The sequence below is a fragment of the Aureivirga sp. CE67 genome (assembly GCF_015767245.1).
In the GTDB taxonomy this organism is placed as follows: domain Bacteria; phylum Bacteroidota; class Bacteroidia; order Flavobacteriales; family Flavobacteriaceae; genus Aureivirga.
Window position 1 is genome coordinate 1 of sequence record NZ_JADOTV010000024.1, and the last position, 57,671, is coordinate 57,671.

The following is a 57,671-nucleotide window of genomic DNA, read 5'->3' on the forward strand; positions in this document are numbered from 1 at the left end:
AGTCGTGATATCAAAACAGTGTGTCACATTATTTTCTAAACGTACCCAAACTGTGAAATTATCTGGTGTTGCATTGTTAATATAAGGGGATGCGATTGCATTCAATCCATCAAATGCGTCTGCCTCTGTATGGTGATAAGTCACAATAAATCCTGGTGTAGATGCATTATAATAAGCATCTGCATCTGTTAAATAAACGGTCGTGATTCCGTCGTTGATATCATCCTCACAAACCTCTAAAGTCTGTAGTTCGTCTGGGAATTCTGGCTGTGGTAAGACTTCAATATTAAAAGGTGTTACCGTTCCACATCCTGTAACATCATTTTTCAGTACTGCATAAATTGTCTGAACTGGTGTTACTGTATTTTCAAAATTATCTGGTGTAGCGATATAAGCAAATGATCCTACGTTTCCATTTGCTTCATCGATTACTGCTTGGTTTGCTTCGTTTAAATCTGTGAAGTAAGTGATGCTAATTCCATTTTGACCATTTAAAATCTCCTCTGTTGTCTGCGTATTTGTTAAGTCAAAAGCAACAGAACCATCTCCATCATCACACATTTCAATATTATTCACCTCATTGATTAATGGTTTTGGATGCACAATTACATAAAAACTTGTATATGCTGCACATTCACTAACATCATAAGACACTTTCACCCATACTTGGTGAACATTTTGTGTCGCATTTTGATAGTTCACAATATTTGGTGCTACAATTTGATTTACACCTGCTAAAGCATCGTCTTGTGTATTATAATACTCTACAATTGCTGTTGCTGGATTTGCTGCTGGAGCTAAAATCTCTGCCTCTTTTGTAGATAAGTTAAATAAAGTGTACCCATCATAATCATCATCACATAATTCATAATGTGTGATATCTAAATTCACAACTGGAATTTCTCCAACGACTAAATTAATTTCTGTTGTTGTCCAACATCCACTTGAAACATCGTAAACATATCCGAAAATTGTATTCGTTCCCGAAACATAATCTGAAGGATTTGTAATAGCAGGACTTGTTGGTAAATCTGCTCCTGGGGCAAAATCTAATACTTCATAATAAGAAACTGCTGTATTAAAATTCGAACCGATAATTTGTGCATCTAAAGATGTTAAATCAAATGAACGAATTCCATCTGCAACCAAATCATCACAAAGCTCATATTGATATGAAGGCTCAACTACAGGTTGTGCTCCTAATTCTAAATTAAATAATCCAGAATTCTGACATCCTGTTACATTATCTTCTAATTGATAAAAAACTGATGCATCTCCTGAAACATATGTATTTAAATTTGTAATTTCTGTTGTCAATGCAGCATCAGAATAATAAGTAACTGTGTAAGCTCCTGCATTATCTAAAATTGTTGTTTGTAAAGAAATATCCCAAGTGATTAACCCATCTTGATCTAAATCACAATCAGATATTGAATAAGTAGGTGTTACAACTGGAAGTGGGTTTAAAATTAACTCGAAAGTTACAGAATCTTCACAAGTTGTAGTATCATTTGTAACAGTTGCTGTAATTACTTCATTATTGGCTCCTGTATAAGCATCTGCAGTAGTAATTTCATCTCCTGCTGCATTATAGTATGTAATAGTAACTCCTGTTTCTGTTGTTACTAATCCATCTTGCGATGTTAAATCAAAAGTTGTATTATCTGCACACTGAACCATATTAGCTGGTACAGTAACTACAGGTAAATCATTAATCCAAATTTGGAAAGTAGTTTCAGCTTCACAGTTAGTCGTATTATCTACAACTTTAGCGGTAATTGTATCTCCATTTGCTCCAATATAACTAGCTGGTGAAACAATTTCTACTCCTGCATTATCAAAATAAGTAATTGTTACATTTCCTGAGTTATTGATTACATCATTTTGTACTGTTAAATCATGTACTAAAATATTTTCACATACAAATAAATCATTTGGGGTATTTACTGTAACTTCAGGATGTTCGTTTAATTCAAAACTTGTTGTTGAAAAACAATCTGTAGAATTTACATTTTCAACACGAACCCAAATTGTTCCTGTTGTAGTTGTTGTATAGTTTCCTGTAATTGGATTTTCATTATTGTTTGCATCATCTTCAGTTGTATGATATGAAACTGAAAATAATGTTGCATCTAAACCAGTTAAAACTTCTGCATCCAACATTGTTGGAAAATCAAAAGTTTCATCTCCTAATTCACATGCTAAAATATCATCTATATCAGCTGTTATTTCAGCTACCTCGTGGAAAGTAATAACTCCATCTTCAAAAATAACATCACCTAAAACAGTATCTGTTATATTAACTCCATAAGTTCCAGATGTCGTGATTGAAATAGTTGCTTCATCTTCACCTACAATATCTTCATGAAGCCCTGTAGCTTCATTTAATAAAGTCCATTGGTACGATAATTCATTACCTAGAGGGTTATTAATTGGGGTTGCGTCTAATTCTAATGTTTCTCCTTCACATAATTCATGATCTGTAATAGGAGCTAAAATTTCACAATTTGTTGATCCCCCTCCTTTAGTTTGTTCAACTGTAATATAACCTGCCGAACCATTATAATTTGTAATTGCTATTAGATAGAACTCCCCAACAATAGCATTAGGAATAACACATTCCTCTACTGGCGCAGCTGAATAACTACAATCTATTTCATTTGGAGTATTTAAATCAGCATCTGTAACACTAGCAGTATCTGTAAAAGGTCCCCAACAAATAAAATCAACATCTAGACCTGCTCCTGAACCATCTGCTTCTGTATTTTGAGAAATTGTTAATTCAATTAAACCTGATGTACTAATTTGTAAATAATACCATGCTACATTTGGCTGAGACCCTAAACAAGAGTAGTTTGGACCTGATTCCGCTGTACTTCCATCATGTACGTTTGGAAATAATAATCCTTCATCCGCACAGAATGGTTTTGCTTCATCGTACGTAGAATTATCACTTTGAGAATAATTACTATTATATATAAAAAATAGTAAAAATGTAATATAAAAAGTTAATTTGTTTATTTTCATTTTTAGTCAGAAATTTTTACAATTATCACCATAGATATATTAATAACGTAGGATAATTAAAAAAAATTATAATAATATATATAATATTAAAATTCGTTAACATTTATGAATTTCAATATTATTTGTTAAATTATTTTTTTTGTGTTTTTTTCACACTTGTTTTTCAAAATAATTAATAATTATCATATTTTTTCTGAGTAAGTGTATGAAATAAGAGTATTTATTTTCCATAAAATAATTGTTTAAACAAGATTTGGAGCGCAATATAAAAAAATATACCCTTATAAAAAATAAGAAGTAAAAAAAAAAGCCAACTCAAATTGAGTTGGCTTTGTGATAGTAGCGGGAACAGGACTCGAACCTGTGACCTTCGGGTTATGAGCCCGACGAGCTGCCTACTGCTCTATCCCGCGATATTTATGGTGCAAATATATATACTTTTTTCAAGCCTCACAAGGGCTAAAACAAAAAAAGAGGATTTTTACAAATCCTCTTTCATTTTATAATTTATTTTGAAGTTTTATAAAAATCTTCATAAAGTTGTAATAAATTTAATATCGCTGATGTTAAATCTTTTGTTTCTAACAAAATACTAAAATATAAAGTTGTGTTCTTAGGACTTGTTTCATCCGTACGAATACGATCAACCTGCTTTTGAATTAATTTAGAAACATTTTCAATTAAATCTCTCTTTTCATTTAAAACAACTGTAATATCTCCAAAAGATCTATTTTCAAAGATTTCTTTGATATCCATCAACATCTCATTTAATTCATTGTTGATATTCTTAAGATCTTTAATCTGTCCTTTCTTAAGGTCTTTATGATTATTATAAACGTGTTTGAAACTAATTCTAGAAATATAATCAATTGCTTGTGCAATATCTTGTAAGTAACCTAAAACAAGAATATAAAATCTACTTGCCTCTACTGAAGATTCATTCAGTGATTTAATAAAGTAGAATACATCTCCTTTTAATTCATCTATTTCATTATTTAGTTTTCTTACGTGTTTTTCAGTTTTCTTTAATTTATTTAAATCTTGAAGAGCTAAGTCATCTACTACATTTGTATAAAGCTTCCCAACACGTTGAACAACTTCAGCAATATGAGCAGAACTCTCATCAATTACTCCTTGAATTGAGTTAATCTCTTCTTTCTTGATCATTTTCTTCTCTTTCTCTTGTTGCTCTTTCTTCTTATGCTTAACATAATTTCTTCCTAAAAGAGTAAATACTAAAATTAAAAGAACAGAAACAGAAACAATTCCTCCTAATTGGATAAAGTATAAAACGATTGCTGCTGTAATGAATGCCATCATTGCAGTTACAAACCATCCTCCAATTACATTTAATACTCCTGCAACACGATATACAGCACTTTCTCTCCCCCAAGCTCTATCTGCTAAAGAAGTACCCATTGCTACCATAAATGTTACGTAAGTTGTAGATAATGGTAATTTTAAAGAAGTACCAATTGAAATCAAGATTGCCGCTACTACTAAGTTTACAGATGCACGAACTAAATCGAATGCTGGCATCTCATAAGTCTTATCTTTTGGCAAGTTAATTACTGGTTTTTCAAATTTTGAATCCATCCACTCTCTTGTTGGTTTAGGAAGAATGAATACAATTCCTTTATTGATATTTACAGCAGCTCTTACTAAGAAACGTGCTGGTGTATTTGGTTGGAATTTCTCATGTCCATCTCCTTGTCTAGAAAGATTAATCCCTGTCTCAATCACCGCTTTTGCTTTTTTAGAGAACCATAATGTTACTACCATCACAGTACCAGCTATAAGTAATAAAATTGTTGGAGTTTCTACTTTTCCTGCTAAGCTTCCCATTGCAAATTCTGATGCTGGTAATCCTGATTCTAACCATAAATCATAAGAACCTAATGCTGCAATCGGAACTCCAATAAAGTTTACTAAATCATTTCCTGCGAATGCCATCGCTAATGAGAATGTTCCGATTCCAATAATTACTTTTAGAATATTTACTTTAAATAAACTAATTAATAATTGAGAAATTACAGTCCATAAAATAAATCCTCCTAGAAGAATTAATAATAAATTCCCATCAATAATTCCTTTAAAATCACTGTAAAATTCAGTTCCTTTTAATCCTTTAATGATGATAAAATATGTAATTGCAGTAATTGCAATTCCTCCAAATATTGCATTTACATAATTTTTTTTCTTGTCATAATTGAAAGAATAAATCAACCTAGAAACTAACTGAACTATGGCTCCAATAGAAAATGCAACTACCACAGATAGTAAAATACCCATAATAATCTCCAAAGCTTTTCCTGAATTGATATACTTTCCTAAATGTGAAACTGTTTCTTCGTTATTTCCTAGGATTTTTATCAAAGCCATTGCTACAGAAGCTCCTAATAACTCAAATACGATAGAAACCGTGGTCGAAGTTGGCATTCCCAAGCTGTTAAACACATCGAGCAGAATAACATCGGTTATCATTACTGCCATAAAGATGAACATAATTTCATCGAAGAAAAATTCACTTGGTACAAAGATTCCTTTTCGAGCTACTTCCATAAGTCCACTCGACGTTAATGCTCCCATTGCAATACCAATACTTGCAATTATCATGATTGTTTTAATCGGGATAGCTTTAGATCCAATAGCTGAATTTAAAAAATTCACCGCATCATTACTAACACCAACTACTAAATCAACTAAAGCTAAAACTCCTAAAGCTATAAGCATTAAAATATAAATATCTCCCATTGAGCTACTAAAAATTTATATTAATTGAGGTGCAAAATTAGTAAACCGCAAAGCAATTTATGTTATTAAAATGTTACTAACACATATTTTTTTGTGGCAATTTTACACAAATTCACATTCTTATTTTTAATTAATTTGTATCTGAATCAGATTACAAATATTTTTTTGATAAAATATTACCTATTAAACACAAAAAAGATTCAAGATAAATCTTAAATCCTTAACTTATTATTAGTTGCGTTAAATTTTAAAACTTTACAATGTCTCAAAAAAAACACTCTAATTTATTGGCTTCTGAAACAAGCCCTTATCTTCTACAACATGCAGAAAATCCCGTTTTTTGGAAACCGTGGCAAGATACACATCTTCAAGCAGCTGACAAAGAAAATAAATTAATTATTATCTCTATCGGTTATGCAGCCTGTCATTGGTGTCATGTGATGGAAAAAGAATGTTTCGAAAATAAGGAAGTTGCTGAAATCATGAATAGAAATTTCATCAATATTAAAGTAGATCGTGAAGAACGTCCAGATGTAGATCAAATTTACATGCAAGCACTTCAGTTTATGACAGGAAAAGGTGGTTGGCCTCTTAATATTGTAGCACTTCCAGATGGTCGACCAATTTGGGGAGCAACTTTTGTTTCTAAAGAAAATTGGATAGAGTCTTTGCAACAATTAATTGAAGTTTATAAAAATTCTCCAGAAAGAGTTTATGAATACGCAGAACAACTTACAGAAGGGATTCAAGAAGCAAATTTAATTGACATCAAAGAATCAAGTCCTGAATTTTCTAGGAAAACACTTAAAAAAACTGTAGAAAATTGGAAAAAGCACATGGATTTTAATTTAGGAGGAAAAAAATCTGCTCCAAAATTTCCACTTCCAAATAATTATCAATTTTTAATGCGCTATGCTTTTCAGACAGAAGACAAAGAATTGATGAATTATATAGAAACTTCATTAAATCATATAGCTTTTGGTGGAATTTTCGATCAAATTGGTGGTGGATTCTCCAGATATTCTGTAGATACAAAATGGCATGTTCCTCATTTTGAAAAAATGCTTTATGATAACGGACAATTGGTAAGTTTATACAGTGAAGCCTTTTCTTTAACCAAAAACAGTTTATACAAAGAAGTTATTTATGAAACTACAAAATTCATCGAAAGAGAATTAATGAATGACGAAGGAGCATTTTATTCTTCTTTGGATGCAGATAGTTTAAATGATGAAAATATTCTGGAAGAAGGAGCTTTTTATGTTTGGAAAAAAGAGGAATTAAAAGTTCTTTTAGGGGAAGAATCTACTCTTTTTGAAGATTACTATAATGTTAATAATTATGGTTTATGGGAAAAAGAACATTTTGTTTTAATCCGAAAAGAGAGTGATGAAAGTTTTTCAAAAAAGCATTCTATTCCTATTTCTGATTTAAAAATGAAAGTACAAAATTGGAAATCTATGTTATTTCATGAGAGAGAAAAAAGAAATAAACCTAGATTAGATGATAAAACTTTGACTTCTTGGAATGCTTTAATGTTGAAAGGATATGTGGATGCTCATAAAGTTTTTCAGGATGAACATTTTCTAGAAATTGCGAAAAAGAATGCGAATTTCATTTTAAACAAACAATTGGATGAAAATGCTAAACTATTTCATAATTATAAAAATGGAAAAAGTAGCATTAACGGATATTTGGAAGATTATGCAACTGTAATTGATGCTTTTATTTCTCTTTATGAAGCTACATTTGAAGAAAAATGGCTTCTTGAAGCAAAAAAACTAACCGATTATACTTTTGATCATTTTTATAATTCAAAAAATAAAATGTTTTATTTCACTTCTGATTTAGACAAAGATTTAATCAGCAAAAAAATCGAAATTGAAGATAATGTCATTCCTTCCTCAAATTCTATGATGGCTAATAATCTCTTCAAACTTGGATTATTTTTTTCAAATGCACATTATTCAGAAGTTTCAAAGCAAATGCTGCATAATATTCAAGATCAAATAGAAACTTATGGTTCCGGTTTTTCTAACTGGTTGATTTTAATGTGTAATTTTATTGGAGAATTTTATGAAATTGCGATATCTGGAAAAGATATTACAGAAATTTCAACTAAATTCAGAAAAAAATATATTCCGAATATAATTTTAGCAGGAAATACAAAAAGTAGTGAGATTCCTCTATTAAAATCGAGAGAAAGTATTGATACTAAAGTATATATTTGCAAAAATAAGAATTGTAATCTACCCCAAACGGATTTTTTAAAAAGTATAAATGATATAAATTTTAAACTTTAATAAACAAATGGATAATTTTTTTAAAAAACTTACGGAATTTAATCAGATCATTAGGGAAGCAATCCCTAAAGTTGCTTACGCAGTAATTATTTTTATTGTCGGTATTATTTTAATTAAAATAATTCGAAATGTTTTCAAAAAAATAATGCATCGTACTAAAACTTCTGAAACGCTTCAAAAATTCTTAGGTGATCTTCTGAACTGGACTTTAAAAGCTTTATTATTCATCATGGTTGTAGAAAAACTTGGAGTTCCTACTTCATCTTTCTTAGCTATTTTAGGTACTGCTGGTCTTGCTATTGGTTTAGCTTTAAAAGGTTCGCTTTCGAACTTTGCTGGAGGTGTAATGTTGATGATTTTTAAACCATTTAAAGTTGGAGAAGTTATCGAAGCACAAGGTTATACTGGAAAAGTAAAAGAAATCGATATTTTCGTTACAAAACTTCTTACTCCAGATAACAAATTAGTAATTATTCCTAATGGAGCTTTATCTAATGGAAATATTGTGAATTATAGTGCTGAAGGAACTCGTAGAATTGATTTTACTTTCGGAATCAGCTATGATGCGGATATTAAACAAGCAAAAGACATTTTATTAAATATTGTAAATTCTAACGATAAAGTTCTAAAAGATCATGCAACAGAAGCTTTAGTTAATGAATTAGCTGATAATAGCGTTAATATTTTCGTGAGATGTTGGGTGAATGGAGCAGATTATTTCGACGTATATTTTGATACGATGGAAAAAGCAAAATATGCACTTGACAAAGCAGAAATCGGAATTCCTTATCCACAAAGAGATTTACACATATACAATCATAATGCATAAAACAAAAAAGCTGAATCTTCCCGATTCAGCTTTTCTTTTATATTTTCTTTTTTGAAGGAGTTACCACAAAATCTTTTAAATAAAAAGGTTCAAAGTAAGCCACATCTTCAAATTCTTCATTTTTAAACTTCGTTTCAGCTAGTTTCCCCATTTCTTTTGCTGATGGGAATTTACTTTCATAGAAAATAGCATTTTCATGCTTGATCACTTCCTCACATTTTTCTACTGCATCTCCTACAAAATGAACTTTTTCTTTTTCTAAAACTTCTGAAAAAGAATTTTCGTCAATTATTTCAGCTTTAATAGCTCTTGTTTGTTCTTTTTTAGAATTGAAAATCGCTGAATAAACTTCCATTCTTCGAGCATCTAACATTGGAACGATAGAACCTTCATCTATAGAAATACTATTTGCTAAAACTTCTAAAGTAGGAACTGAAATAAGAGGAATATCAAGAGAATATGCAAATCCTTTTGCTGCCGAAACTCCAATTCTTAAACCAGTATAAGAACCTGGACCTTTACTTACAGCAACTGCATCTAAATCTGAAAAAGTTAAATCAGCTTCTGAAATAATTTCTTTGATAAATGGATGCAACATCTCCGCATGCGAATAGTTTCCATTGTTCAATTCTTTCATCACCAATATTTCTCCATCTTTAGAAATACTAACAGAACAGTTTTTAGTTGCTGTTTCAATATTTAAAATTAATCCCAAAATTTATTCTTTTGTTGTTATTAATTAAAAGCAAAGATACTTCATTTCAAAAAAAAAAGCATTCTAACTTTCGAGAAAGTTAAAATGCTTTTCAGAGAAATAAAACCGTAAACTATTTACTCTGCTGTCACATTCATTCCTTTATAGAATTCTAATACTTTTACTTTGAATACAAAATCATATTTACTTCTTACCAAAGTTGATTGTGCTTCAATTAATTCTTGCTTCACTTTATCAAAATCAAATGAGGTCATGCTTCCTAAATTGTATTTTATTTGTGCATTTTCAAAAGATTTTTGTTGTGCTACCAATGATAATTGTGAAACTTCATATGTTTTTAAAGCTGCTCTAGCATCTAAAAATGCAGATTGAATTGTTTGTTCTAAAGCCAATTTTTGACTTGATAACTCCAACTCTGCTAATTCTGAATTTAATTTTGCTTTGGCAACATTTGTTTTTACCATTAACTTGTTAAAAATAGGAATCGTAAGTGAAAACTGAAAAGATTTATTCAAGTTATTACTTACTTGTTCCTTAAATCTATTATCGATGTATGTTCTACTCATCGGATTGAAGATAATTTCATTTGCACCTTGTTGGTGTATATAAAATGAAGTCAATCCTGCTGAAAAAGATAAACTCGGATAATAATCTGCTTTTGCAATTTGTGTACCTAACTTTGCATTATCAAGACCAATTTCTGCTTTTTTAATTTCTGGTCTAAAAGATAAAGCTGTTTTATAGATATCATCTGCGGATTCTAGTAAAACTTCACTTGTAGGAATTCCTACTTCTACTTCCTGAATCTCAAAATTGTGATAATCTATTTGAAGTAATTGTGCTAAACTTAATTTTGATAATTGAAGTTTATTTTCTTGTTCTACTACTTTTTGTTGGTCTTTTGCCAAAGAAGCTTGTACATCATAAAGATCCACTCTTGGTTTACTTCCTGCATCTACCAATTCTTTTGTTCTGCGTAATTGTTCTTCCGTAATTTCTAATTTTGCAACTGCGATATTTAAATTTTCTTTATCAAAAAGAATTGTCAAATATCCATTTACAATATTTAAGGTAATATCATTTTCTGAAGAAGCCACATCGAAAAGTGTAGACTCATACGAGATTTTAGATTGCTTATATGAGTTTCTTAACTTGAAACCATTGAAAAGCGTCACGGAAGTATTTAATCCAAAACTTGATTGTAAAACATCACTAGAAACCCTCTCATTTAACTGGTTAATACTCGAACCAAAAGAGAAAGATTGTGATGCAGAAGCTCCCAAGCTTGGTAACATCTGACCTGCTGCAGCTATTCTATCTTGATCAGAAGATTCTGCAGTCACTTGCATTTGTTTTATAGTAATATTATTATCGATTGCATAGTTTACGCAATCTTCTAAGCTCCATTTCTTCTCTTGAGAAAAGGAAAAAGCTGATATAAACAGTGCACTTAGAATAGCAATTTTAGCTTTCATTCGTTATTATTTTCTATTTCTAACGATTAAATATAAAATTTGTAACACAAAAATATGCAAATAATTATGTTAATTTTTTTGATTCTTTCTATATCTGTAAAAAGCATACAACAATCCTCCCACTAAAATGTATGGAAAAACCATCAACCACATAATCCCTGTATTCAAACTTTCAGCTGCTTTTTCATTCCCACTGTTTTCTACAACTGCTTTACACATGGCACATTGTCCATAAAAAGTTATAGAAAACAATGAAAATAAAATAAAACTAATCTTTTTCTTCATCTCTATTAATGAATATAATATGGTTTAATCATGATATAAACAACCACTCCTGTAACCGCAACATAAAACCACATTGGAAAAGTAATTTTTGCGATTTTTCTATGTAATTCTACATTATTTGTAATTCCTCTAACGTAAGTTATCAATACAAATGGAATGATAATAATTGATAAAAGAATATGAGATAATAAAAGAAATAAATAGAAATATTTAATAAATCCTTCGCCTCCAAATTTTGTAGACTCCGATGTCATGTGATAAGCAACATACATTCCTAAAAAGGCAACTGAACAAGCAATTGCAACTTTGATTAAGTTCTCATGAAGTTTAATTTTCCCTTTCTTTACTGCCATTACTGCAAAAACTAATAAGAAAGCTGTAATTCCATTAATAGTTGCATAAATAGGTGGTAAAAATGAAAGAGGTTTTACATTTGGTATTTTTACTCCAAATAAAATTGCTACAACAACTGGAATCACAACTGATAAAATTATAATCCATTTATTGTATTTCTTCATATCTTTTGGTTGCCTAGTTGTTGCTTCCATCTTTATTTTCTTTTAGTAGTATTTCAATATCTTCTTTTAACATCTGAATGTGTTTTTTATCCAATCCATCGTAGAATTTAATTGGATTTTCAAAACCACCTTCTTCTATTTTTCTAGAACGAATATTTCCGTTTTTATCAATTAAAGCAAATAAACCTGAATGCTCAAATCCTCCTTCAGCTTCCGGATTTTCATTTGCATATAATTTAAAACCTGTATTTGATAACTCGTAAACCTTATCTTTTGGTCCAGTTAGCAAATGCCAGTTTTTATGCTCGATTTTATGATCTTCTGCATATTTCTTTAATATTTCTGGAGTATCATGTTCTGGATTAATACTAATAGAAGCAATTCCAAAATCTTTGTTTCCATAATATTGTTCTTGTACCAACATCATGTTGTCATTCATAATCGGACAAATCGTTGGACAAGTAGTGAAGAAAAACTCTAAAACATAAACTTTTCCATCAAAATCTTTGTTTGTAATTGTTTTTCCTTCTTGATTTGTAAAAGAAAAATCTGGAACTTTTTCAAAAGTTACCAATGTTTCACTTTCTTCTTTATTTTCTGTTTTGTAAGTTTTAGAAAATTGATTCTTGAAATTAAATGCTACATAAATTCCAAAAATCAAGATGATAAATGAAATTCCTATATATGAGTTTTTTTTCATGATTTATCGTTTTCTTTCTTTTTTTTCATTGTGATTTTACTCCACTTATAAAATAAAATATTGATATCATCAATCATTTTATCTTTTAACTCTGCAACAGATGTCATATCATAACCATAAAGTCTTTGATCATAATAATCTTCATCATCTGTTCTTCCTCTAAGTTTTCCTTTTTGACCAATGATGAAAGCATATTTCGTAAAATAATTTTCATCCAAACTATAAGGACTATCTAAACTTGTGAAAAGTTCGTCAATTTCATTAGAACTTGCAGGGATAAAGTACCAACGTTCTGTATTGGAAAAAGTTCCTAATTCTTTTTTTACTTTCTCCACCACAGCTTCATTTCCTTTCGGATACACAGCAACAACCTGAAATAAGTATTTTCCTCCACTCATTTTTTGGTTATATCGCTTATAGATTGTTTGGTTTAAATTGAAAACAGAAGCCTGAATTTGAGCATAATCTGTTCCTAAAAAAGTTAAAACAGTAAATTTTCTTCGATAAGAGACACCTTCTGTGTTCCCTTTCAATTCTTCGATATTTTTTACATTTTTTGTTAAAACAGGTAAAGATGAAGATTGATAATCTCCAGTTGAAAGAAAAATGTAAAACATTAACGGAAGTACAAAAATCCCGAATAAGACTGCAAATTTTTTCATTTCCTTAGGGTTATTAGCAAAAAAAGGTGGTTTTAACAACCACCCTCTTTTTTTTTATTCAAATATTATTAGTAATCCCACTTAACTAATGGGCTTAAAACATCGTGTAAATAAGAACCTTCAATTAATAATAATGTTACTAAGTAAATTATTAAGAAAACTGTTGGCCATACAACTGCTCTTCTAAAACTAGCTTTTTCATCTGCCATGTGCATGAAGTACCATGTAATAGCGTAAGCTTTCATAAGAGTTAAGATAATGAATATCCAGTTCAAAGGACTTGTTCCTAAAATTTGTCCTAAATATAATGCATCTGGTTTTACGATTCCTAAAATTACTTCTACTGCAGTAATTAAAGATAAGATTCCGAATACTTTCCAGATAAATGCTTTATGTGATTCTGCGTGTGCCATTTTAATTTTTTATTTTTTAAATTAAACTAAATAGAAGAATGTAAATACGAATACCCATACTAAATCTACGAAGTGCCAGTATAAACCAACTTTCTCAACCATTTCGTAGTGTCCTCTTCTTTCATAAGTTCCTAAAAGAACATTGAAGAAGATGATGATATTTAATACAATACCAGAAATAACGTGGAATCCGTGGAATCCTGTAATGAAGAAGAAGAAATCTCCAAATAACGTATTTCCATACTCATTCTCTTTTAAATTAGCACCTTTTACTACTGTTTTAGCTTCATTTAAGAATCCAAAAGCTTCAGCATGAGGAACGATTTGTTTCTCTCTTGTCTCATGATTTAACTTTTCTGTAACGATGCTTAACTCTGGGTGAGCTTTGAAACCTGCAATTACTTGCTCTACAGTATATTCTTTATAATTATTATCTTCAACAAACCATAAACCTTTATCTCTCGTGTGTTCCTCTCTAACTCCATAAGGTGTTGCAGCTACAAAATCTTCTAAAGCTACTTTGTGTCCATTTGAATCAACGAATTGGATGATTTTCCCGTCGTTTAATTTTACTGCACCATAAGATCCTTTAATAAAAGTATTCCACTCCCAAGCTTGAGAACCTACGAAGATAATACCTCCTAAAATTGTTAAGAACATGTAAAAAGCAACAGTTGCTTTCTTCATTTGTTTTCCTGCATCAACAGCTAATACCATTGTTACAGAAGAGAAGATTAATACGAATGACATGAATGCCACATAGTACATTGGGTAATCTCCGTGAATAAAAGGAATGTGAGTAAATACTTCATCTGCGATTGGCCAAGTATCGATAAATTTAAATCGCATTAAGCCATAAGCAGCTAAAAAACCAGAAAATGTAAGAGCATCCGACATGATGAAGAACCACATCATCATTTTACCATAGCTTGCTCCTAAAGGCTTGGCACTTCCTCCATCCCAAGTTTTTCCTTCATTGTTTGTAGCAGCATAATTTGCTTCCATAAAAAGTATATTTATTTTTTAGTTATAGTTTATAGTTTCGCCAAAAGTACAATATTTTATTATCCTTTCAAATAGAAAAATAAAAACAGTGCAATCCATAGGATATCCAAAAAGTGCCAGAAGATACTACCAAGCTCTATTCCAAGTACTTCACTCGAGTTATATTTGAATCTAAAATGGTTAAAAATAACCACAGAAACAACGATAACACCAGCAATAATGTGTAATAAATGTGCAAAAGAAATCACATAAAATAGAGAAGATGATATTCTACTTTTCTCACCTGTTAAATATAATCCTGAATCAATTAATTGGTTATATCCAATAAACTGAAATACAACAAAAGCAATTCCCAGTGCTAAAGTTGCTAATAACATTACTGTTGTTAATTGTCTATTATCTTGTTTAATAAACTTTTTCGCCATAAAAAAGCTTGTACTACTTAACAAGATTAATGCTGTACTGATATAAAAAGCCGTTGGCATCTCGAAACTTACCCAGTCCTCGCGCGAACTACTTACAATATAAGCACTTGTTAATCCTGCAAACATCATCACCATACTTACGATAGCGATCCACAGCATTGGCTTTGCTGTTTTACGTTTGGCTTGTTTTAATTCTTTATCTAATGTAATATCCATGTTTTATAAATAATTAGTGTAGAAATTTATCTACCACAAAAATAATCTGAATCAAAGTAATGTAGATCAAGCTCGAAAACATTAATTGTCTCGCCACTTTATCTGTTTTTTCTCTATAAAGTTTTACAGCATAGAAAAGCATCATTAGTCCTAAAAGGAAAACTAAAACTCCTGAAACCGTTGAAAGATGTAATCTTCCTGTAACTCCAAAAGCAGGCATTACAGAAAAAACAATCATACAAATTGTATAAAGAATAATCTGTATCACAGCTCTTTCATCTTTTTTTCCCATAGGAAGCATGTTGTATCCTACTTTCTTGTACTCATCATGTGCTAACCAACCAATAGCCCAAAAGTGTGGAAATTGCCAAAAGAACTGAATTAAGAATAATGTTCCTGGCTCTATTGAGAATTCATTTGTTGCAGCAACCCATCCTAACATAAAAGGAATTGCTCCTGGAATTGCTCCTACCCAAACTGTTAATGGTGTAATTGCTTTCAACGGTGTATATACACTTACATATATAAAAATAGAGATTGCTCCAAAAAGTGCTGTTCTTGGATTGATAGTGTAAAGAATATAAATTCCAAGAATTGTACAGATGATTCCAATAACCAAGGCTGTATTCACAGTCATTCTTCCTGCTGGAAGTGGTCTGTTCTTCGTACGTTTCATTTGTGCATCTACATCCTTTTCTATAATCTGATTAAAAGTATTAGATGCTCCAACCGCCAAATAACCACCAATTGCTAAAAGAATCAAAACAGAAATTTGAATATTTTCTGCTCCCAATAAATATCCGATGATGGAAGAGAACACTACACTAACTGATAAGCGCATTTTTGTGATCTCCTTAAAATCATTTATAATTCTTACTAAACTCACTTTCTTTTCTATGGTACTAGATGTAGTTTGCATAAAACTCGATTAAAATCTGTGCAAAGATATTTTTTATTTATTTAATAACAACCTTTATTATAGTTCTTTTCAAACTTTTTTTTATTTTTTTTCATTTTTTTCTTGGTAGTTAAAAAAATTGTTTTACATTTGCATCCGCAATCAAGCAACAAAGTTCTTTAAAATACGGAATCACAAAAAGAGATCAAAATTTAACATTTTGAAATTCTTTTTTAGAACATAAAAATATATGCTCGGGTGGTGGAATTGGTAGACACGCTGGACTTAAAATCCAGTGACCATTAGGTCGTATGGGTTCAAGTCCCATCCCGAGTACTCATTAAAAAACTTTTTTTATTTTTTTTAAAAAAAGTTTGGCAAATAAAAAATAAGTTTTATATTTGCACCCGCATTGACAAAGCAATGCAAGTTCTAAGAAATTAAAACTCAAGAGCTAAAAAAACAAAATGCTCGGGTGGTGGAATTGGTAGACACGCTGGACTTAAAATCCAGTGGACATTAGTCCGTATGGGTTCAAGTCCCATCCCGAGTACGAAAAAATCCTGATAATCTTATCAGGATTTTTTTTTTGCAATTATTTATCTGTAATAGAAAAGTCACATAGACATTCCGTTTATGTGACTTTTTTTATTCTAAATATTGTAAATCTTAATTTTTCTAATTAGAAGGATGTGCTATTACAGGACAATTTATAATTGCATTACTAGCATTTAATCCAAAAACATATGGATTCTCTGGTCCAGCATCAGGTGTAAAACTTACTACCCAACCTGCATCTATCAATGATTTTAAATCTTCAAAACTTGTAATTCTTCTTCTTTTATTTTGATCAATTGCTTCTTGTGTCCATTTACTGATATGTGCATCCCAAAGTGGACTATAATTATTTCCATTTTCTAAATTATTATTAGGCTCAATCGGGAAAACATTAATTGGGTCTTTTGGCGCTAAAGCTCCAGAACCATTTTGATCACTCAAAATTGCAGAACTTAAACCTTGTCTTTGCGGATCATCAATTCCATCAATTCCATTTCCAACTGGTGAAAATCCTAACAAAGCAGATTCATCTCCTATACTTGAAAAACCAAACTTTGGAACATTTGCTAATCTTGGAGCATGAATTCCTAACTCAATTGTAGCAGGAACTTCATTTACAGCATCTGTTACTAAATGATAATAATAAGGTGTTCCTCCTTGAAAACCATCTAAAATTTGTAAAGTAACTTTAAATTCATCTTCATCAATAGAATTTTCTCCATCTGGAAGTCTATCATGAACTCCAGTTTCATTTTTCACAGGACTTAAGTTTAAAACTAAATTACTTGGAAGAACAACTACTGGCGAATAATCTGAATCTCCAACTGCTCCTGGTTGTGCAATCCTTGGAGGAAATGCAAAATCTCCTTCTCCTGGTTCAATATATCTTACTGGTGAAAAATCTACGTGTCCTTTAAAAACAGCTCTTCCATCAGAATCAACTGTTATTTTTTGTTCACCTCCAGAGTTTCTTGCAAATTTCAATTTTGGACTATAATTAATTCCCATTCTTCTTGCAATACTATAATCTGAAGCTTCTGTAATAATATAATAAACAGTTCCACCTAAAGGTCCAACTCCTTTAAAAATAGGTAAAGTTACAGTTGGTGCACTATGATCTAAATTTATCGAAAGTGCATTTTGCATAAATACATTTTGTGCTGGAGTAAAATTACTTGGCGCATCCGGATTGAATAAATCTCTTCCTGAATCTTGTTTGTAAGTAGCCAAAAGCGCATTGATTTCTTGATTTGCCAAAGGAACATTTAAATCTGGATCTTCAACAATTGGTTCTACAGGAGTTTGTCCACCATCATCATCATCTGAACAACTAGCTATAAGCGAAAAAATTGTAAGAAATACTACAAATAGGTATCTATTTTTCATCATTTTAAAACTTTTTAATTCGTATCCTTAAGTTACTCAATCATTTCGTTAAATAAATCTCAAAAAACATTTCAAACTATAATTTTCACATATAATTAATTCTAAATCAAATATTTAGAATCAAAACAAAAAATTTCTTAAATTTAAAAGTAAACCATTAATTTTCAGATGATTAACAAAAAGTACATTATCGCAATTGACCAAGGAACGAATAGTTCGAGAGCTGCTCTTCTTGACAAAAAAGGAAGAATTGTTTCTTTAGTTCAAAGAAAATGTACTTCTTATTACCCTAAAAAAAATTGGGTAGAGCAAAATCCATTTGAACTTCTTTCTTCTGTTTTAGAATGCATTTCGGAAATTGTAGAAAACAAAAAAGTTTTAGCAAAAGAAATTATAAGTATAGGAATTACAAATCAACGAGAAACAATTGTTGTTTGGGATAAAGAAACTGGAATTCCTGTTTACAATGCTATCGGATGGCAAGATAAAAGAGGAACTTCTATTTGTAACAAATTAAAAAGAAAAAAGCTGCAATCTTTTGTGCATGCTAAAACTGGTTTGATTATCGATCCTTATTTTTCTGCAAGTAAAATTCAGTGGATTATTGAAAATGTACCAGAAGCAAAAAAGAAAATAAAAGAAAATAAACTTTTGGCAGGAACTATTGATTCGTGGTTATTATGGAATTTGACAGAACAAAAAGTTCATGCTACTGATATTTCGAATGCTTCCAGAACAATGTTGTATTCATTTCAACATCTCGATTGGGATGATGATCTTCTGGAATTATTTCAAATTCCCAAAAATATTCTACCTAAAATAAAAGCTTCAGATGCACATTTTGGATATTTTAAAGCGAATAACATCAAAATTCCAATCAAAGGAATTTTAGGAGATCAGCAAGCTGCTTTGTTCGGACAGATGTGTTTTGAAAAAGGAAAATTAAAAAACACTTACGGAACAGGTTGCTTTCTTTTGATGAATATCGGTGAAAAGGTTACTTATTCTGAAAGTGGTTTAATTACAACTGTAGCTTGGAAAATAAAAGGAAAAACAACATATGCTTTAGAGGGAAATGTTTTCGTTGCTGGAAGTGCTATCGAGTGGTTGATTTCAAATTTACAATTAGTTCAAAATGTTTCTGAGTTGGAAAAAGAAATCACCTCTTCCAAAGAAAGTTCTGCTGTTTTTATTCCAAGTTTTTCTGGACTTGGTTCTCCTTTTTGGAATATGAAAGTAAACGGAGCGATGTTCAATCTGAATTTCAACACTACAAAAGAAGATATTATTAAAGCAACTTTAGAATCGATTGCGTATAGAACTAAAGATATAATTGAAGTAATGGAATCCGACACAAAACAAATAATTTCTGAAATCAGTGTGGATGGTGGGGTTTCTAAAAGTGATTATTTGATGCAATTTCAATCGAACATTTTAAACAAAAAAATAAAAAGAAATGCAAATACAGAGTCAACCATTATGGGAGCTGCTTATCTTTCCGGAATTGCTTCAGGTCTTTGGACTCTTGAGTCTTTGAAAAATATTAAAAACAATAAAACTATTTTTTCACCTAAAATTTCTATTCAAAAAAGAGAAAAACTTTCAGAAAAATGGACAAAAGCTGTAAATAGTTTAATTCAGTTTAAAAAATGAGAAATACTTTTTCCTTTAAAGATAGAAAAGAAATCCTTCAAAATTTAGAAAATGAAACTTACGATGTTTTAATTATTGGTGGAGGAATCACCGGAGCTGGAATTGCCTTAGATGCAGTTTCTAGAGGGATGAAAACTGCTTTGATTGAAAAAGGAGATTTTGCTTCTGGTACAAGTAGTAAATCCACAAAATTAATTCATGGTGGACTTCGATATTTAAAACATTTTGATTTCTGGTTGGTTTATGAAGTTGGATCTGAAAGAGCAATTGTTCACAAATTAGCACCTCATTTAGTAGTTCCAAAGAAAATGATTCTTCCGATAATAGAAGGAGGAACTTATGGAACTTGGCTAACTTCTGTTGGTTTAAAAATTTATGATTTATTAGCGCATGTTTCTGAAGAAGATAAAAGAAAAATGCTTACTAAAAATGAAACTTTAGAACTAGAACCACTTCTTTTAAGCGATGCATTAAAAGGTGCAGGATATTATGCCGAATATAGAACAGATGATGCTAGACTGACTTTGGAAGTCATAAAAACAGCTGCGTATTTTGGTGCTTCTATCTTAAATTATTCTGAGGTAAAAGAATTTATTTATGAAAATAATAAAGTAAATGGTGTTCGGGTTTTTGATACTATTTCTGAAAAAACAATCGAAATTAAAGCAAAATACATTGTAAATGCTGCTGGTCCTTGGGTAGATTCACTTCGAGAAAAAGATGATATTTCCACCGAAAAACAATTACAACTTACTAAAGGAATTCACATTGTTGTAGACCATGAAAAATTGCCTTTAAAAAACGCTATTTATTTTGACGCTCCAGACGGAAGAATGCTATTTGCAATCCCAAGAGAGAACAAAACTTATATCGGAACTACGGATACAAAATATGATGAATCTTTAGAAAATATCAAAGTTTCGATGCCTGATGTCTTGTATTTACTGCATTCTGCAAATCATATGTTTTATAATATTCAATTAAGCTTAAATGATATTGAAGCAACTTGGGCAGGTTTACGACCACTGATTTTACAACAAGGAAAGTCTGCTTCAGAGATTTCTAGAAAAGATGAAATTTTTGTTTCCAAATCTGGATTGATTTCTATTGCTGGAGGAAAATTAACAGGATATAGAAAAATGGCCGAAAGAGTTGTGGATTTACTCTCAGACAATTTTAGAAAACAACATCGACAAAAATTCAAATCAATTCAAACACATAAAATTCCTTTAACCAAAAATAAATTCAAGAATAATGAAGAAGTAGAAAAATACATTGATACTATTTTTTTCAAACTAAAATATTTGGAAAATGGACTTTTGGAAGCTAAAAGATTGGTACATACCTTCGGAAAACAAACAGATGAAATCTTAAAAATTGCTTGTATTAATAACGAAGAATTAACGATTGAAGAGATTTTAAAAGCAGAAATTCAATATTCGATAGAAAATGAAATGGTAATAAAACCTGAAGATTTTGTTGGAAGAAGAACTAGCTTACTTCTCTTTAATATCGAAAAACTTAAGGAACAAAAAGAGTTAATTTTAAATGAGTTTTCAAATTACTTTTCTTGGAATGAAGAACAATTTGAAGAAGAAAAAAAGAAATTAGATCAGTTAATTTACGACACTTCTAATTTTTACTAAAAACAAGTTTATCAACAAGTTATCAACAACTAACTTTTCCCACATCCACAGTCGGAAGAACAATTGGAACCTTTGTTTTTCTTCTTCGACTTTAAAATATATTTTTTAACCAAATAAAAAATAGCCAAAGCTAGAGCGATATATACAAGTATCTTTTGCATGAAACAAAATTACAAAAAAAGCAACAACCTAAACAGATTGTTGCTTTTCTATATGTGTTAAAATTAAATATTACTCGTGTAATTTTTTAATTCCCATGTTATAAAGTGTGAATGCATAAATATCTGCATACTGCTCGATCGTTTTAGAAACTGGTGTTCCAGCTCCGTGACCAGCATTTGTTTCAATACGAATTAAAACAGGGTTTGATCCAGTTTGTTTCGCTTGTAACTCCGCAGCAAATTTGAATGAATGCGCAGGTACTACTCTATCATCATGATCTCCAGTTGTAACCATTGTTGCAGGATATTCAACACCTTTCTTCACATTATGAACAGGAGAATAACCTTTTAAGTAGTTAAACATTTCTTGAGATTGCTCAGAAGTTCCGTAATCATAAGCCCATCCAGCTCCAGCTGTAAATGTGTGGTAACGTAACATATCTAAAACTCCTACAGCAGGAAGTGCTACTTTCATTAAGTCAGGACGCTGTGTCATTGTAGCTCCAACTAATAAACCTCCATTTGATCCTCCTCTGATTGCTAAATAATCTGGAGTAGCATATTGATGCTCGTTTAAGTAGTTTGCAGCAGCGATGAAATCATCAAACACATTTTGTTTTTTCATTTGTGTTCCTTCATCATGCCATTTTTTACCATATTCTCCACCACCTCTTAAGTTAGCTACAGCGTAAACACCACCGTACTCTAACCAAACAGCGTTTGCGATACTGAAAGAAGGAGTTAAACTAATGTTGAATCCTCCATATCCGTATAAGATTGTTGGATTTTTACCATCTAATTTTATTCCTTTTTTATAAGTAATAATCATAGGAACTTTTGTTCCATCTTTTGAAGTATAGAAAATTTGCTTAGACTCATAGTTATCACTATTGAAATCGATAGCAGACTTTCTGTATAACTCAGATTTTCCAGTTTTTGGATCAAATTTATAAGTTGTTCCAGGAGTTACATAATTTGTAAAAGAATAATATAATTCTTTAGCATCTTTTTTTCCTTTGAAACCACTTACAGTTCCAATTCCTGGTAATTCGATTTCACGAACTAATTTTCCGTTATAATCATATTGTTTTACTTGAGAAACAGCATGAACCATATATTCAGCGAAGAAATATCCTGCTCCTTTTGTTGGCTCTAATACATTTTCAGTTTCAGCGATAAAATCTTTCCAGTTTGCAGGTGCTGGATTTTTAGCATCTACAGTTACAATTCTCTTGTTTGGAGCATCTAAATTTGTAACGATATAAAGTTTATCTCCTTTATTGTCGATTACATAACTGTCCGAATCAAAATTTGTAACAACTGGTACAATTTTAGAATTTGGCTTCGAAATATCTTGAATATATAACTCATTTCCTGAAGTAGAAGTTGCAGCTGTGATTACTAAGAATTTATTATCTCCAGTAACCGAACCTCCAACATATCTTCTCTTTTGATCTAAACCAAAAATAACTTTATCATCACTCTGAGGTGTTCCAAGTTTGTGGTAGTATAATTTGTGCTGGTCTGTTTTTGCAGAAAGTTCACTTCCTTTTGGCTTGTCATAACTAGAATAATAGAATCCTTCATCAGCTTTCCAAGAAATTCCTGTGAATTTTACATCTACTAAAGTATCACCAATAACTTTTTTATCTTCAACATTCATGATGATGATTTTTCTCCAATCAGAACCACCTTCAGAAATTGAATATGCTACGATTTTTCCACTTTCAGAAAAAGAAACTTGTCCTAAAGAAGTTGTTCCATCAGCAGCAAATTTATTTGGATCTAAGAAAACCTCAGCTTCTCCTTCTCCTTTTTGTCTATATAAAACAGATTGGTTTTGTAAACCATTATTTTTGTAGAAATAAGAATAATCTCCTTCTACAAATGGAGCTCCAACTTTCTCGTAATTCCAGATTTTTTCTAATCTTTCTTTGATTTCATTTTTATATGGAATCTTGTTTAAATAATCGAAAGTAAGCTTGTTTTCTTCTTTTACCCAAGCTTCTGTTGCTGGAGAACGGTCATCTTCTAACCAACGATAAGGATCTTTTACTTGTGTTCCGAAATAAGTATCTACTGTATCTACTTGTTTTGTAACTGGATACTTAAGACCTTGAGCAGTGTCTTTTTTCTCCTCTTTATCTGGTGAAGAACATGATATTCCCATAGCTCCAATGATTGTTGCTATAACAATGTTTCTCATTTTGTTATTGAATTTATAATTTGATTTTTAACAAATGTAACTAAAATAAACGAATGTTATTTAGAGTAAATATTAATAATCCGAAGCCTAATTTAGTTTTATTTTTTATTTAAAATTTTAATTTTTTGGCGTAATTATTGATAAGAAATTTTCGTTTTTAATCAAAACATTTAACAAAATCATAAAAATTTAATTAATATAATTTATTTCTTGTCTTTATTATAAAATATAACTTACTTTGCATTTCAAAGTACTTTAATCATGAACACAGAAAATTACTTAAAAGACATCTCTGAAATCAAATCTATCATGAATAAATCTACTAAGTTTTTATCGCTTAGCGGATTGTCTGGTATCTTAGTAGGAATTTATGCTTTAATTGGCGCATATGTAGCTTATGAAATGATTAGTGAATATTCAGCAGAGATAGGAAAAACAAGATTTAATTATGTTTCTATTTTGAGAATTAAATTAATCCTTGTTGCTTTTTGTGTTCTGGCTGTAAGTATTGCTACAGGTTTTGTTCTGACTTATAGAAAGGCGAAAACAAATAACGAATCTATCTGGAATGGTTTGACCAGAAAACTGCTTGTTGATTTTTGTGTTCCTTTATTTACTGGTGGATTAGTTTGTTTGATTTTAATGTCTAAAGGATATTATGGAGTAATTGCTCCTGCAACCTTAATTTTTTATGGTCTTTCTCTTTATAGTGCTAGTAAATATACTGTTGGTTCTATTAAATATTTAGGTCTTGCTGAAATCATTCTTGGACTTATTTCTTTTAATTATATCGGATACGGAATCACTTTTTGGGCTATAGGATTTGGAATTTTTCATATTATTTATGGAATCATCTTTTATTATAAACACGATAGAAATTAACCAAAAATGAAACTTCACAGAGTAGCATATTTATCTGCCATTGCATCTTTTATTATCGGAACAATATTCATGGTATTATTCTTTACCACTTGTTCTATTAAAATAGCATTAGCAGCTTATTACTATACTTTAATTGCTGGAGTTGTCAATTTTGCACTATTCATTTTATTATTACTTGCATCGCTTTCCAATAATAAATTGAAGAAAAAATACTTTAAAGGTTCCATTGCTTTATTTTCAAATATCCCAGTGGTTCTTATATATATTTATTTTATAAATATTTTATCGGATACAATTCGAGTAGAATTCGTCAATGTTTCGGATCAAGTAGTGGAAAACTTAAAAATCTCTGGTTGTGAAAATATGTTGATTTCAAAAATTGATCAAAAGGAATCGGATACACGATGGATCATGGTGAAAAAAACATGTCATATCAAAATTGATTATGAATTGGACGGAATTCAATATTCTGAAAATATTTTAGAAAACGTAAGCCCAAGAATGGGACGAAAACTATCCTATGCTGTAGGTTTACCAAAAAAAGATTAATAACTTTAATTTTAAATATTTACTAAAAATCATGATAAAAAACGATACTCTTATTACATTTGCACCCTGCTAAACTAAATCTGAAATGAAAGATATTCTTTTACATATTAATAAAACATTTGATCACAGGATTCGACTGGGTATTATGAGTGCCTTAGTTGTAAACGAATCTGTAGATTTCAAATCGTTGAAAGAATTATTGGGAGTTACAGACGGAAATTTGGCAAGTCATTTAAAAGCTCTTGAAAAAGAAGCTTTTATTTTGGTTCAAAAACAATTTATTGGACGAAAACCAAACACAAAATATTCTGCAACTCTTAAAGGTAAAGACGCGTTTAAGAAACATATTGATGCTTTAGAACAAATCATCAAATCAAGTCAACTATAATTTTTTTTGTTATTTTACTTTGTATTTCAAAGTTCTTTTAAAATATTTCAAACTATGAAAAATAACCTTATTATTACCTACAATATTGTTTTAGCAATATTATTTACAATCCTTTTTTTGAATAAAAATATTGGGTTAAACCTTGCAATTTTTGGAATTGTGTTTACACCTTTTTTATTATTAAGCCATTTGAAAAACAGTCGAAATCCGAAAACTATATTCTCAGGAATCTTATTTTTAGGACTTTCTATAGTTCCGTTTTTTCATCAATCTTTTTATGTCTTTTTAGCTTATTTTATTTCACTATTTCTGTTTATAGGAACTTTAATTAATACTCAGAATAGTTTTATTACCAAAATAGCTAATGGTTTCTACAATACTATTTCACTTTTAAACCTAAAAAAGAAAAGTAAAAACCATAAAATGAATTTAGGAAAACTTGGCTTTTATTTTATTCTTGTTGGAGTTTCAGCAGTTGTAGGAATTATTTTTATTCTTCTTTATAGTAGTTCCAATGAAAAGTTCGCTTCTTTATTTGAAAACATCACAATTCGTTTTGATTGGATTCTTACAACAGCTGCTGCTTTTACAGTCATTTATAAATTATCTTTTTCGGATACATTAAAATCGATTACAATTTTGGATTTAAATTCTCCAATCCAGCTTTTGAAAATTAAAGAAAACTTAAAAGAACAAAAAAGAAAAATCTATGAAACACAAATTGGAAATAGTCTTCTTATTACTTTGAATATTATCTTGATTTTTAATTTGATTACCTTTCTTATGGAACCAATAATCATGAAAGAATCTACACTTTCGGATGCTGTACACAAAGGAGTCAATACGCTAATTATTTCCATCATTTTTGCGATAGTGATTATTCTTTATTTTTTCAGAGGAAATATCAATTTTTATGAGAAAAACAAAAGTCTAAAGATTTTAAGTTTTATCTGGATAGTTCTAAATATTTGTCTTGTTTTTACAATTATTTATAGAACTACGCAGTATATACAATATAGTGGATTTACTTATAAACGTTTCGGAGTAATTCTATTTTTAAGTGCTACATTTGTTGGTCTTTGTACCACTTTTCTAAAAATTCAGAAAAAGAAAACAATTTGGTATTTAGTAAGAACCAATTTTCAGGTAATCGGTATTTTCTTGTTATTAGTTTCATTTTTTAATTGGAATAAAATCTTTACGAAATACAATTTATAACATACAGAAGTGCAAGACATCGAATATATTTTTAGAATCCATTACGATATACAAATTTTAAAAAAATATAGCGATTCACATTCTATTCCAGAAAATATTAAATCTGTCATCGATTATGAATATGATTATCATAAGTTAAAAAATGAAAACCAATCATGGCAAGAATTTACATACAATCATTTTGCAGAAAAATAAAGGGGAGAAATTAAATTGAAAAAGAAAAACTAAAAAGGATTATGATATTTTTTATCATAATCCTTTTTAATTTGCAAGTTTTAAACCTACAATCCCAATAATAATAAGGGAAGCGGAAAGTAAGCGTAAAATATTTGAAGAATCTCCAAAAAATATAATTCCAATTATTAAAGTTCCTACAGCTCCAATTCCTGTCCAAACTGCATATGCTGTTCCTATTGGAATTTCTTTTTGAGCCATCCATAAAAAATAACCACTTAAAATCATTGCAAGTACTGAAAGTGAAATTCCGTAGATTTTAAAATTTGCTTTTGTTTGAGAAAGCTTTAATCCAAGAGGCCAACCAATCTCAAATAATCCTGCTATTATTAAATAAATCCAACTCATCATATTATCAATTTAGTATATAATAAAATAATACAATTATCTGTTATTTATAACAATATGTGTGATTTTTTTCAAACGTTTGCTTACATTTGAAAAATAACACAAAAAAAAACTTTAACATTTAAATTGTTAAAGTTTTTTATGTAATATTGCGTTAAAATTTAGTTTTGTTGCCCCATGAAATATTTTTATAGTTTTCTTTTAGTATTAATTCTACCAATCGTAGCGAGTGCACAGGTTGTACCACCACCAACACCACCAGATGATTATCCTTCACCAATTGTGAATCCTCCACACCTTCCTATTGATTCTAATATTATTATGTTAGTTATCGCTGCTGTAGGTTTAGGAGTTTATACCATTTATAAAAAGAAATTAAAGCTTCAATAAGCGAGCGACATATTTCCCAACAACATCAAATTCAAGATTAATTCTTGTACCGACTTTGAAGGTATGGAAGTTTGTATGTTCATAAGTATATGGAATAATTGCAACACTAAATTCATTATCTTTTGAATTTACGACAGTTAAACTTGTTCCATTTATGGTGATCGAACCTTTTTCTATAGTTACATTATTTTTGTTTGGATTATAAGAAAAAGTAAAAATCCAGCTTCCATCCTCTTCCTTTATATTAAGACATTCTCCTGTCTGGTCTACATGTCCTTGTACGATGTGACCATCTAAGCGATCTCCAAGTTTCATGGCTCTTTCTAAATTTACAATAGCATCAATTTCCAAATCTTCTAGATTTGTTTTTTCTAATGTTTCTTGAATTGCTGTAACTGTATATTCATTATTATTAATAGCAACTACTGTCAGACAAACCCCGTTGTGTGCAACACTTTGGTCGATTTTTAATTCTGATGTTATAGTACTTTCTATTGTATAATGAACGTTTGTTCCTTCTTTTTCTATGTTTTTAACTCTTCCTAGAGTTTCAATAATTCCCGTAAACATGATAATTAATTTTATTGTTTATTTTTGGTACTTCAAAAATAATAATAATCATTGTACTATAGGTAGGTTATTGTTGGATTATGTTTTGGTTTAAGTTTTTAATGCATTAGGGATTGCAGCGGCATCCTTTTTTTGCCTTTTTTCATACTGTTGGTTTGGCAAAAAAGATATAGCGGAAAGCCCGACCCGAGATTCCTGAGCGAAGTGTAACAAAGTCGAAGGATGAGGGGAATGTCCAAATAAAAATTTTTATCGCAAGTTTTACCAATGAAAATGAATACCTTTACTTATCTAGTATTAGTATAATAAATAATCTCGTTGATGGAGAAAGAGAAAAAAATAAAAGTTGGAATCTCTATTGGAGATTTAAATGGAATAGGCTCTGAAATTATTTTAAAAACATTTGCGGATAAGCGTATGTTAGATTTTTGCACACCTGTTTTGTTTGCTTCTTCCAAAGTTGTGTCCTTCTATAAAAAAACTTTGAAATTAAATATTCAGACGCAAGGGGTTACCGAAATGAGTAAAGTAATCGATGGAAGATTTAACGTTTGCAATATTTGGAAAGATGAAATTACTATTTCCTATGGAAAACCTTCTAAAGACGCAGGAAAATATGCATTTCTATCTTTAGAGAAAGCCACGGAAGCTTTGAAAAATAAAGAAATTGATGTGTTGGTAACGGCTCCTATTAATAAGGATAATATTCAGTCGGAAGAATTTAACTTCCCAGGACATACGGAATATTTGGAATCTAAATTGGAAGGAGAGTCTTTAATGATATTAATGACAGATGAGTTACGAGTAGGATTAATTACAGGGCATATTCCTATTTCTAAAGTGGCGGAAACGATTACGCCAGAACTTATTCAGAAGAAAGTAGATATTATGTATCAATCTTTGGTGAAAGATTTTGGAATAAATAAACCAAAGATTGCTATTTTAGGTTTAAATCCTCATTGTGGTGACCATGGTGTTATTGGAAATGAGGATGATGAAATTGTACGACCAACTATTGAAAAATATTTGGATGAAGGAAAGCAAATTTATGGACCTTATGCTGCTGATAGTTTCTTTGGTTCTGGTACTTATAAAGAGTTTGATGCTGTATTAGCAATGTATCATGATCAAGGTTTGGCTCCTTTCAAAACAATTGCTTTTGGAAATGGCGTGAATTATACTGCTGGTTTAAGTGAAATAAGAACTTCTCCAGATCATGGAACTGCTTATAATATTTCAGGAAAAGGAATGGGAGATGAAAGTTCATTTAAAGAGGCATTATTTCAAGCTTTAACGATTCATAAGAAGCGAGAAGAATATAAAGCCTTGACAAAAAATGTATTAAAAGTTAAAAAAACTTCGTAGCAACGATATTTTTTTAATTCCATACTAGGAATTAATGATAATTTTATATCTTTGCACGCTCAAATTGATGTTTAAGATGAAAGAATTGAAAACATTTAATATTCCGTTTGTCGGATTAAAAGAAACAAAACACCAATTTGAATATCAAATTGATAAGGCGTTCTTTGAGCATTTTAATTTTGATGAAGACTTTGAAAATGTGGATCTAAAAGTAGATTTAGAATTCAACAAAAAAAGCACTATGTTTGAGCTTTTATTTAAAGTTTCAGGTGTTATCAGATTAAATTGTGACTTGACAAACGAATTATTTGATTTAGAAATTACTGGGGAATTACCATTGATAGTAAAGTTCGGAGAAGAATACAATGACGAGAATGAAGAAATCTTAGTCCTTCCGAGAACAGAATTTCAATTAAATGTTTCGCAGTTTATTTATGAATTGATCGTATTATCTATTCCGCAAAAAAGGATTCATCCTGGAGTAGAAGATGGAACTTTAGAGTCGGATGCTTTAGAAAGATTAGAAGCATTTGCTCCAAAAGAAGTAGAAGAAGAATCAACAGACGAAGAAGAGTATGTTGATCCAAGATGGGAAAAATTAAGAAAGTTAAAATAATATAATTAATAAATATAGCAATGGCACATCCTAAGAGAAAAATATCAAAACAAAGAAGAAATAAGAGAAGAACTCATTATAAAGCTTCTGTTCCTCAAATCGCTGTAGATCCAACAACAGGAGAGGCTCACTTATACCACAGAGCTCACTGGCACGAAGGAAAATTATACTACAGAGGACAAGTAGTTATTGATTCAGAAGAAAGTGTTGAAGCTTAATACAACATATTAGGAAAACATTATTGGAAAAACCCTCATTATTGAGGGTTTTTCCTTTTTTTTTGCCCAAAAAGAACGAAAATTTCAATTTTAGGGCTATTTTTTGAATAAAATTTTATTACTTTGGCTTTCATTTTCAGATGAAATAAGATTGTAAATTATGAGCAAAATAACTGCAGCAATTACTGCCGTTGGAAAATATGTACCAGAATACGTGTTAACTAACAAAGAGTTAGAAACAATGGTAGATACAAACGACGAATGGATTGTTACTAGAACCGGAATAAAAGAAAGAAGAATCCTGAAGAAAGAAGGTGCAGGAACTTCATATATGGCGATAAAAGCCGCAGAACAATTAATAGAAAAGAAAAATTTAGACCCTACCGAGATAGATTTAGTAATTGTTGCTACTGCAACTCCAGATATGTTTGCAGCTTCTACAGCAGCTTACGTTGCGAGTAAAATTGGTGCAACAAATGCTTTTGCTTTTGATATCGAATCTGCATGTTCAAGTTTTTTATATGGAATGTCTTTAGTTTCAAGTTATATTGAATCTGGAAGATATAAAAAAGTATTATTAATAGGTGGAGATAAAATGTCTTCAATTATTGATTATACAGATAGAGCAACTTGTATCATCTTTGGAGATGGAGCTGGAGCTGTATTATTTGAACCAAACGAAGAAGGGTTAGGTTTGCAAGATGAATACTTACGTACGGATGGTGCTGGAAGAGAATTTTTACATGTTGAAGCTGGAGGATCTGTAATGCCTGCAACAGAAGAAACTGTAAAAAACAAAAAACATTTTGTGCATCAAGAAGGAAAAACAGTATTTAAACACGCTGTTTCAAACATGGCAGATGTAAGTGAGAAAATGTTAACTAGAAACAATCTTACAAATGATGACATCCAATGGTTAGCTCCACATCAAGCTAACATGAGAATCATCGAAGCTACTGCAAAAAGAGTAAAATTAGACATGTCTAAAGTAATGGTAAACATCCATAATTATGGAAATACTACTTCAGGTACTTTACCGTTATTAATTGCAGACTACGAAACTAAATTAAAAAAAGGAGATAATATTATATTCGCTGCATTTGGAGGTGGATTCTCTTGGGGATCTATTCTTTTAAAATGGGCTTATGATTCAGAATAATTAAATCAAAACTAAACGAATATGGATATAAAAGAAATTCAAAATCTGATTAAATTTGTAGCAAAATCAGGGGCAAGTGAAGTAAAACTTGAAATGGAAGATGTAAAACTTACGATTAAAACTGGTCCGGAAAAAACGGAAACTACAATCGTACAACAAGCTACTCCAATGGCGATGCCACAACAAATGGCAATGCCAGCTGCTGCACCTGCGGCTACTCCAGCTGCTGCTGCGCCTGTTGCTACTCCAGCTGCAGAAGAAGCTAAACCAGCAGAAGACGACTCTAAATATATAACAATTACTTCTCCAATCATTGGAACTTTCTATAGAAAACCATCTCCAGACAAGCCTGTATTTGCAGAAGTTGGTGATGAAGTAAAACCTGATTCAATTGTATGTATCATTGAAGCAATGAAATTATTCAATGAAATCGAATCAGAAGTTTCTGGAAAAATCGTAAAAGTATTAGTTGAAGACTCTTCTCCAGTAGAGTTCGGACAACCATTATTCTTAGTAGATCCATCTTAATAAACTTCAACATTTTGTTGAATTAATCTGAAGTAATTATGTTTAAAAAAATATTAATTGCCAATAGAGGTGAAATCGCTTTACGTGTAATTAGAACATGTAAAGAGATGGGAATCAAAACTGTTGCAGTATATTCTACAGCCGACGCTGAAAGTTTACATGTTAAATTTGCTGATGAAGCTGTATGTATCGGACCTGCACCAAGTAGTGAGTCTTACCTAAAAATGTCAAATATTATTGCTGCAGCAGAAATCACAAATGCTGACGCAATCCACCCAGGATACGGTTTCTTATCAGAAAACGCTAAATTTTCAAAAATCTGTGATGAGCACGATATCAAATTTATCGGTGCTGCACCAGAAATGATTGATAAAATGGGTGATAAAGCTTCTGCAAAAGCTACTATGAAAGCTGCAGGAGTACCAACAATTCCAGGATCAGAAGGTTTATTAGAAAGTTTCGAAGAAACTGAAAAATTAGCTGACGAGATGGGATATCCAGTAATGCTTAAAGCTACTGCCGGAGGTGGTGGTAAAGGAATGAGAGCTGTTTGGGAAAAAGAAAACCTAAGAGATGCTTGGGATTCTGCTCGTCAAGAAGCTGGAGCTGCATTCGGAAATGACGGAATGTACATGGAAAAATTAATCGAAGAGCCTCGTCACGTTGAAATTCAAATCGTTGGAGATTCTTACGGTAAAGCATGTCACTTATCTGAAAGAGATTGTTCTGTTCAGAGACGTCACCAAAAATTAACAGAAGAAACACCTTCTCCATTCATGACTGAAGAATTACGTCACAAAATGGGAGAAGCTTCAATCAAAGCTGCAGAGTATATCAAGTACGAAGGAGCTGGAACAGTGGAGTACTTAGTAGACAAACACGGAAACTTCTACTTCATGGAGATGAATACTCGTATTCAGGTAGAACACCCTATTACAGAGCAAGTTATTGATTTTGACTTGATCCGTGAGCAAATCTTAGTTGCTGCTGGTGTGCCAATTTCTGGAAAAAACTACCTTCCAAAACTTCATTCAATCGAATGTCGTATCAATGCTGAAGATCCTTATCATGATTTCAGACCTTCTCCAGGGAAAATTACTACTTTCCATGCGCCAGGAGGACACGGAGTACGTTTAGATACGCACGTGTATGCTAATTACGTAATTCCACCAAACTACGATTCAATGATCGCTAAGTTAATTGTTACTGCTCAAACAAGAGAAGAAGCTATTAACAAAATGAAAAGAGCATTAGATGAATTCGTAATTGAAGGTATTAAAACTACAATTCCTTTCCATAGACAATTAATGGATCACCCGGATTATGTTGCGGGGAACTATACTACAAAGTTCATGGAAGATTTTGAAATGAAGTAAAATATATTTCAAAACATACATAAAATGTAAAATATTAAGAAAAGGATGCAAATTTCTGCATCCTTTTTTTTATTTTCTTGAATAATTCAAAAAAATACCTTACATTTCGGATTAATAATCTGTAAATCAACTAATAAATGACTACAAAAAACTATACTTTGGATGGTATTGATAAAACCATTCTTAAGTATTTGATGGATGATGCTAGAATTCCTATTTTAAAAATCGCTAGAGAAATCGGTATCTCAGGAGCGGCAATTCATCAAAGGTTAAGAAAAATTGAATCTGCAGGGTATATTTTGGGATCAAAATATATCATTGATCCGAAAAACTTTGGGTATAATACGATGGCGTTCATCGGTATTTATTTAGATTCAGGAAATCATCATGCTTCTGTATTGAAGAGTTTAGACAAAATTCAAGAAGTATTGGAAAGCCACTACACAACTGGAAATTATTCTATTTTCATTAAAGTAATGTGTAGAGACAATGAACATTTGTTGGAACTTTTAACTAATGAAATTCAGAAAATTAAAGGTGTTGCTAGAACAGAAACTATTCTTTCATTAGACCAGCAAATCAACAGACAAATTGATATCTAATCAATTTAAAAGTACATGGTAAAAATTAAAATATGAATTACTAATTTATAGCATTATTGTTGTAGATATATATTTTTAGATTATTTCTAAAAATTGATGAAAAATGAAGAAGTAAAAGTTATCTAATAATTCCTAAATAAAATGTTTATCATGTACTTGTTTTTTCTTTAAAAAACAAAATCATTAAAATTTAAACAATTATCTTTTTTAAAGAAACAACCCCTATTTTCTTTTTGAAGAATAGAATTTTCCACAATTAAATAAGCAGTACTCAACATATTTCGAAGTTCACACAAAGGAATATTGATTTTTGTTGTTTTATACATTTGCTCCACCTCCATAAATAATTTCTCAATTTTCTTTTTAACTAAAAAAAGATCTTTATTAGTTCTTTCAACTCCAACATTTTGAAGCATTAATTTTTGCAAATAGTAAGTTAAATCCTCTACCCTCTGAAAATCTATCGCATCTGTTTTATGTAAATAATTCCACTCAGGTAATTGAATCTTTGGTCTTTCTAATTTTTCTTCTTTCAAATATTCAAAAATATTATGCGCATAAACCAAAGCTTCTAACAAAGAGTTTGAAGCCAATCTATTTGCACCATGCAAACCAGTTTTAGAACATTCTCCACAAGCAAAAAGGTTTGTAATAGAAGTTTTCCCTTGTTTATCAACTTCAATTCCGCCACAAGAATAATGTGAAGCAGGAACTACAGGAATCCAATCTTTTTCAATATTTACTCCAATACTTAAACATTTCTCATAAATTGTAGGAAAATGATTTTTAAATGCATCCATCTCTAAATGTGTACAATCCAAATAAACACATTCTCCTTTAGTAAGTTTTATCTCTTTTTCAATACTTTGCGAAACAATATCTCTAGATGCCAATTCCAATCGAGCATCATATTTCTTCATGAATCGCTCTCCTTTTTTATTTCTCAAAAAAGCTCCAAAACCACGAACAGCTTCCGAGATTAAAAATGCATTTCCATCCTTTTTCTCATAAAGAGCTGTCGGATGAAATTGAACAAATTCCATATCAGAAATAGATGCTTTTGCTCTGTAAGCCATCCCTATTCCATCTCCAGTAGCAACACTCGGATTTGTGGTATGACCGAAAACTTTACCTATTCCTCCAGAAGCTAAAATAGTTGCATTTGCATGAATCGAAATAATTTCTTCACTTTTTTTATCTAAAATATAAGCTCCGAAACATCGAATTTTCTCATAAAGATCTCCCAATAATTGATGTTCTGTAATCAAATCAACTGCAAAATGATGGGAAAGTATTTTTACATTCTCTAAAGATTCTAGTTTCCATAGCAATTTTTTTTCTATCTCGAATCCTGTTTGATCTTTATGGTGTAATACTCTATATTCAGAATGCCCTCCTTCTCTACCTAGATCGATGTTTCCTTGTTTATTTTTATCAAAAGCTACATTCCAAGCTAATAAATCTTTTAACCGATCAATTCCTTCTTCTACAACCATTTTCACCACTTCTCTATCTGAAGCATAATCTCCAGCAATCATGGTATCTTCTATATGTTTTTCTAAGGAATCTTTTTCAAAATTTTGTACGATTGCAATTCCTCCTTGTGCATATTTAGTATTCGATTCTTCTTTGGTTGATTTTGTAACAATCACCACTTTTTTTTCAGGCGAATTTTCTGCCATTTTTATAGCAAAACTCAAACCTGCAATTCCTGAACCTATTACTAAAACATCACAATTCATCCTACATTATTTTGAAAGTTCTAACATTCTCTCGATTGGTAATAAAGCTTTTTCTGCTATTTTTTCATCCACATTTACCTCTGGACTTTCTTCTGCAATACACTTATATAATTTCTCAAGCGTATTCATTTTCATATATCCACATTCGCTACAAGCACAAGTATTATCTTCTTTTGCTGGCGCAGGAATCAAAGTAACTTCTGGAACTCTTTTCTGCATTTCATGAAGAATTCCAACTTCTGTGGCAACAATATATTTCTTCTCTGGATTTTCCTTTACATAATTTAGCATTCCAGCCGTAGAACCAACATATGAAGCAGTTTTCAAAATATGTGCTTCAGATTCTGGATGTGCGATAATGGTAGCATCAGGATGTTTTTTGTGCAATTCAATTAATTTATCAATTGAAAAAGCTTCGTGTACCAAACAACTTCCATCCCACAGTACCATATCTCTTCCAGTTTCTTTCATGATATATGCTCCTAAATTTCTATCTGGAGCAAAAATTATCGGTTGATCTTCTGGAATAGAATCAATAATTTTCAATGCATTTGAAGAAGTACAAACGATATCTGTCATCGCTTTTACTTCTGCACTACAATTTACATAAGTAACTACTTTATGATCTGGATGTTTATCTAAAAACTTCTGAAAAGCCTCAGGTGGGCAAGAATCTGCAAGCGAACAACCTGCATTTAAATCTGGTAAGACAACTTTTTTGGAAGGGTTTAATATTTTAGCGGTTTCTGCCATAAAATGAACTCCTGCAAACACAATAATATCTGCATCTGTTTCGGCTGCTTTTTGAGAAAGCCCTAAACTATCTCCTACATAATCCGCTATTTCTTGAATCTCTGGAAATTGGTAATAATGAGCTAATATCACTGCATTTTTTTCCTTCTTCAATCTTAATATCTCTTCTTTAAAATCCATTATTCGTCCAATCTAAATTAGAGCACAAATTTAGATGGAACGAAACATTTTTTTTATGATATTAATCATAAGAGATTAAATTATCTTTTAATTAAATCTAATACATCGTCATTTGAAGATTTTTCTTTTCTAAAACATTTGCAATCAACAATAAAATATCTCCTTGTTGAATCAGAAAATCTTTTGGATTTTTATATACATGTTTATTTCTACTAACACCAATTAGTACACAATTAGACTCTTTTTTCATGGCTACAAAAGCTTCATAATAATCTTTTCCAATCCATTTATTTTTTTCTTCAATCTTGATTTGGACAATATCTGTTTGATCTTCATTTGTTGAAGTTGCGATTAAATCTTCTGTATAAAGTGCTACATATGGCTCGAAAATATAACTTGCTACGAACTTAGAAACCAAATCATCTTTTGAAACAATAAAGTCAAATCCTAAATATTTAAAAGATTCTTTAAGCTCCACATTATTAAGAACAATAACACCTTTTACATCTGGATAATTTTTCTTTAAATTGATTGCAAAAACAAGCGTATCTGTATCGTTTTCAAATTCTAGATAAACTCTTTTCGCTTTGTCGATATTTGCTTTTGTATAGGATTTAAAATCATTTAATTCGGTATAAAGTACAAAGCAGTTTTTCGTGTCATAACTTGTTTTAATCAGATCAACATCTTCTTTTTTGTTTGTAATGATGACCACTTTTTTATCTGCATTGATGATTTGTTCTACAATTTTATTTGTAAACTGACTCCAACCAATAATAATATAATGTCCTTCCATTTTTGTTCCGAAATAACCTTGTTTTTTTAAATCCATATATCTTCTAATATTATCTGTAAGTTTACTAATGATAAAACTCAATACTCCTAAACTTCCTACAACAAACAAAATCCCGATGGCTCTTCCTCCAAAAGTTACAGGGAAAAAATCTCCATAACCAACCGTTGTTAAAGTTACAATAGAATACCAAAAAGCATCTCTAAAATTTTGAATATTGGAAGTTTCTACACTTGCTTCAAAGCTTGTTAGCATTTGCAACAAAATATAATACACCACTACTGTGACTAAAATCCAAATGTTTTTCTTTGAAAAAATATACTTCATTGCTTTTGATTTTTAATTGCTTGAATTCAATTTAGCTTAATTCATATGTTTAACACACCCTTAAGAGGGTAAATTAAAATTACATACATAATTTAGTATAAATCCCAATTTCCTTTATTATAATATCTATGAACTACAGGGTTGTGTACTTTATTTATCTCTACACTATCTTGTTTTGAAATGAAAAAATTCTTTCCAAAAGATGTGATTAATTGCATTGCTTCTTGGTTGATCCAACGAGTTTCTATATTATCAAATGTAATATTTTGTAAAGCTTTTTTTACAGAAATATCTTGATCTGTTTTTACTCCAAGAATCCATCCCCATTCTCCCATTGTCAAAACTTGATTATGCATTGGAGCTACTTTAAAGTTAGCAGCTTTCATTGTTTTTTCAATACTCAAAAAAGATTTTGTTGCATAATACGGACTTCCTGCTTGGGTAATTATCACGCCGTTTGGTCTAAGTTTTCGATAACAATTTGAATAAAACTCAAAAGAATACATCCTTCCTAAATCTACCGAACGAGGATCTGGAAGGTCAATAATTATTACATCATAAAACTTATCCTTATTTTTTTCTATATAAAGATACGCATCTGTATTTTGAACATTTACTTTTTCGTGATGAAAAGAATTTTGATTGATTTTTGTCAAAATTGGATGATTTTTCGCCAATTCAGTCATTTTTGGATCTAAATCGACCAAATCTATCGTTTCTACAGAATCGTATTTTAGAAGCTCTCTTGCTGCACAACCATCTCCACCTCCAAGTACTAAAACATTTTTAGGATTTGGATGTAATTGCATTGCTGGATGCACTAAAGGTTCATGATACATCGGCTCATCTTGAGAAGAAAACTGAAGATTATTATTCAAGTATAACCAATAAAAATCTTGCCATTGCGTCATCACAATTTTCTGATATTTTGTTTGTTCAGAATAAACAATTTTGTCCGCATATTTTTCTTGTTCTCCCCATTGAATAATTGGCGAAGCGGTATAGGCTCCAATACTTAAAAAAGCAAAAACTCCAAGAAACAAAACTTGAATCATTCGCTTTTTTTCTAAATTATTTTTTAAAGAAAAGAAAAGTAAAAGTGCTACGGCGAAGTTTACAAATCCAAGAATATAAGGAGTGTAGGTTAAACCTAAAATTGGTAATCCTACAAAACCAAAGAAAACTCCACCTAAAAGACTTCCGTAATAATCTTTTTCTAAAACAGAAGAAATATTAGATTTTAATTCTTCATATTCTTCGTTGATTCGAACTACAATTGGAATCTCAATTCCGATCAGTAATCCGACTAAAATACATAGAAGATATATGACGATTCCGTAATATTCTGTGAAAGCTGCCATGGTATAAACCAAAACAGAAGAAATGGAAACTAGTATAGACAAAATAAGTTCCAAATAAAGGAACTTATTGATTAGATTTCCGTTAATTTTTTTACTAACTCTACTTCCTATTCCCATGAAGAAAAGCATCAAGGAAACAATCATGGTAAACTGAAATACGGAGTTTCCTAGAAAATACGAAGCTAGAGTGGATAAAGTATATTCTGCGACAATTCCTGCAAATCCAGTTGCGAAAATTGCCATTTTTAGTAAAGTTGACTTCTTTTTTAAAGAATTTAAATACACCATAAAATTAATATTGCACCACCGATATAAGAGAACGCTTCTACTAAAGCAGCTCCATTATTTGCCTTCTCTTGATGAACTATTTCATAAGTTAAACTACTTCCAGGTAAAAGAATTTTATCTGCAAAAAATCTTAAAATTGGTAATAAGATTAGTCCGATTACAAATTGAATTGTAACATCAAAAACCATTGTTGTCCAATCATAAAAATCACCTAAAAGTGCATTCATAATAATGATACCGATTGCGATAAGAGAACCACTATATCCGATTCCTACTGCTACATTATCTTTTTCAATATGCTCATGAATATCATAAGAAAGCATCATGTTATAAACTTTTGAAGTAATAAAAAGAAGAATTAAACCAACTACCCAATAAATAATTGCTGTTTGAAATCCGAATAAATATCCACCACTTTCCCCAGAAATTGCTCCAAAAAGAACTAAACCAACAGAAATAGAAATCGCAGCTTCTATGATTCCTGTTCCTTCATTTCTGTCTTCAATGATTTCTTTTTTGATATCGAATTTTGTCAGTGTAATTTTATTATTTAACCAAATGGAAATATTCAATAAAATCATCCCCAAAAGACTATAAACGATCATATCTAAAAGATCTAAACGCAATCCATTTGATTCTCCTACTATTGAAGCACCAATTATTAATAACAATCCAATAAAATAACCCACATAAGAAAAACTAAATGCAAAATTATCTTCTTCTACCAATTCATGATTGACACGAATAGATTTATGAGATAATTGATATATAAATTTTCCTACAAGGAATAAGATTAGTGCTACGCCAATGTATGCAAATGAAGCGTAATAACTTTCTAAAGATTCAAGTATTGACATTTCCATTTTTAGTTTAAGTTTTATAAAATATTATTTTCCAAATCCTCCTCCTCTACTTCTAGAAGAACTACTCGATCTGTATCTTGAGCTACTTCTAGTGTTTTTTGAGCTTGATTTTGAATATCTAGAATTTGAATTATAAGATCTTGAAGAAGATGCTGCTGCACTTCTTTTTACTTGGCTTCTTACTTTATCTTTGAATGTTTTTGGTTTTGAGTTCCAAGTTGATTTTGTATTTCTAGAAGATTTTGTTCCATAACTAGAACTTCCAGACCCGTAATAAGAGCGTCTTCCTCTATAATTTCTATCATAATCATACCAAGAAGTTCTGTAAACTGGGTAAGAATTAAACCCTAAAATATCTCTTAGTAAAGCATATTTCCCGTAGAATGACCAGAAAGATTCTCCTGAAGAATTCGTTTTCCATTCACCATATTTTGGATTTCCAACATAGTTATTAAATCCAGCTGGAGAAGCTACTTTATCTAACTTTCCATCTGTTTTGGTAACCAATGCCATTCCAAGATTATTTACATTATTCTCGAAATTAGTCGGACTTACTTTTTCCCAATCAGTTGCCACAGATTCGATATCTACAGAATCTTTTACACCTGTAACAGGTTTTTCTAAAATTACTTTATACTTATGGAAATATTCATCATTTTTCGCATCCATATCCGCAAGAATAATAGAATACGTTGGAACATCCATGTACTTTACAATTAATTTGTCTACTGGAGTTTTTTCCCAGTTAGAAGCTCTATTACTAGAGCTTGACCTATTCGAATCTCCACCACAACTTACTACGCTTGTAAGCAACATTAGGCATAGAGCAAATAGAAATGTATTTTTTAAAAGTTTCATTTTCTTAATCTTCACTTGGTAAAATATTCGTTATTTCTCTTAGATTCACATAATGACCAAATGAAGCTTCAAAATCATGTTCTCCCCACTGTTCTACAGTTAAAACATATTCTTCTGAATCATCCTCATAAGACCACTCTCTAAATTCTGACCAATTTTCATTTTCTACATTTCTGAAGTATCCTGGACTAATTTCGTCTAGGAAAAAGTTTTTCCCTTCATAAAATAATTGTCTTGGTGCAGTATCGTGTCTTTGAATAAAATCTGGTAAATCATTTTGGATTTTACGCACAGGAACTTTTTTAGAAAAAGTAATTAAAAGTTCATCATCCATTTCAATTCCAAGATAACCTGTTTCATCATGAGATGAAATTTTGAATTCTCTTGTGAAAAAATTATTTCCCCAATCGTACTCATAAACTTCGACTACTTCCCATGATTTCATATTAAAATCGAAAATAAATCCTTTATCTAAATCTTCTACTTTGATGTTTAAAGCATCATAATGACGTTCGTTCTCTTTCTTCTTAAAAAAATCAAATAATCCCATTTCTTAGCTTATTTTTAAATATTTTTAATACTAATTGTTTTTACTATTAGTAACATTTTTTAATAGAATGTTACAGTTGGTTTTGGTTTCCTAATTTAGACATTTTTTAACAAAAAATACGCACTATTTTAAGATAGGTAAGTGCTTTTTGATTGTTTCCAAATCTCCTCTTCTTATTTCTTTTTTCTCAAAAAAACTTGCTTGTAAAACTTCTTTCAGATAAGAAATTCCTTCCTCATAGTTATACGTCTGATTACAAGTAAAAAAATCAATAGCAACATAACCGTGCTCTGGCCAAGTATGTACTGCAATGTGACTTTCGGCAATTACAATCACACCGCTAACTCCTATTGGAGAAAATTTATGAATTGTTGTATTTACTACTGTTAAGTTTAAAATTTCAGCAGTTTTCAATAAAATTTCTTCAATAAAATCTCGATTATCAATCAACTCGGAATCACATCCGTAAAACTCTATGGCAGTTTCAAACCCTAAATATTTGTGCATATTTTTTTAATAAAATTCAAATATACTAATTCTAAAAAACTTTGTTAATTTTTATAGATAATCCCTTTAAATTTTTACAGTATTCTATTAAAAAAGCTTCTTTTTTAAAGGATGTTTTAACTTTCGGTTAACTTCATTTACTATTTTTTGTAACTATTTTTAAAAGTAAACTTAGAATGAAATATTGATGAAAAAAATTATCTGTTTTATTTTATTTTTCATGATAAATTTAGCTTCCTCTGCACAAGTCAGCGACTCTACCTCCATAAGTATAAAACCTACAAAAGCTTGGGATAATAAAGGAAGTTTCAAATTTATTTTAAACCAATCTTCCTATTCCAATTGGGTAGCAGGAGGAGATAATAATATTGGAGGAAATGTAATGTTGAATTATAATATGAATTACAAACGTGGTCCTTGGACTTGGAATTCTAGAATCATGGCTGCCTTCGGACTTTCGAAAACTGCTGATAAAAATGTAAAAAAAACAGATGATAAAATTGAAATAAATAGTGTTCTTGGTTACAAAGCTGGAGGAAGATGGAGTTATTCTTTTTTTACAAATATCAAAACCCAATTCACAAAAGGATATAAAGATTATAATGCAGATCCATTGGTTAAAATTTCCGATTTCCTTTCTCCTGGATATTTTTATTTTGGTCCTGGAATGCTTTGGAAAGAATCCGATGATTTTTATTTAAATCTATCTCCAGCAACTTCTCGTGTAACGGTTGTAAAGCCTGAACAATCTGGAAATTTTAGCGTAGAAGAGGGAAAAACCTTAAATTATGAATTTGGTTTTAATGCAACTTTGTATTATAAATTTGAAATCATCGATAATATTTACTTTGAAAATATTCTAACTCTTTATGCGGATTATTTAAAAGAATTCAACAATGCGCTTATAGATTATCAATTGAATGTCACGATGAAAGTCAACAAATATATTTCTACAAATCTTAATATTGAAATTGTCTCTGATAGCAATGCTTCTTCCAAAATTCAAACAAAACAATTATTCGGTTTAGGTTTAAATATTGGTTTATAATACAGCTAAAATTATTTCTATTTATTTTTGAATTCTACTGTTTATTTGGGTAATTTTATTTTTATGAAAAAAACACTTTTTACGCTTTTATTTTTAATACCATTTTTAGGTTTTTCTCAAGTAGATTTGGACTCCATCGACCATAAATATCGAGAAGATCAAATCTATTTAAATGCCACATACAATTTATTATTAAATAAACCTACGGATGTATTTCAAAGAGGATTATCTTTTGGAATTGGGTTTGGTTTTATTCGTGATTTCCCTATAAATAAAAGAAGAAATAAAGCAATTGGAATTGGACTTGGATATGTTTTCAATAATTACATTCAAAATCTTTATTTAGAAGACAATGATTCTTTCGAACCAATTACTTCTTTTAGTACCAATAGATACTCTACAAGCGGATTTGAAATTCCAATCGAATATCGTTGGAGAACTTCTACTGCTACTAAATTAAAATTTTGGAGAATTTATACCGGATTTAAAGCTTCTTATTTAATTTCAAGAAAATTTGTTCACGATTCTGAAAACAATAATTTTAAAATAAAAAACAGGGATATTTTTGAAAAATTCTTGTATGGTTTTTATATCACAGCTGGTTATAGTTCGTTTAATCTTCATGTATATTATGAATTACAACCATTGTTTAAAAATGCATTAGTAGACGGAAAATCTGATGCTGTAAAAGATTTAAGAATTGGTCTTTCTTTCTATTTATTTTAAATTTTAAAGAAAATAAAAATAATAAGCAGCAACAGCAATTTGCGTTAAAAATCCAACTAAGATACCTAGATAAACTTCTTTTTGTGTATGCGCTTCTAGCTTTAATCTATTAGAAGCAGAAAGTCCTGTAAGGATAGAAAACACAGCAATTAAGATTAAAAGGTTCTTAGAAAAAATATAACTTATACCTATAAAAAAACCAAGTAAGCTACTGATTCCTGCAGTATGAAGACTTAGTTTTATTTTCATTAAAACCATCATATAAGCTATAAAAAAAGTAATAGAAGACCCAAAAAAGAAAATCGATAAAAAGTAAGTCATTCCCGACTGATAAATCAATCTTCCAACAAAAAGTGTAATTAAAAAACTTAAAAATAGTGGGAATCTTCGCTCATTTATATCTTCTATTTGATAAGAACTGATGAGTTTCAGTTTTCTCATTAAATATAAAAGCAAAATCGGAATAATATAAGTTGCTACAAAAACAATAGAAATCAGAATATATTCTTGTCTTGTTTCTAAATAAAATGGAGAAATCAGTAAATAAAACAATGTTGCAATCAGCGGAAACAAAATAGGATGTAACACATAAGATATTATCTTATCAACTTTATTTGAATTTTCAATCATCACATTGTTTTAAAAATTATAATATCTTTTTTCTAAGTCTTGCAACCGGAATATCTAGCTGTTCTCTATATTTTGCAATCGTTCTTCTTGCAATCGGATACCCTTTTTCTTTTAAAATTTTTGCCAATTTTTCATCTGTAAATGGAGAGTTTTTATCCTCATCTTCGATTACATTTGAAAGTATTGTCTTAATCTCTTTTGTAGAAACATCTTCTCCTTGTGTATTTTTCATCGATTCTGAGAAGAATTCTTTAATCAATTTCGTTCCATATGGCGTAGTAACATATTTGCTATTTGCCACACGAGAAACAGTCGAAATATCCATGTTGATTTTATCTGCAATATCTTTAAGAATCATCGGTTTTAACTTTCGCTCGTCTCCAGTTAAAAAATATTCTCTTTGATATTCCATAATCGCATTCATATTCAACAGAAGCGTTTGCTGTCTTTGTATGATTGCATCTATAAACCACTTTGCTGCATCCAATTTTTGTTTAATAAAAAGAACTGCATCTTTCTGTGATTTTGTTTTTACTTTAGATTCTTTATATCCTTTTAAAAGATTCGTGTATTCGTTAGAAATCTTTAACTCTGGAGCATTTCTACCATTCAGACTTAATTCTAACTCACCATCTACAATTCGTATCGTAAAATCAGGGATAATCTGCTCTGCAATCTTATTATCTTGCGCATAAGCTCCTCCTGGTTTTGGATTTAATTTTTCTATTTCAAGAATTGCATCTTTTAATTCTTCTTCGTTGATATTGAATTTTTGTAATAATTTCTGATAATGTTTCTTTACAAAAGCATCAAAAGATTTTTCTAAAATTTCAATTGCTAGCTCTTTACTTTCTGTTGTTTTTTTACGTTTTAATTGTAAAATCAAACATTCTCTCAAATCTCTTGCTCCAACTCCTGCTGGGTCAAAATTCTGAATGATTCGAAGTAATTTTTCTACATCTTCTTCTGTTGTAAAAATGTTTTGTGTAAAGGCTAAATCATCAATAATATCAATCAATTCTCTTCGGATATACCCGCTTTCGTCGATACTTCCAACTAAAAATTCTGCAATTTTATAATCTTGCTCTGAAAGTGTAACGGTTTGCAACTGGCTTTCCAAAAACTGATGAAAACTTGTTCCTGAAGCATAAGGCGTATATTTTTCTTCCTCATCCGAAGAATAATTGTTTGAAGACAGTTTATAACTCGGAATTTCATCATCACTCAAATAAGCATCGATATCAATATCTTCTGCTTCAATTTTTTCATTTCCTGAATCATCATATTCATCTTGATAAGAATCATAATCTTCCTCATGTTCTTTACCAACTTCCAATGCAGGGTTTTCCTCCAACTCTTGTTTCAGTTTTTGTTCAAATGCCAAAGTAGGCAACTGAATCAATTTCATCAACTGAATCTGTTGCGGAGATAATTTTTGTAATAATTTTTGATGTAATCCTTGTTTTAACATACCTCAAAGATAAGAAAAGATAAATATTTAATGTTTTAAAATTAGGAAGATTCCTTATCCAGTTTTCTTTTAAATAATCTACTTTTTCAGTGTTTAGAATATTTTCAAATGAAAAGTTGCTTTAACTGCTAGATTATCACTCCATTCAGGATTTGAATATGGCCCGTATCTGTAAAACGCACTTATTCCAAAGCCTTTTAAAAGATTGTTAAATTCGATTCCGCTTTCATAGTATCCTTTTCTCATCGATTTAAAACTTACACCTTTCTGCATTAACGGGAATTCTATATCTCCAATTGCTGCTCTGGTGATCAAAGAAATCTGTGGTTGAAACTTTCCTATTATTTCAATCGGTTCAAACTTATGAAATAATTGTACCATCATGTACTTATCTGACAAAAATTCGTTGTAAAGCATCGTTTCAAATGCGTTTTTCCCTGCAAATGTGATTCTTCGGTACCAAGGATTTTTATGTGTATAGTTTGGTGTGGCATTATAAAGATGCGAAATTGGCACTTCTCCGAAAACAATTCCACCTTGAAGAAGCACAGAAGTTTGTCCTTTAAAAGTATGTCGAATATCTTGAATTATTCTAAAATTAAATCTTGTAAAACCAAAATCACTATCTGCAACATTTTCGAAACTTTGTGTAAGTTGGAAAGTCATTTTTGGATATCCATTCTTAATTCGAAGTTTTCCAATCGGAGATTGCATATATTCATTGGAAGGATTATAGTTTACAGCTAAAGTGGCTAATGATAAATTATATTCGTGTAAAAGCCTAGTCGGAGAAATAAAAGTATAATTAAACAAAGATTTATATTCTCCTGCACTCAACTCTAGTTTTGCTTCTAAGTTTGGATGAAAATCATGCGTTAGATGTGCTGAAAGTGTTTTGTAATTATAAAACTTACTAATGTTTAAATTCCTTGGATTAATTGGTGAAAAAGATTTATTTTCAATATTAAAATCCAATGCAGCAGCTTCGCTAAGATCATCTGTATGTCCTATTCCAATCCAAGTATTTGTAGATTTTTCGAGAGGAAATTCAATTCCGTAATGATATTTAAACTTACCATCTTTTGTACCATAAGCAAAATAGGAGTTCAACCTAAACTTTTCACTTAAAGCATCTGTAGTTTTTCCTCCTAGTCCAATTCGAAAACCTTCATAGTTATTCAAATTGATAATTTTCCCTAGATTTAAATCTAAATATTTCGTTGGAAAAATTCCTTTTAAAATATTTCTTCCATAATAAATCTTAGTTTCCACATGTCTTTTATTAAAAACACTATCAATTACTTTATAAGTATTTTCATCTCTTTCAGATAATTTTTCTGTTCTGTATTCTTCTAAAAGTTTAGCATTTTCTTTAGGCGTATTTTTTTCATAAACAACTTCTGCAATATTGTGAAAATTACTAATCGGCTTATTCACTTTCAAATTAGTAACATTTGATCTTGAATAAATATATAAAGTATTTTCAGGTTTTTCTTCTGCTGTAGAATAACTACGAGGCATTTTATCTTTTTTCAAAATCTTAATCGATTGTCCAAAAACTTCAATCCCTCCATGATTTGCTCCTTTTTTAATAAAAGTAACTTTCCCATTTGGAAACCATAAATCATAATCTTTCAAAAGCTTATAATTTTGTACAATTTTCAAATCAATCAATCCCGTGATTTCCGCTTGAATTTTAGTAATTGCAAAAGAAGTAGCATCAATATATAAGTATCCAATTATTCTTGTTTTACGTTTAAAATCTTTTGGTTTAAACTCAACAATGTATTGTTTTCTATTATTTAAAACTGTCGAATCTAATAATTGATAATCATAATGTTTATAAGCTTTATCTGCTATTGGATTTGTGTATTTTGTTCCAGCAATAATGTAATGTTTGTCATAAGGAGAGTAATTTTGCAGCTGATAAGCTAACACTTCATAAATTGGTGTTTTTAATCCTGCCATTTTAGAAGCTTCTATAAATTCTCTTTCTTTTTCCCCTTTTTTAAATTTAAAATCTGACAGTTTTTCAATCAAATAAATATCATTATTCTCCAGATCTTTCTTCAACTTATAATTTGTTGAATCTAATTTTTTGAATATTTTTTTCTTTCCTCTTCTTTTAAAAATCGTATCTATAACAAAATCTAAAGAATCTGTATGTGCAGAAATAATTGTCTTCGAATAACTTTCGTATTCAAAACTTCTTAGTTGTTCTTTATAATTATTTCTCTCCTTATTTTTTACAGCATTTTGAATAATATTTTCTACAATGGGAGTGTTGTATTCTTGCGTTTTAGAAGTATCTTTTTTTAAATATATTTTTTGAAAACCATCTTTAGTGAATTCCACCTCTTTTTCAAAGTACCCTTTTCGATAAAATGTGAAAACTTTAACATTTAAAGAATCAGGAATCCAAAATTCTCCGTCCAAATCTGAGACTGTGACTACTTTTTTACCAACTTTTACAGAAACAAATGGAATTACATTTTCGGAATCCTCCAAAAGCACAACCCCCTCATAATCTTGAGAATAAGTACAACTAAAGACAAATAAAATAATAAAAAGTAAATGTTTGCGCATTATATCTACTGTTTGATTATAAGTAAATATAATAAAAAAGCACTCTGAATTAGAGTGCTTTCAATATCTTGTATATCTATGACTTAATTATACAGTCATGATTTCTTTATCTTTTTCAGAATATAACGCATCTACTTTCTTGATATAAGCGTTAGTTAATTCCTGAACATCTAATTCTGCATTTTTCTTTTCATCATCAGAAGCATCTACTTTTTTGATTTCGTTGTTTGCTTCTTTTCTTGCATTACGAATACTTACTTTATCATGTTCAGCAGCTGATTTTGCTTGCTTAGATAAATCACGTCTTCTTTCTTCAGTTAATGGTGGTACGTTGATAATGATAACATCACCATTGTTCATAGGATTGAATCCTAAGTTTGCAATCATGATCGCTTTTTCAATCTCTTGTAACATGTTTTTCTCCCATGGTTGAACAGAAATTGTTCTCGCATCTGGAGTATTTACATTTGCTACTTGACTTAAAGGTGTTTGTGAACCATAGTAATCAACCATCACACTACCAAGCATTGCAGGAGTAGCTTTTCCAGCTCTAATGTTTCTGAATTCCTTTTCTAAATGTGCAATTGCACCTTCCATTTGCTCTTTCGCAGTGTCTATAATGAAACTAATCTCTTCGTTCATTTTTAAATATTTTATCTGTTAGACGGATATTAATTTTCAACAACTGTTCCGATATTTTCACCTGAAAGAACTTTCATTAAGTTTCCTTCCGTATTCATATCAAAAACAACAATTGGTAAATCATTTTCTTGACTTAAAGTAAATGCTGTAAGATCCATTACTTTTAATCCTTTACTCAACACTTCTTTAAACGTAATCGTGTCAAATTTTGTTGCATTTTCATCTTTTTCTGGGTCAGAAGAATAGATTCCATCTACTCTCGTTCCTTTGAAGATTGCTTCTGCTCCAATTTCAATTGCTCTTAATACAGCAGCAGTATCTGTTGTAAAATATGGATTTCCTGTTCCAGAACCAAAAATCACAACTCTTCCTTTTTCAAGGTGACGAACTGCTCTTCTTTTAATAAATGGTTCTGCTACTTGCTCCATTTTAATGGCAGTTAATAATCTAGTCTTAACTCCAGTTTCTTCAATTGCACTTTGTAAAGCTAATCCGTTGATTACAGTGGCTAACATCCCCATATAATCTCCTTGTACTCTATCGATACCATTACTAGCTCCGGCAACTCCTCTAAAGATATTTCCACCACCAATTACAATTGCGATTTCAACACCTTTATCAACAGCCTCTTTAATCTCTGCAGCATATTCCGCAAGTCTCTTTGGATCAATTCCATATTGACGGTCTCCCATCAACGCTTCTCCACTTAGTTTTAAAAGAATTCTTTTGTATTGCATAATCTGAATGAAAGTTTTGCAAATATAATTATTTTCAAGGTCATACAAAGTCTAAGTCCTGAAATTGTTTTTATTCCCAAAAACTTTACAAGTTCTTTAATAGATCATTTTTATATAATTTATAAATATTTCAGTTTTAATTTCAATACAAAAATTATTTTCAGAATGTGAATTTAATAAAAAATAAACATTACACTTGTTCGTTAGCGTATTATCAATTAAAATTTTGAGAATTGAAGCAAAAATATAATTTAGGCAAAATTTTTGCTAAGAAATTCCCGAACCTAATAAACCAAAAATGAAGAAATATTCTATTCTATTATTTACAGCGCTCTTAGTTTTAAATTCATGTTCTTCTTCAAGACAGCAAATTCCAATGCAAAGTAGCTTGACTAGTAATTCTAATTCAACTTCTACAAAAAAACAGACGAAAGAAACAGAAGAAAATATTTTCGGAAAAGTAGTTTCTATTCACGATGGAAAAGATGGTTATGTTGCAATAATTGAAACAAAGAATAACAAATCTTATAAAGCTTTAATCAGTATTCCAAACCTTGGAAGACACGGTGGTTATACAGATTTAAAAGTTGGGAATAATGTAGCAGTATTTGGATCTGTTTGGGAGATGGATAATCATCGAAGAATTACGGTTAAGAAAATTCTTAGTGAAAACACAAATCATTTTAAATTAAAAGGAATCGTAGAAGAAATCAAAAACGAAAAAGATGGATATACAGCAAAAATCCGTTCGAATGATTTATTTTATTATGCTACGATTAGCATTCCAAATCTTGGAGAAAATCATGCTAATTTTCGAATGTTAGAAAAAGGAGAAAAAGTACATATCTACGGGGAACTTTGGTTTATGAATGATAAAAAACAAATCACTGTTAGAGATATTTTAAAATAATCAAAACCAACTTCCTGATTTATTTTATAGTATTTTTGTCTAATATTTTTTTTAGAATGAAGACCAATTTACCAAAACATATTTTAGTTATTCGTCTTTCTGCTATGGGAGATGTTGCAATGACAGTTCCTGTACTTAGAGAAGTATCTAAAAACTATCCAGAGATAAAAATTACAGTGTTATCTAGAGCATTTCTAAAACCTCTTTTTGATGATATTCAAAATGTGTCTTTTTACGCTGCTGATGTAAACGGAAAGCACAAAGGAGCTTCTGGATTATTTACTTTATACAAAGAATTAAAACAATTAAACATCGATGCTGTTGCAGATTTACATGATGTTTTACGTTCAAAAATTCTAAGAACTTATTTTAAAATAGGTGGAATTAAAACTTTTAATATTGATAAAGGGCGAAAGGAAAAGAAAGCTTTAACCAAACATGAAAATAAGGTTTTCAAACAGCTTAAAACAACGCACGAAAGATATGCAAATGTATTTAGATCTTTTGGATTTAAAATTGATTTAAGCAACCCTATTTTTCCATCTAAGCAAAGTTTACCAACGATTATTTCAGAAGAGATTCATTTTGATGAAAAAGATATTTTAATTGGAATTGCTCCTTTTGCACAACATCAACCAAAAATGTATCCATTAGACCAAATGGAAATTGTTATTTCTAAACTAGAAAAAGAAAAAAATGTAAAGGTTCTTTTATTTGGTGGTGGAAAAAAAGAAGTAGAGCTTTTAAACAAGGTTTCAGATAAATTTGACAATGTTTATAATGTTGCAGGAAAAATTAAATTAAAAGATGAATTAGCTTTAATTTCAAATCTAAATTGTATGCTAAGTATGGACTCTGGGAATGGACATTTTTCCGCTATGCTAGGAATTCCAACAATTACAATTTGGGGAGCAACACATCCTTATGCAGGTTTTATTCCTTTTGCTCAAAATGAAGAAAATTGGTTACTTCCAGATTTAGAAAAATATCCAAAAATTCCAACTTCTATTTATGGTAATAAGCAAGTAGAAGGATATGAAGATGTAATGCTTTCTATTTCTCCCGAAGCAATTGTAAATAAGATTAAAAAATATATTTAAACTTTTTATTACGTTTAAAAAATAAAAAAGCCGATGAAATTAATTCATCGGCTTTTTATATGTTTTTCAAATTCAAAAATTACTACTCAACATTGTTAAAAACTTCTCCTTTACTAGTTGAATAACTAATTTTAAGAGCGTTGATTTCACGTAATTCTGTTTTGATATCTGTAATTGTACCAACACTTGACTTTTTATCAGCTTTGATTGATGTAGTCATGAAGGCAACTTCGTCTTCACTGTGCTTAGCTCTCTCTGAATAGATAAAACTTCTTACATCACTCACTCTAGCGATTTTGTCATTTAATTGGATTAAATCACCTTTTATTTTTCCATCTTTTGATTTTCCTACATAAATAGTACTAACCAAACTTTTATGTTCTAACTTTTTTACTTCTGTAGCGCTAGGTAATTTTGGTGTTTGGATTTTTAAATCCGTTTCACGCATTACCGTACTAACCATGAAAAAGAATAACAGCATGAAAACAATATCAGGTAATGAAGCCGTAGAAATTGCTGGCAATCCTTTTTTCTTCTTTTTAAACTTTGACATTTCTTACTGTTTTAAATTATTTTGTTGGTTCTGCTTCAGAAATAACTTGTGGATATGCTTTCTTTAAAAACGAAATTTTAGCTTTTAATTCTTCATTTCCTTTGTTATTACTTAAATCTTTCACTAAATCAGTATAAGATCTATTGTATTTTTTCAACCCTAAACGGTTTCTTAATTCTGTATATGCTGCTCCTAACTCATTTTGAACTGAAACGAACATTCCATAATCTGTACCTCTATCACTCTGAATAGAAATTACCGCTTTATTTGGGTGATCTGATGAAGTTGGAGACTTTGCACCATTACAGTAATCACAAGGTTCTCCTTCTTTACCATCAACTTTTTTACCGTTTCCTCCACCATTATCGATAAAATCAATAGCTGCTTGTCTAAGGTCTTCAATTTTCATTGCGTCACCTTCAACTAACAAATCATTATTTCTATTGATATTCACCTCGAAAATATTCTTTTCTTTTAAAACTGGTGGTTTTATATCAGTATCAGGCTGTTTTTCTGGTAATTTTCTAGAAATTCCAGAGTCCACATCCATTGTAGTTGTAACAAGGAAAAATATTAAAAGCAAGAATGCGATGTCAGCCATCGATCCAGCGTTAATTTCAGGATTTTCTCTTCTTGCCATACTATTTTAGTTTTTAATTAATGATTTAATGAAATCAAATAATATAAATATTAAACCAATAGCTCCTAAAATGAAACTATATGTGATCAATGTACTAACCCATTTAGAAGTTGATGATCCAGCTTCAGATAATACTTCAATGTTAGCAGCATCCATTACTTGCTCAGATCCAGCTGTTGAATAAGCTATAATAAGAACTACTGCAAGAGCTCCAACCGAGATAAGTGATTTTTTCAACACCTCTGGTTGTTTTAGCAAATTAACTAATGAAAACAAAACAGTAATAACTGCTGTAATCACAAGCATTGCTATCGAGAATGAAACAAATGGAGATACAATACTAGCTTGTGCTTCTAAATCTGTCTTTAATGTCTCATCACCTGTTAGGATGATACGAATTAAGAAAAAGAAAGCAACAATACCAATAAGTGCAGCAACACCTGTTAATATTTTTGATAATTTATTCATGTTTGTGTCTTATTTTTTGTTTTTCACAAGTAAGTCAATTAATTCGATAGAAGCATCTTCCATTGTATTTACAATTCCATCAACTTTAGAAATGATGTAGTTGTAAAAAATTTGAAGAATAATCGCTACTACAAGACCAAATACAGTTGTTAATAAGGCAACTTTAATACCTCCTGCTACTACTGTTGGAGAAATATCTCCTGCTGCTTGAATCGAGTCGAATGCATCAATCATACCAATAACTGTTCCCATGAATCCTAACATTGGAGCTAAGGCAATAAATAAAGATAACCATGAAATATTTTTCTCTAATAATCCCATTTGTACTCCACCGTATCCAACAACAGCTTTTTCTGCAGCATCAACACCTTCGTCCATTCTGTCTAATCCTTGATAGAAGATAGAAGCGATAGGTCCTTTTGTATTTCTACAAACTTCTTTTGCAGCTTCAACACCTCCAGATTTTAAAGCGTCTTCAACTTTTCCAACTAATTTTTTCTTGTTAGTTGTAGCCATGTTTAAGTAGATAATTCTTTCAATAGCGATTGCTAATCCTAAAATTAATGCTACTAATACGATTCCCATGAAGAAAGGTCCTCCTTCAATAAAACGTTGCTTTAATTCTTGGTGAAAAGTTGGTTCACCTGCAGCTTCTTGTGCATAAGCAGCTCCTGTTGTTCCTAAAAACAATAATCCCATTGTTAGGATAGAAAGTACTCTTTTCATTGTGTAATAATTAATTTATTAAATAGTTTACGGGTTAAATATAAAATTATTCTTATTTAAAAAATAAATTTTCAGTTGAGCTCAAAATAGAGTTCATTTAGAATCTCAACCAACATGTAAGTCAATTTCCGTTTAATTTTCTTACATATTTCTAAAAAATCCATTTTTAGAGGGTGCAAATAACGAAAAAATGTTGAGTTGTAAAAATTTTATGTTTCATTTCTCCAAATTTAACACACAAATAATATACATTTTTAACACTTATTCCTTGTTCTTATATGGTTGCTTCCATATGTTTAAGAGCAAACAACTCTTATTTACTCGAAATAAAAACAATTTTACTCAAATTCTTTATCAAATAGTATGCCGATTTTTTAATAACATTTTTTATAAAGCATACATTCTCTTCTATTTAGTGTGGTAATTTATTTTTAAACAAACCGTAGGTGAAAGCTCCAAGCAATGCTCCTAATATAACCACTACTATTGCCCAAACTCCTTGACCTAAAATTGCAAACATTGGTCCAGGACAAGCTCCTACTAAAGCCCAACCTAATCCAAAAAATACTCCTCCAAAAAAAGTTCGCTTAAATCCTGGTTTCTTAGGTGAAATCACAATTTTATTACCATTCATGTCTTTTAAGATTCCTTTTTTAAATAATTGAGCAATAATGATTCCTAAAACCACTGCTACTCCAATTACTCCATACATATGAAAAGATTGAAATTTAAACATCTCAAAAATTCGATACCAAGAAATCACTTCTGCTTTTGTCAAGATAATTCCAAACAGAATTCCTAGAACTAAAAATTTAATATTTTTCATAACCTAAAAAAGTAACGGGAAGATACCCCAAATCATAATTAAACCTCCTACAAAAAAACCAATAACAGCATACAGAGAAAGAATATCTAAATTACTCAATCCTGTAATCGCATGCCCTGAAGTACATCCTCCAGCATATCTTGCTCCAAATCCTACAAGAAAACCTCCTAAAAGCAATAAAATAAATCCTTTTGGAGAAAGCATCGCTTCCAGACTGAATAATTCACTTGGTAAATAAGTAGCTCCAGCATTTTGAAAATTTAATTCTTGTAGATCTTGAACTGTTTGTGGGTTCAAAGAAATTGATTTGTCTGGAGTCATGTAATGATAAGCTATAAAACCTCCAATAATTACTCCCAAAACAAAAATCAAACTCCATTGTTGCGATTTTACATCTGTTTTAAAATGATCTGAAAATTTCGATGCTCCCGCAATCGTACACATCGTTTCTAAATTGGAAGAAATACCAAATCTCTTTCCCAAATAGAAAAGTAAAAACATGACGAGGGCTATCATGAAGCCAGCAAAATACCATGGCCAGGGTTGTAATAAAAATTCCATTATTTGATTATTTAGTTGATAATTTTCGATCTAGATAAGTCAAAATAGCTTTTGTTGCTCCCAGATTTTCCTTTACATAAACATCTGATAACGCTCCTGTTTTTCTCAAAAATTCAGAATCTGAATATAATTTCCCAAAAAATTCATCCAATTCTGCCTGTGTTTTATAAGTCAAACAAGCTTTTCTATTCACTAATTCTTTTACTTCATTGAATTTTTTAAAATTAGGACCAATCACAATAGGCAAACCATATGTAGCAGCTTCTAATGTATTATGTACTCCCGATTTTGTAAATCCTCCACCCACATAGGCAACTGTAGCATAACTGTAAATCTTTGTCAGAATACCAATCGTATCAATGATAAAAACCTGGTATTCTTCCAACTTCTTATTCTCTTTATCAGAAAATAAAACAACCCTTTTTTCAATTCCTTTTTCTAGTTCTTTTATAGCTTTTTTGTCCATGTTGTGAGGCGCAATAATCATTTTCACGTCCTCTGGCATTTTATTATTGATATAAGAAACCAAATGTTCCTCATCATCTTTCCAACTACTTCCAGCAACAATTGTAAACTTTTCATCTTTGAATTTCTCAATAAAATCAAGCGTATTATCTTGCTGTGTAATCTCAAAAACCCGATCAAACCTTGTATCACCACATCGAGTTACATTTTCAAATTCAATAGAATTCAATAATTCTTTCGAATTTTCATCCTGAACAAAAAAATGAGAAAAAGCTCCCAAAGCTTTTCGCATCCATGTTCCTTGTGGTTTAAAAAACACCTGATCTTTTCTAAATATTCCCGATACTAAAATAGTAGGAATATTCATTTTCTTAAGTTGAAATAAATAATTTGGCCAAAATTCGTATTTCACAAAAATCGCAACCTTCGGATTCACCAAAGACAGAAATTTTTTCGCATTTTTTTTCGAATCCAATGGTAGATAACAAATAATATCCGCCATTTCATAGTTTTTTCGAACCTCATATCCTGATGGTGAAAAAAAAGTCAAAATAATCTTATAATTCGGATAATTTGCTTTGATTTTTTCAATAACAGGTCTTCCTTGCTCAAATTCTCCCAAAGAAGCACAATGTATCCAAACATAATTTTCTTCCTTGTCAATTGAAGCTTCCAAGTTTTGAAAAACATCTTTTCTTCCCTCCACAAAAAGTTTCATTTTTGGCTGAAATAGAGCAACAGTTTTCAAAACTCCACCTGTCAAATAAACACCAATATTATATAAATTCGAAATCATTTTGCAAATATATGAAAAGATGTTCATTTAATTTTACAGTATCATTTCTCACAAAAAACACAAAAACTTACAATCTAAAATTTAAATTTCCTCCAACTATAGAATATTAGTATCTTTGCTGCCTTTAATTGGAAAATAAATGGATAAAGTATATATCGTCTTAGTAAATTATATCAACTGGAAAGATTCTGTAGAATGTTTGGAAAGCATTTTCAAGCAAACTTATCAGAATTTTCAGGTAATTTTAGTTGACAATTCACCGACTGACGATACTATTTTTCATTTA

General features: G+C 30.3%; 59 protein-coding genes and 3 tRNA genes (1 of these 62 running past the window's edge). 24 read left to right on the top strand and 38 right to left on the bottom strand.

Annotated elements, in window-relative coordinates; translation table 11 throughout:
* From I0K12_RS19020 to I0K12_RS19030, 3 genes are all read right to left on the bottom strand, one after another.
* A partial coding sequence (locus tag I0K12_RS19020; RefSeq protein ID WP_196889737.1) for a hypothetical protein occupies nucleotides 1–3,027 on the bottom strand: 3,027 nt, incomplete at its 3' end.
* 340 nt (nucleotides 3,028–3,367) lie between these two features.
* Nucleotides 3,368–3,440: transfer RNA gene (locus I0K12_RS19025), tRNA-Met, on the bottom strand.
* Nucleotides 3,441–3,534: 94 nt separating this feature from the next.
* On the bottom strand, nucleotides 3,535–5,781 hold the full coding sequence (locus I0K12_RS19030; protein ID WP_196889738.1) for an inorganic phosphate transporter: 2,247 nt from the start codon (nucleotides 5,779–5,781) through the stop codon (nucleotides 3,535–3,537).
* Between the two features lie 260 nt (nucleotides 5,782–6,041).
* Here I0K12_RS19030 and I0K12_RS19035 point away from each other — a divergent pair, with 260 nt between their 5' ends.
* Together I0K12_RS19035 and I0K12_RS19040 are read left to right on the top strand one after the other, a co-directional pair.
* Nucleotides 6,042–8,084: a thioredoxin domain-containing protein gene (locus tag I0K12_RS19035; protein ID WP_196889739.1), complete on the top strand. Its 2,043-nt coding sequence runs from the start codon at nucleotides 6,042–6,044 to the stop codon at nucleotides 8,082–8,084.
* 7 nt (nucleotides 8,085–8,091) lie between these two features.
* Nucleotides 8,092–8,913, top strand: a complete 822-nt coding sequence (locus tag I0K12_RS19040) for a mechanosensitive ion channel family protein (RefSeq protein ID WP_196889740.1) — start codon at nucleotides 8,092–8,094, stop codon at nucleotides 8,911–8,913.
* 37 nt (nucleotides 8,914–8,950) lie between these two features.
* Here the strand turns inward: I0K12_RS19040 and tsaB are convergent, their stop codons facing one another.
* The 10 genes from tsaB to cyoE all read right to left on the bottom strand — a co-directional run bounded on the left by tsaB (nucleotide 8,951) and on the right by cyoE (nucleotide 16,246).
* A complete protein-coding gene (tsaB, locus tag I0K12_RS19045; protein WP_196889741.1) occupies nucleotides 8,951–9,628 on the bottom strand; it encodes a tRNA (adenosine(37)-N6)-threonylcarbamoyltransferase complex dimerization subunit type 1 TsaB in 678 nt (225 codons plus the stop codon).
* 116 nt (nucleotides 9,629–9,744) lie between these two features.
* A complete protein-coding gene (locus tag I0K12_RS19050; RefSeq protein WP_196889742.1) occupies nucleotides 9,745–11,103 on the bottom strand; it encodes a TolC family protein in 1,359 nt (452 codons plus the stop codon).
* A 69-nt stretch (nucleotides 11,104–11,172) separates the two neighbouring features.
* Entirely contained in the window at nucleotides 11,173–11,388 is a 216-nt protein-coding gene (locus I0K12_RS19055; protein WP_196889743.1) for a hypothetical protein, read from the bottom strand.
* A 5-nt stretch (nucleotides 11,389–11,393) separates the two neighbouring features.
* A complete protein-coding gene (locus I0K12_RS19060) occupies nucleotides 11,394–11,936 on the bottom strand; it encodes a DUF420 domain-containing protein (protein WP_196889744.1) in 543 nt (180 codons plus the stop codon).
* Nucleotides 11,920–12,606: an SCO family protein gene (locus tag I0K12_RS19065; RefSeq protein ID WP_196889745.1), complete on the bottom strand. Its 687-nt coding sequence runs from the start codon at nucleotides 12,604–12,606 to the stop codon at nucleotides 11,920–11,922. The genes I0K12_RS19060 and I0K12_RS19065 overlap by 17 nt, the downstream gene beginning before the upstream one ends.
* Nucleotides 12,603–13,268, bottom strand: coding sequence for a hypothetical protein (locus I0K12_RS19070; protein ID WP_196889746.1), 666 nt, complete (start codon nucleotides 13,266–13,268; stop codon nucleotides 12,603–12,605). Before I0K12_RS19070 ends, I0K12_RS19065 begins: the two co-directional genes overlap by 4 nt.
* A gap of 68 nt (nucleotides 13,269–13,336) precedes the next feature.
* The gene (locus I0K12_RS19075) at nucleotides 13,337–13,681 is read right to left on the bottom strand and encodes a cytochrome C oxidase subunit IV family protein (RefSeq protein ID WP_196889747.1); all 345 of its coding nucleotides are present in this window, start codon (nucleotides 13,679–13,681) and stop codon (nucleotides 13,337–13,339) included.
* Between the two features lie 21 nt (nucleotides 13,682–13,702).
* Nucleotides 13,703–14,686: a cytochrome c oxidase subunit 3 gene (locus I0K12_RS19080; RefSeq protein WP_196889748.1), complete on the bottom strand. Its 984-nt coding sequence runs from the start codon at nucleotides 14,684–14,686 to the stop codon at nucleotides 13,703–13,705.
* 59 nt (nucleotides 14,687–14,745) lie between these two features.
* Nucleotides 14,746–15,270, bottom strand: coding sequence for a heme-copper oxidase subunit III (locus tag I0K12_RS19085; RefSeq protein ID WP_231372807.1), 525 nt, complete (start codon nucleotides 15,268–15,270; stop codon nucleotides 14,746–14,748).
* A 70-nt stretch (nucleotides 15,271–15,340) separates the two neighbouring features.
* Complete coding sequence (cyoE, locus tag I0K12_RS19090) at nucleotides 15,341–16,246, bottom strand: heme o synthase (RefSeq protein ID WP_196889750.1); 906 nt, start codon at nucleotides 16,244–16,246, stop codon at nucleotides 15,341–15,343.
* A 231-nt stretch (nucleotides 16,247–16,477) separates the two neighbouring features.
* Between cyoE and I0K12_RS19095 the strand changes: the two genes are divergently transcribed.
* Nucleotides 16,478–16,561: transfer RNA gene (locus tag I0K12_RS19095), tRNA-Leu, on the top strand.
* A 133-nt stretch (nucleotides 16,562–16,694) separates the two neighbouring features.
* Nucleotides 16,695–16,778: transfer RNA gene (locus tag I0K12_RS19100), tRNA-Leu, on the top strand.
* Between the two features lie 125 nt (nucleotides 16,779–16,903).
* Here the strand turns inward: I0K12_RS19100 and I0K12_RS19105 are convergent.
* Nucleotides 16,904–18,172, bottom strand: a complete 1,269-nt coding sequence (locus I0K12_RS19105; protein ID WP_196889751.1) for a hypothetical protein — start codon at nucleotides 18,170–18,172, stop codon at nucleotides 16,904–16,906.
* A 165-nt stretch (nucleotides 18,173–18,337) separates the two neighbouring features.
* Between I0K12_RS19105 and glpK the strand changes: the two genes are divergently transcribed.
* Together glpK and I0K12_RS19115 are read left to right on the top strand one after the other, a co-directional pair.
* A complete protein-coding gene (glpK, locus tag I0K12_RS19110) occupies nucleotides 18,338–19,822 on the top strand; it encodes a glycerol kinase GlpK (protein WP_231372808.1) in 1,485 nt (494 codons plus the stop codon).
* The gene (locus tag I0K12_RS19115) at nucleotides 19,819–21,468 is read left to right on the top strand and encodes a glycerol-3-phosphate dehydrogenase/oxidase (protein ID WP_196889752.1); all 1,650 of its coding nucleotides are present in this window, start codon (nucleotides 19,819–19,821) and stop codon (nucleotides 21,466–21,468) included. Before glpK ends, I0K12_RS19115 begins: the two co-directional genes overlap by 4 nt.
* A gap of 29 nt (nucleotides 21,469–21,497) precedes the next feature.
* On the opposite strand, the gene I0K12_RS19120 is transcribed toward I0K12_RS19115, so the two are convergent.
* Both I0K12_RS19120 and I0K12_RS19125 read right to left on the bottom strand, forming a co-directional pair.
* The gene (locus I0K12_RS19120; RefSeq protein WP_196889753.1) at nucleotides 21,498–21,629 is read right to left on the bottom strand and encodes a FeoB-associated Cys-rich membrane protein; all 132 of its coding nucleotides are present in this window, start codon (nucleotides 21,627–21,629) and stop codon (nucleotides 21,498–21,500) included.
* A gap of 70 nt (nucleotides 21,630–21,699) precedes the next feature.
* Complete coding sequence (locus I0K12_RS19125) at nucleotides 21,700–23,835, bottom strand: prolyl oligopeptidase family serine peptidase (RefSeq protein WP_196889754.1); 2,136 nt, start codon at nucleotides 23,833–23,835, stop codon at nucleotides 21,700–21,702.
* Between the two features lie 261 nt (nucleotides 23,836–24,096).
* Here I0K12_RS19125 and I0K12_RS19130 point away from each other — a divergent pair, with 261 nt between their 5' ends.
* The 5 genes from I0K12_RS19130 to I0K12_RS19150 all read left to right on the top strand — a co-directional run bounded on the left by I0K12_RS19130 (nucleotide 24,097) and on the right by I0K12_RS19150 (nucleotide 27,067).
* The gene (locus tag I0K12_RS19130; RefSeq protein ID WP_196889755.1) at nucleotides 24,097–24,717 is read left to right on the top strand and encodes a hypothetical protein; all 621 of its coding nucleotides are present in this window, start codon (nucleotides 24,097–24,099) and stop codon (nucleotides 24,715–24,717) included.
* A 6-nt stretch (nucleotides 24,718–24,723) separates the two neighbouring features.
* Complete coding sequence (locus I0K12_RS19135; RefSeq protein ID WP_196889756.1) at nucleotides 24,724–25,266, top strand: hypothetical protein; 543 nt, start codon at nucleotides 24,724–24,726, stop codon at nucleotides 25,264–25,266.
* An 85-nt stretch (nucleotides 25,267–25,351) separates the two neighbouring features.
* Nucleotides 25,352–25,654: a winged helix-turn-helix domain-containing protein gene (locus I0K12_RS19140; protein WP_196889757.1), complete on the top strand. Its 303-nt coding sequence runs from the start codon at nucleotides 25,352–25,354 to the stop codon at nucleotides 25,652–25,654.
* Between the two features lie 54 nt (nucleotides 25,655–25,708).
* Nucleotides 25,709–26,872 (top strand): DUF4153 domain-containing protein, encoded by a 1,164-nt coding sequence (locus tag I0K12_RS19145; RefSeq protein ID WP_196889758.1) that lies wholly within the window; start codon nucleotides 25,709–25,711, stop codon nucleotides 26,870–26,872.
* A gap of 9 nt (nucleotides 26,873–26,881) precedes the next feature.
* Nucleotides 26,882–27,067, top strand: a complete 186-nt coding sequence (locus tag I0K12_RS19150) for a hypothetical protein (RefSeq protein ID WP_196889759.1) — start codon at nucleotides 26,882–26,884, stop codon at nucleotides 27,065–27,067.
* A 66-nt stretch (nucleotides 27,068–27,133) separates the two neighbouring features.
* Here the strand turns inward: I0K12_RS19150 and I0K12_RS19155 are convergent, their stop codons facing one another.
* Nucleotides 27,134–27,454: a DMT family transporter gene (locus I0K12_RS19155; RefSeq protein WP_196889760.1), complete on the bottom strand. Its 321-nt coding sequence runs from the start codon at nucleotides 27,452–27,454 to the stop codon at nucleotides 27,134–27,136.
* Between the two features lie 177 nt (nucleotides 27,455–27,631).
* Between I0K12_RS19155 and I0K12_RS19160 the strand changes: the two genes are divergently transcribed.
* The gene (locus I0K12_RS19160; RefSeq protein ID WP_196889761.1) at nucleotides 27,632–27,844 is read left to right on the top strand and encodes a hypothetical protein; all 213 of its coding nucleotides are present in this window, start codon (nucleotides 27,632–27,634) and stop codon (nucleotides 27,842–27,844) included.
* Here I0K12_RS19160 and I0K12_RS19165 read toward each other — a convergent pair.
* Entirely contained in the window at nucleotides 27,830–28,414 is a 585-nt protein-coding gene (locus tag I0K12_RS19165; RefSeq protein WP_196889762.1) for a riboflavin synthase, read from the bottom strand. The two genes, I0K12_RS19160 and I0K12_RS19165, sit on opposite strands and share 15 nt — an antisense overlap.
* A 321-nt stretch (nucleotides 28,415–28,735) precedes the next feature.
* Here I0K12_RS19165 and pdxA point away from each other — a divergent pair, with 321 nt between their 5' ends.
* The 7 genes from pdxA to I0K12_RS19200 all read left to right on the top strand — a co-directional run bounded on the left by pdxA (nucleotide 28,736) and on the right by I0K12_RS19200 (nucleotide 34,278).
* A complete protein-coding gene (gene pdxA / locus I0K12_RS19170; protein ID WP_196889763.1) occupies nucleotides 28,736–29,779 on the top strand; it encodes a 4-hydroxythreonine-4-phosphate dehydrogenase PdxA in 1,044 nt (347 codons plus the stop codon).
* 76 nt (nucleotides 29,780–29,855) lie between these two features.
* Nucleotides 29,856–30,395 carry a YceD family protein gene (locus I0K12_RS19175; protein ID WP_196889764.1) on the top strand — a complete coding sequence of 180 codons (540 nt, stop codon included), beginning with the start codon at nucleotides 29,856–29,858 and terminating at the stop codon, nucleotides 30,393–30,395.
* Between the two features lie 20 nt (nucleotides 30,396–30,415).
* A complete protein-coding gene (gene rpmF, locus I0K12_RS19180) occupies nucleotides 30,416–30,613 on the top strand; it encodes a 50S ribosomal protein L32 (RefSeq protein ID WP_196889765.1) in 198 nt (65 codons plus the stop codon).
* Between the two features lie 160 nt (nucleotides 30,614–30,773).
* Complete coding sequence (locus I0K12_RS19185) at nucleotides 30,774–31,772, top strand: beta-ketoacyl-ACP synthase III (protein WP_196889766.1); 999 nt, start codon at nucleotides 30,774–30,776, stop codon at nucleotides 31,770–31,772.
* A 21-nt stretch (nucleotides 31,773–31,793) separates the two neighbouring features.
* Complete coding sequence (gene accB / locus I0K12_RS19190; RefSeq protein ID WP_196889767.1) at nucleotides 31,794–32,300, top strand: acetyl-CoA carboxylase biotin carboxyl carrier protein; 507 nt, start codon at nucleotides 31,794–31,796, stop codon at nucleotides 32,298–32,300.
* 38 nt (nucleotides 32,301–32,338) lie between these two features.
* Nucleotides 32,339–33,676, top strand: coding sequence for an acetyl-CoA carboxylase biotin carboxylase subunit (accC, locus tag I0K12_RS19195; RefSeq protein WP_196889768.1), 1,338 nt, complete (start codon nucleotides 32,339–32,341; stop codon nucleotides 33,674–33,676).
* A gap of 137 nt (nucleotides 33,677–33,813) precedes the next feature.
* On the top strand, nucleotides 33,814–34,278 hold the full coding sequence (locus I0K12_RS19200; protein ID WP_196889769.1) for an Lrp/AsnC ligand binding domain-containing protein: 465 nt from the start codon (nucleotides 33,814–33,816) through the stop codon (nucleotides 34,276–34,278).
* Nucleotides 34,279–34,445: 167 nt separating this feature from the next.
* Here the strand turns inward: I0K12_RS19200 and nadB are convergent, their stop codons facing one another.
* The 8 genes from nadB to speD all read right to left on the bottom strand — a co-directional run bounded on the left by nadB (nucleotide 34,446) and on the right by speD (nucleotide 42,500).
* A complete protein-coding gene (nadB, locus tag I0K12_RS19205; protein ID WP_196889770.1) occupies nucleotides 34,446–36,020 on the bottom strand; it encodes an L-aspartate oxidase in 1,575 nt (524 codons plus the stop codon).
* Between the two features lie 6 nt (nucleotides 36,021–36,026).
* On the bottom strand, nucleotides 36,027–36,953 hold the full coding sequence (nadA, locus tag I0K12_RS19210) for a quinolinate synthase NadA (RefSeq protein WP_196889771.1): 927 nt from the start codon (nucleotides 36,951–36,953) through the stop codon (nucleotides 36,027–36,029).
* A 97-nt stretch (nucleotides 36,954–37,050) separates the two neighbouring features.
* A complete protein-coding gene (locus I0K12_RS19215; RefSeq protein WP_196889772.1) occupies nucleotides 37,051–38,073 on the bottom strand; it encodes a potassium channel family protein in 1,023 nt (340 codons plus the stop codon).
* A 92-nt stretch (nucleotides 38,074–38,165) separates the two neighbouring features.
* The gene (locus I0K12_RS19220) at nucleotides 38,166–39,722 is read right to left on the bottom strand and encodes a polyamine aminopropyltransferase (RefSeq protein WP_196889773.1); all 1,557 of its coding nucleotides are present in this window, start codon (nucleotides 39,720–39,722) and stop codon (nucleotides 38,166–38,168) included.
* Entirely contained in the window at nucleotides 39,710–40,579 is an 870-nt protein-coding gene (locus I0K12_RS19225; protein WP_231372810.1) for a DUF350 domain-containing protein, read from the bottom strand. Before I0K12_RS19225 ends, I0K12_RS19220 begins: the two co-directional genes overlap by 13 nt.
* Before the next feature lie 30 nt (nucleotides 40,580–40,609).
* The gene (locus I0K12_RS19230; protein ID WP_196889775.1) at nucleotides 40,610–41,443 is read right to left on the bottom strand and encodes a hypothetical protein; all 834 of its coding nucleotides are present in this window, start codon (nucleotides 41,441–41,443) and stop codon (nucleotides 40,610–40,612) included.
* A gap of 4 nt (nucleotides 41,444–41,447) precedes the next feature.
* Nucleotides 41,448–41,993: a DUF4178 domain-containing protein gene (locus tag I0K12_RS19235; RefSeq protein WP_196889776.1), complete on the bottom strand. Its 546-nt coding sequence runs from the start codon at nucleotides 41,991–41,993 to the stop codon at nucleotides 41,448–41,450.
* Nucleotides 41,994–42,116: 123 nt separating this feature from the next.
* Nucleotides 42,117–42,500, bottom strand: a complete 384-nt coding sequence (gene speD / locus I0K12_RS19240) for an adenosylmethionine decarboxylase (RefSeq protein ID WP_196889777.1) — start codon at nucleotides 42,498–42,500, stop codon at nucleotides 42,117–42,119.
* Nucleotides 42,501–42,687: 187 nt separating this feature from the next.
* Between speD and I0K12_RS19245 the strand changes: the two genes are divergently transcribed.
* Entirely contained in the window at nucleotides 42,688–43,548 is an 861-nt protein-coding gene (locus I0K12_RS19245) for a DUF3078 domain-containing protein (RefSeq protein ID WP_196889778.1), read from the top strand.
* 63 nt (nucleotides 43,549–43,611) lie between these two features.
* The gene (locus I0K12_RS19250) at nucleotides 43,612–44,274 is read left to right on the top strand and encodes an outer membrane beta-barrel protein (RefSeq protein ID WP_196889779.1); all 663 of its coding nucleotides are present in this window, start codon (nucleotides 43,612–43,614) and stop codon (nucleotides 44,272–44,274) included.
* Nucleotides 44,275–44,277: 3 nt separating this feature from the next.
* On the opposite strand, the gene I0K12_RS19255 is transcribed toward I0K12_RS19250, so the two are convergent.
* The 5 genes from I0K12_RS19255 to pyrH all read right to left on the bottom strand — a co-directional run bounded on the left by I0K12_RS19255 (nucleotide 44,278) and on the right by pyrH (nucleotide 50,340).
* Nucleotides 44,278–44,904, bottom strand: coding sequence for a hypothetical protein (locus tag I0K12_RS19255; protein WP_196889780.1), 627 nt, complete (start codon nucleotides 44,902–44,904; stop codon nucleotides 44,278–44,280).
* 16 nt (nucleotides 44,905–44,920) lie between these two features.
* Nucleotides 44,921–46,375 carry an RNA polymerase factor sigma-54 gene (gene rpoN / locus I0K12_RS19260; RefSeq protein WP_196889781.1) on the bottom strand — a complete coding sequence of 485 codons (1,455 nt, stop codon included), beginning with the start codon at nucleotides 46,373–46,375 and terminating at the stop codon, nucleotides 44,921–44,923.
* 93 nt (nucleotides 46,376–46,468) lie between these two features.
* Nucleotides 46,469–48,961: a DUF5686 family protein gene (locus I0K12_RS19265; protein WP_196889782.1), complete on the bottom strand. Its 2,493-nt coding sequence runs from the start codon at nucleotides 48,959–48,961 to the stop codon at nucleotides 46,469–46,471.
* Between the two features lie 87 nt (nucleotides 48,962–49,048).
* Nucleotides 49,049–49,603: a ribosome recycling factor gene (gene frr, locus I0K12_RS19270; RefSeq protein WP_196889783.1), complete on the bottom strand. Its 555-nt coding sequence runs from the start codon at nucleotides 49,601–49,603 to the stop codon at nucleotides 49,049–49,051.
* 29 nt (nucleotides 49,604–49,632) lie between these two features.
* Complete coding sequence (gene pyrH, locus I0K12_RS19275; RefSeq protein WP_196889784.1) at nucleotides 49,633–50,340, bottom strand: UMP kinase; 708 nt, start codon at nucleotides 50,338–50,340, stop codon at nucleotides 49,633–49,635.
* Between the two features lie 298 nt (nucleotides 50,341–50,638).
* Here pyrH and I0K12_RS19280 point away from each other — a divergent pair, with 298 nt between their 5' ends.
* Nucleotides 50,639–51,250, top strand: coding sequence for a hypothetical protein (locus I0K12_RS19280; protein WP_196889785.1), 612 nt, complete (start codon nucleotides 50,639–50,641; stop codon nucleotides 51,248–51,250).
* A gap of 56 nt (nucleotides 51,251–51,306) precedes the next feature.
* Complete coding sequence (locus tag I0K12_RS19285; protein ID WP_231372811.1) at nucleotides 51,307–52,350, top strand: glycosyltransferase family 9 protein; 1,044 nt, start codon at nucleotides 51,307–51,309, stop codon at nucleotides 52,348–52,350.
* 82 nt (nucleotides 52,351–52,432) lie between these two features.
* On the opposite strand, the gene I0K12_RS19290 is transcribed toward I0K12_RS19285, so the two are convergent.
* The 7 genes from I0K12_RS19290 to I0K12_RS19320 form a co-directional block, all read right to left on the bottom strand.
* Complete coding sequence (locus I0K12_RS19290) at nucleotides 52,433–52,903, bottom strand: ExbD/TolR family protein (protein WP_196889786.1); 471 nt, start codon at nucleotides 52,901–52,903, stop codon at nucleotides 52,433–52,435.
* A gap of 16 nt (nucleotides 52,904–52,919) precedes the next feature.
* On the bottom strand, nucleotides 52,920–53,543 hold the full coding sequence (locus I0K12_RS19295) for an ExbD/TolR family protein (protein ID WP_196889787.1): 624 nt from the start codon (nucleotides 53,541–53,543) through the stop codon (nucleotides 52,920–52,922).
* A gap of 6 nt (nucleotides 53,544–53,549) precedes the next feature.
* On the bottom strand, nucleotides 53,550–54,011 hold the full coding sequence (locus I0K12_RS19300; protein WP_196889788.1) for a hypothetical protein: 462 nt from the start codon (nucleotides 54,009–54,011) through the stop codon (nucleotides 53,550–53,552).
* A gap of 9 nt (nucleotides 54,012–54,020) precedes the next feature.
* Entirely contained in the window at nucleotides 54,021–54,737 is a 717-nt protein-coding gene (locus I0K12_RS19305; RefSeq protein ID WP_196889789.1) for a MotA/TolQ/ExbB proton channel family protein, read from the bottom strand.
* A 412-nt stretch (nucleotides 54,738–55,149) separates the two neighbouring features.
* Nucleotides 55,150–55,563: a DUF6691 family protein gene (locus I0K12_RS19310; RefSeq protein ID WP_196889790.1), complete on the bottom strand. Its 414-nt coding sequence runs from the start codon at nucleotides 55,561–55,563 to the stop codon at nucleotides 55,150–55,152.
* A 3-nt stretch (nucleotides 55,564–55,566) separates the two neighbouring features.
* Nucleotides 55,567–56,124, bottom strand: a complete 558-nt coding sequence (locus tag I0K12_RS19315) for a YeeE/YedE family protein (RefSeq protein ID WP_196889791.1) — start codon at nucleotides 56,122–56,124, stop codon at nucleotides 55,567–55,569.
* 7 nt (nucleotides 56,125–56,131) lie between these two features.
* Nucleotides 56,132–57,385, bottom strand: a complete 1,254-nt coding sequence (locus I0K12_RS19320) for a 3-deoxy-D-manno-octulosonic acid transferase (RefSeq protein ID WP_231372812.1) — start codon at nucleotides 57,383–57,385, stop codon at nucleotides 56,132–56,134.
* A 139-nt stretch (nucleotides 57,386–57,524) separates the two neighbouring features.
* Between I0K12_RS19320 and I0K12_RS19325 the strand changes: the two genes are divergently transcribed.
* On the top strand, nucleotides 57,525–57,671 hold the 5' end (the start) of the coding sequence (locus I0K12_RS19325) for a glycosyltransferase family 2 protein (protein WP_196889792.1). 864 nt of this gene lie beyond the right edge of the window; 147 of the gene's 1,011 nt are visible here — the first part of the coding sequence; it begins with the start codon at nucleotides 57,525–57,527; its stop codon lies beyond the right edge, outside the window.

Bases quoted from the DNA above. Each gene is read 5' to 3' on its own strand.
- I0K12_RS19030 (WP_196889738.1), bottom strand. From the start codon at position 5,781: ATGGGAGATATTTATATTTTAATGCTTATAGCTTTAGGAGTTTTAGCT.
- I0K12_RS19035 (WP_196889739.1), top strand. From the start codon at position 6,042: ATGTCTCAAAAAAAACACTCTAATTTATTGGCTTCTGAAACAAGCCCT.
- I0K12_RS19040 (WP_196889740.1), top strand. From the start codon at position 8,092: ATGGATAATTTTTTTAAAAAACTTACGGAATTTAATCAGATCATTAGG.
- I0K12_RS19050 (WP_196889742.1), bottom strand. From the start codon at position 11,103: ATGAAAGCTAAAATTGCTATTCTAAGTGCACTGTTTATATCAGCTTTT.
- I0K12_RS19055 (WP_196889743.1), bottom strand. From the start codon at position 11,388: ATGAAGAAAAAGATTAGTTTTATTTTATTTTCATTGTTTTCTATAACT.
- I0K12_RS19060 (WP_196889744.1), bottom strand. From the start codon at position 11,936: ATGGAAGCAACAACTAGGCAACCAAAAGATATGAAGAAATACAATAAA.
- I0K12_RS19065 (WP_196889745.1), bottom strand. From the start codon at position 12,606: ATGAAAAAAAACTCATATATAGGAATTTCATTTATCATCTTGATTTTT.
- I0K12_RS19070 (WP_196889746.1), bottom strand. From the start codon at position 13,268: ATGAAAAAATTTGCAGTCTTATTCGGGATTTTTGTACTTCCGTTAATG.
- I0K12_RS19075 (WP_196889747.1), bottom strand. From the start codon at position 13,681: ATGGCACACGCAGAATCACATAAAGCATTTATCTGGAAAGTATTCGGA.
- I0K12_RS19080 (WP_196889748.1), bottom strand. From the start codon at position 14,686: ATGGAAGCAAATTATGCTGCTACAAACAATGAAGGAAAAACTTGGGAT.
- I0K12_RS19085 (WP_231372807.1), bottom strand. From the start codon at position 15,270: ATGCTGTGGATCGCTATCGTAAGTATGGTGATGATGTTTGCAGGATTA.
- cyoE (WP_196889750.1), bottom strand. From the start codon at position 16,246: ATGCAAACTACATCTAGTACCATAGAAAAGAAAGTGAGTTTAGTAAGA.
- I0K12_RS19105 (WP_196889751.1), bottom strand. From the start codon at position 18,172: ATGATGAAAAATAGATACCTATTTGTAGTATTTCTTACAATTTTTTCG.
- glpK (WP_231372808.1), top strand. From the start codon at position 18,338: ATGATTAACAAAAAGTACATTATCGCAATTGACCAAGGAACGAATAGT.
- I0K12_RS19115 (WP_196889752.1), top strand. From the start codon at position 19,819: ATGAGAAATACTTTTTCCTTTAAAGATAGAAAAGAAATCCTTCAAAAT.
- I0K12_RS19120 (WP_196889753.1), bottom strand. From the start codon at position 21,629: ATGCAAAAGATACTTGTATATATCGCTCTAGCTTTGGCTATTTTTTAT.
- I0K12_RS19125 (WP_196889754.1), bottom strand. From the start codon at position 23,835: ATGAGAAACATTGTTATAGCAACAATCATTGGAGCTATGGGAATATCA.
- I0K12_RS19130 (WP_196889755.1), top strand. From the start codon at position 24,097: ATGAACACAGAAAATTACTTAAAAGACATCTCTGAAATCAAATCTATC.
- I0K12_RS19135 (WP_196889756.1), top strand. From the start codon at position 24,724: ATGAAACTTCACAGAGTAGCATATTTATCTGCCATTGCATCTTTTATT.
- I0K12_RS19140 (WP_196889757.1), top strand. From the start codon at position 25,352: ATGAAAGATATTCTTTTACATATTAATAAAACATTTGATCACAGGATT.
- I0K12_RS19145 (WP_196889758.1), top strand. From the start codon at position 25,709: ATGAAAAATAACCTTATTATTACCTACAATATTGTTTTAGCAATATTA.
- I0K12_RS19155 (WP_196889760.1), bottom strand. From the start codon at position 27,454: ATGAGTTGGATTTATTTAATAATAGCAGGATTATTTGAGATTGGTTGG.
- I0K12_RS19160 (WP_196889761.1), top strand. From the start codon at position 27,632: ATGAAATATTTTTATAGTTTTCTTTTAGTATTAATTCTACCAATCGTA.
- I0K12_RS19165 (WP_196889762.1), bottom strand. From the start codon at position 28,414: ATGTTTACGGGAATTATTGAAACTCTAGGAAGAGTTAAAAACATAGAA.
- pdxA (WP_196889763.1), top strand. From the start codon at position 28,736: ATGGAGAAAGAGAAAAAAATAAAAGTTGGAATCTCTATTGGAGATTTA.
- I0K12_RS19175 (WP_196889764.1), top strand. From the start codon at position 29,856: ATGAAAGAATTGAAAACATTTAATATTCCGTTTGTCGGATTAAAAGAA.
- rpmF (WP_196889765.1), top strand. From the start codon at position 30,416: ATGGCACATCCTAAGAGAAAAATATCAAAACAAAGAAGAAATAAGAGA.
- I0K12_RS19185 (WP_196889766.1), top strand. From the start codon at position 30,774: ATGAGCAAAATAACTGCAGCAATTACTGCCGTTGGAAAATATGTACCA.
- accB (WP_196889767.1), top strand. From the start codon at position 31,794: ATGGATATAAAAGAAATTCAAAATCTGATTAAATTTGTAGCAAAATCA.
- accC (WP_196889768.1), top strand. From the start codon at position 32,339: ATGTTTAAAAAAATATTAATTGCCAATAGAGGTGAAATCGCTTTACGT.
- I0K12_RS19200 (WP_196889769.1), top strand. From the start codon at position 33,814: ATGACTACAAAAAACTATACTTTGGATGGTATTGATAAAACCATTCTT.
- nadB (WP_196889770.1), bottom strand. From the start codon at position 36,020: ATGAATTGTGATGTTTTAGTAATAGGTTCAGGAATTGCAGGTTTGAGT.
- nadA (WP_196889771.1), bottom strand. From the start codon at position 36,953: ATGGATTTTAAAGAAGAGATATTAAGATTGAAGAAGGAAAAAAATGCA.
- I0K12_RS19215 (WP_196889772.1), bottom strand. From the start codon at position 38,073: ATGAAGTATATTTTTTCAAAGAAAAACATTTGGATTTTAGTCACAGTA.
- I0K12_RS19220 (WP_196889773.1), bottom strand. From the start codon at position 39,722: ATGGTGTATTTAAATTCTTTAAAAAAGAAGTCAACTTTACTAAAAATG.
- I0K12_RS19225 (WP_231372810.1), bottom strand. From the start codon at position 40,579: ATGTCAATACTTGAATCTTTAGAAAGTTATTACGCTTCATTTGCATAC.
- I0K12_RS19230 (WP_196889775.1), bottom strand. From the start codon at position 41,443: ATGAAACTTTTAAAAAATACATTTCTATTTGCTCTATGCCTAATGTTG.
- I0K12_RS19235 (WP_196889776.1), bottom strand. From the start codon at position 41,993: ATGGGATTATTTGATTTTTTTAAGAAGAAAGAGAACGAACGTCATTAT.
- speD (WP_196889777.1), bottom strand. From the start codon at position 42,500: ATGCACAAATATTTAGGGTTTGAAACTGCCATAGAGTTTTACGGATGT.
- I0K12_RS19245 (WP_196889778.1), top strand. From the start codon at position 42,688: ATGAAAAAAATTATCTGTTTTATTTTATTTTTCATGATAAATTTAGCT.
- I0K12_RS19250 (WP_196889779.1), top strand. From the start codon at position 43,612: ATGAAAAAAACACTTTTTACGCTTTTATTTTTAATACCATTTTTAGGT.
- I0K12_RS19255 (WP_196889780.1), bottom strand. From the start codon at position 44,904: ATGATTGAAAATTCAAATAAAGTTGATAAGATAATATCTTATGTGTTA.
- rpoN (WP_196889781.1), bottom strand. From the start codon at position 46,375: ATGTTAAAACAAGGATTACATCAAAAATTATTACAAAAATTATCTCCG.
- I0K12_RS19265 (WP_196889782.1), bottom strand. From the start codon at position 48,961: ATGCGCAAACATTTACTTTTTATTATTTTATTTGTCTTTAGTTGTACT.
- frr (WP_196889783.1), bottom strand. From the start codon at position 49,603: ATGAACGAAGAGATTAGTTTCATTATAGACACTGCGAAAGAGCAAATG.
- pyrH (WP_196889784.1), bottom strand. From the start codon at position 50,340: ATGCAATACAAAAGAATTCTTTTAAAACTAAGTGGAGAAGCGTTGATG.
- I0K12_RS19280 (WP_196889785.1), top strand. From the start codon at position 50,639: ATGAAGAAATATTCTATTCTATTATTTACAGCGCTCTTAGTTTTAAAT.
- I0K12_RS19285 (WP_231372811.1), top strand. From the start codon at position 51,307: ATGAAGACCAATTTACCAAAACATATTTTAGTTATTCGTCTTTCTGCT.
- I0K12_RS19290 (WP_196889786.1), bottom strand. From the start codon at position 52,903: ATGTCAAAGTTTAAAAAGAAGAAAAAAGGATTGCCAGCAATTTCTACG.
- I0K12_RS19295 (WP_196889787.1), bottom strand. From the start codon at position 53,543: ATGGCAAGAAGAGAAAATCCTGAAATTAACGCTGGATCGATGGCTGAC.
- I0K12_RS19300 (WP_196889788.1), bottom strand. From the start codon at position 54,011: ATGAATAAATTATCAAAAATATTAACAGGTGTTGCTGCACTTATTGGT.
- I0K12_RS19305 (WP_196889789.1), bottom strand. From the start codon at position 54,737: ATGAAAAGAGTACTTTCTATCCTAACAATGGGATTATTGTTTTTAGGA.
- I0K12_RS19310 (WP_196889790.1), bottom strand. From the start codon at position 55,563: ATGAAAAATATTAAATTTTTAGTTCTAGGAATTCTGTTTGGAATTATC.
- I0K12_RS19315 (WP_196889791.1), bottom strand. From the start codon at position 56,124: ATGGAATTTTTATTACAACCCTGGCCATGGTATTTTGCTGGCTTCATG.
- I0K12_RS19320 (WP_231372812.1), bottom strand. From the start codon at position 57,385: ATGATTTCGAATTTATATAATATTGGTGTTTATTTGACAGGTGGAGTT.